This window comes from Virgibacillus sp. 6R (assembly GCF_001895305.1).
Classification (GTDB): Bacteria; Bacillota; Bacilli; order Bacillales; family Amphibacillaceae; genus Virgibacillus; species Virgibacillus pantothenticus.
This window is the reverse complement of record NZ_CP017762.1, coordinates 1,845,487-1,903,157: the sequence shown is the minus strand read 5'-3', so window position 1 is coordinate 1,903,157 and position 57,671 is coordinate 1,845,487. Positions and strand designations below refer to the sequence as shown.

The window sequence follows — 57,671 nt, the reverse complement described above, 5'->3', positions numbered from 1 at the left end:
CATTCTACAGCAGACACAGTTAGACCTGCTTTACAAATCATTAAAACAAAAGAAGGAGTAAAAAAGACATCAGGTGTATTTATCATGGTTCGCGGCGATGAAAAATATGTGTTTGCAGATTGTGCAATTAATATCGCACCCGATAGTCAAGATCTAGCAGAAATTGCAGTCGAAAGTGCAAATACTGCGAAGCTATTTGATGTAGACCCACGTGTTGCTATGTTAAGCTTTTCTACAAAGGGATCAGCGAAATCAGAAGAAACAGAGCGTGTCGTAGAAGCACTGAATATTGCTAAAGAAAAGAATCCATCACTAGTTATTGATGGTGAATTCCAATTTGATGCTGCGTTTGTACCGAGTGTAGCTAAGAAAAAAGCTCCTGGCGCAGTATTGCAAGGAGATGCTAATGTATTTATTTTTCCAAGTCTGGAAGCAGGGAATATTGGCTATAAAATTGCTCAACGCTTAGGTGGGTTTGAAGCAGTTGGTCCGATTTTACAAGGCTTAAATAAGCCCGTAAATGATTTGTCGCGCGGATGTAACGCTGAAGATGTCTATAATTTAGCGTTAATTACAGCAGCACAAGCTTAATCGAAGCAAGGTTTATGCCCTTTATAGTGAACTCTTTCACGAGTTTGGCTATAAAGGGCGAATTTAATTTTAAAAAAGATAAGAAACCAGCATGGCTCGCCTAGAGCGCGAGCCACCATCTATCATGAAAAACTTTTGCTTTATAATGTTTAGATTCTTAAAATACTGTCTAAAATATATGAGTTAGAGAGTGCTAAATAGAGTTCTTTTTCATACAAAAGTATAAAATTAGGTGCTTGAGGATAACGAAAATAACCGACTAGCCACGTCCGGCGCATGAGCCCAGCAACTAGGCGACTTCACGAATCGCCCTACGATAAGGCCTCATCGGTTCGTCGCTAAGGGGAAGGCCGACTAAAAACGGGCTTGCCGCTCAGGCGTCGGCATACCCCTGGTTTTAGTGGCATGATTCCTAAATCTTTAGTTGATTCGTTCCATTCGCTACGTTGCTAAACGGGCGCCCCGCGCCTTTGTTCGTTGGTTGCAAAGCTTTGGCCGAGAGCAGATAAGATGTAAAATGGGGTGGATCTGTCTATTGTTAAGACCTGATGGAAGAACAGATGCTTAGCTTAGTGAAAATACGGGTGCCTTGCTACCACTAGCCTGTAGCAGGAGAAGATGAACTTTTTTAGGTTTTGTCATGCAGAAAGGATCTCTAACTATCTTCTATCCCTAAAATAATTGGTTCGTTACGCTTTTTCATCTGTGCTAACCGTTTTCGATAATGAGCATATTCCGTTTGCGTAAAATCTTTCTCGATAACATGTTCACAAACCTCTAATAATGCGTTCATCGCTCTTATCTTTATATCTTTTACCGTTAGGGGAGTTTGTAGCAACTCTGATAAAGAGCTCATTACGTTTGGATCCACCATTGGGTAACTAAACTTGGTTGGTTCACCTTTTTTGCTAGTCATATAAAAGTCTCTAATGACGCTTGCTCGTTTGTAACTATTTCCTTCCACATCTAGATAGATTTGAACCGCTGCACCATCCTTTACACGACGCTGTGATATTCCAGCAAATTTTTTCCCGTTAATACTTAAATCATAATCCCCGGGACAATAAGAGTGAACAATTTCATAGGCTTTAATATCAGCTGTCAAATCTCTTAACATGTATTGGACAAAGCTGACCATCGCTTCATATCCTTCATGAATGGATAATTTTTTGACATCAGGGAAAATAAGGGAAATATTTAATACACCATTATCTAAAGCAACTGCAAGTCCGCCAGAGTTCCGAATAACAACGTGAAACCCAGCTTGCTGTAATTGCTGTACACCTTCGTTGATATAAGGCAGTTTTGCATCGGGAATTCCGAGTACAATTGTATTAGAGTGCACCCATAGCCTCATGGTTGGGGGAGATAATTGGTCACTAACTGATAATGCAAGGGCATCATCAATTGCAAATGAGTGAAGGGCTGTATAAGCTTCTTGATCAAATATCTTTGTGCTTGAATGATCTATATAACGAAAAGTTGTTTGGGCTATCAAGTTTTTCCAGTTTTCCATAAAGCACCTGACTTTCTTTATACGCTAGTAACGTATCATGTTTTATAGTGGAACACATCGCTTAAGACTGTCCCGATGCAATGTATCGTAAAGTTTCACATACTAAATGAATTTCACTTTATCTGAAGCATTTGACCCGATGCTGTTTACTGCTTGTCAGTAGGAAATGTGATAGTTATGACCAAAGAAATGAAATAGTCGCCCACGTCATATGTTTACTTTTACCCTTTTTTCTTCAGCCTATCTATTATATAATAAAAAGAAATCGTCGAAAAGAAACGGATGAAAATACATGGAATATAAGCATGAGCAACTTCACGAAGAAAAGGTGTTCAAAGACCCGGTACATCGATACGTCCATGTGAGAGATCGCGTGATTTGGGACTTAATTGCAACCCCTGAATTTCAAAGACTACGAAGAATTAAGCAATTAGGTACTACTAATTTAACCTTTCACGGAGCCGAGCATAGTCGCTTTAATCACTCACTGGGCGTTTATGAAATTGTACGAAGAATACTGACAAACTTTGAAGGACGTCCACATTGGAATAAAGAGGAGCGCCTTCTTTGTTTATGTGCAGCTTTATTACATGATTTGGGTCATGGGCCGTTCTCCCATTCCTTTGAAAAGGTATTTAAGCTGGATCATGAACATTATACACAACAAATCATTTTAGGGCATACAGAAGTGAATGCCATTTTAGAACGAGTAGAGAAGGGCTTTGCGCAGAAGGTAGCCGATGTGATAGCTAAGACATACCAGGATCAATTAGTAGTAAGTTTAATTTCCAGCCAAATTGATGCAGATCGAATGGATTATTTACAACGAGATGCTTACTTTACAGGAGTTAGTTACGGCCATTTTGATATGGAAAGAATTCTTCGTGTCATGCGTCCAATGGAAGATCAAGTTGTGATTAAGGCGACAGGAATGCATGCCGTTGAGGATTATATTATGAGTCGATATCAAATGTATTGGCAAGTTTATTTCCATCCGGTTACACGAAGTGCAGAAGTGATTCTTTGTAAAATATTGCAACGAGCAAAAGTATTATATGAAGATCCTGCATATACGTTTAAATTACAGCCAACGCATTTTGAATCTTTCTTTATAGGGAAAGTGAAATTAGAGGATTATTTGAAATTGGATGAGGGAATTGTATCGTATTATTTCCAGCTTTGGCAGCAAGAAGAGGATAAGATTCTTCGTGATCTCTGTGAGCGATTTATGAATCGAAGACTATTTAAATATGTGGAGTTTAATCCAAATTCACAAATGAATGCATGGATGGAACTGCATAGGCTGTTTACGGAGGTACAGATAGATCCGGATTATTATTTAGTCGTCGATTCTTCTTCTGATTTGCCTTATGATTTTTACCGTCCTGGTGAAGAAGAAGAGCGGTTACCAATTCACTTATTAATGCCAAATGGAGAACTGCGTGAATTATCCCGGCAATCGGATATCGTTGAAGCTATTTCAGGTAAAAAACGAACCGATCACAAGCTATATTATCCACATGATTTATTAGAAAAGGTATCTGATAAAAGCAAGAAACAACGGATGAAAGAAATATTAATTGGTCAGGGAGAGGTAAAACATGTTAACTAATCATGCGAAACTAATGCAGTTTTTTGCAGTAGCGAATGAAGTAACAGGTAGGAAAAAGCTGCAAAAAATGATTTATATTTTGCAAAAGTGCCATATGCCCTTTGAGGAGAAGTATGCATTTCATTTTTATGGGCCATATTCAGAGGAGTTAACGCTACGGGTAGAAGAGCTTTGTAATTTAGGTTTTATTAAAGAAGAAAAAGAAGACAGAAGTAATTATCATCAGTATCGCTATTCAATTACAGAAGATGGACAAGCTTTTTTGGAGCAATTCAAAATGGATATGCCCGATTTTTCTTCTCAAGTATCAGCGATGCAGGAAAAAAGCTCACGATTTTTAGAATTAGTCGCAACGATGTTGTATTTTGACGATTTGTCACTAGAAGAATCCATAACTAAAGTTCATACAGTGAAGCCGAAACAAAAATATACGGAAGAGGAAATTCAAGAAGCGATTTCCTTTATTGACCAGATTCGCCAATAAGTACTTTTCCATCGTTTCACTTTACTGTAAAGAAGCAGAATCATGGGAAGCAGTTTTGGACTATGCTACAATCAAAACCATAATGAATGAGAAGGAGGGTCTCGGAATGAATTCCGATCAGTCTTCAAACAAAAATAAATTTACGATTATTAAAGACGATTCAACAGATGGTCATGGCGGTTATGGCTATGGCTCCATTAGCTTGGAGAATATGTCGTCTGTCATTGTAGATCCAAATGAAAATAAGGCTTATGTTGATATGGCAGCGATGCATGCTAGAAGTGATATTGAACGTCGGGTAAAGTATCTTTCAGATAAAAGCGAAGTTCCAAATGGAAAATTATACTGGATTGTTTGGGTTAATGTAGCGCGTAATGAAAACGGGGCTTATTTTGCTGGTGTGGCTGGTAGTGAACTGCGTGTGGATCGTTCAATAAAACGAGCCTATAAATCAATGCCTGAGCATGTAAAGCATATGGAGCAATCCTTAAAGGGAAAGATTGTTGTCGACCATATGGACGATCATTCCAAGAAGCTGCTGAAGGACTTTCTGGTAGACTTTGATCGAGATATGTGGGAAAACTCGACAGACGAATTGAAATCCGCATTGTCGGTATAAGTTGGTTAACTTTTCGTGAAAATATAAATTATGAACATTTTGTGACTTTGTTATGAACATTTCGATTTTTCCTTGTACTTTATGAAGGAAGTTTGTAAAATATAGTCTACATGGGCTATTCATGTATTACTAGGACAAAAAAGAGGCCGAATTCAGTTCAACTGGATTTGGCCTCTTTTTTTACACTATAGGAAAGTATAAGATTTTTTGGTTTATAGTATAAGAAAAACAAAGGCTTCCGCCATAAGACTTGGCGACAAGCCAAGTTTTTCTAAAAAGATAAGCAAGTATAAAATGAGGTGCTTGGGGATAACGAAATAACCGAATAGCCACGTTGGCGCATGAGCCCAGCAACGATACGACTTGGAAATGTGCCCTCCGATAAGGCCTCATCGGTTCGTCGCTAAGAGGAAGGCCGACTAAAAACGGGCTTGCCGCCCAGACGTCGGCATACCCCTGTTTTAGTGGCATGATTCCTTTATCCCGTAAAAAGGCGTTGTAGACTCCCAGTTCAAGAATGGAAGCGGTGAGCTAAACAAGTTGAAGTGGGAGGTAACAGCACCTAAATCCCCGATTCGTTCAAGGGCCTTTAGGTCATACCCTGGTGGTACTAACAATCAGCGGGGATGGAAGAACCCCCCGCTGATTGAAGGTTCACTTTATCTTTAGTTGATTCGTTCCATTCGCTACGTTGCTAAACGGGCGCTTGCACCTTTGTTCATGCTAATCAAATAGATCAAATAGCTTTTCAATCATCGTTTTCTTTGGTTTTTCTGTAGGGGTTTTATTCGGTTTATCTTCAGGTAAATGGACATTGCAATAGGATACTGGCTCGTTTCCTTTTTCAAAGAACATAACTCTGCTTGTGGGACAATAGGGTGTTGCTCGTTGGCCAGTAACAGGATCTACAGGAACACCAACCACTCCAGAAGGGATAGGGAAACTCTCGTTTGGTTGTTTCTGATGGACAGACGTCATAAAATTTGCCCATATATCCTTTGCGTAACTCATTTCTTTAACGACTTCTATCGTCCGATTGTCATCGTAGCCGACCCAAACACCTGCGACTAGGGAGGGGCTAAAGCCAATCATCCAACTATCGGAATCGGTAGATCCTGATTTGCCAGCGTATGTACGGTCAAGCTGGTCAACCATTGTAGACCCGGTTACTTGCATATAACCATTCAACTCCTCATCAAACATCCCTGTCATTAAATGCGAGAGAATAAACGCCTTTTTCGGATCAAGTATTTGTTCGCCTGGTTCTATGGATCGGTTATAGATTGTATCACCTTCTTGATCGACTATTTTAGTAACTGTATGCACGTCCAGTTGCTTTCCTCCGTTTGCCAACATGCTATACCCACGAACCATTTCTTTTATAGATACAACTTCTGAACCAAGTGCTAAGGACGGGACAGCTGCCAGATCACTTGTAAAACCAAAGTCTCTCGCTGTTTCTACTAGATTTTCAGGTCCAACAAACATGTTCGTTTTTACTGCATAGATATTATCTGAAAGCGCCAATGCTTGTGCTAACGAAATGGGTTTATTTGCATAATAGTCATTAAAATTACTCGGTTTATAGACATTTCCTTGATCTAATTTAAATGTAGTCGGTTGACTCATTAACATCGTAGTAGCATTATAACCACGTTCTAAGGCAGCGTAGTATAGAAAAGGTTTAAAGGTGGATCCTGGCATTCGTTTTGCTTGTGTGGCTCGGTTATAGGGGCTATCTGCATAACTGCGCCCACCTACCATAGCAATGATCCCACCTGTTTTCGGGTTTATTGCTAAACCGCTCGCTTGTATTTTACTTTGCTTAGAAATGGTGTTTGTAATCTGTTCCTCTAACTGTGTTTGCTCTTGCTTTTGCATGGTAGTGTAAATGTGGTATCCGCCGCCGCGCACTGCGTCAGCATCTAGTTCCAAAATGCTTGCTGCTTCTTTTATAGCTGTATCCTGAAAATAGCTACCTATTTGGATTTCTTTGTTATCGTCCGTCTTTCGGTAATGTAAAACCTCGTTTTTCGCTGTTTGGTACGCACTGCTCGTAATTAACGTTTGATTTTCCATGATTTTTAAGATTTGCTGTTGGCGTTGCTGCGCCTTCGCTTGGTTATTAAAAGGGGAGTAGTAGGTAGGACCTTTTGGGATACCTGCAAGCATGGCAGCTTCTGCTAGCGAGAGTTCACTAGCAGATTTGTTAAAGAAATATTTACTAGCAGCTTCAATGCCATAAGCTCCATGACCATAATAAATCGTATTTAAGTAGCCCCCCAAAATTTCCGATTTGGAGTAGAACATTTCCAGTCGCACTGTAAAAAAAGCCTCTTTTATTTTTCGCCACCATGTTTTTTCATGGGTTAAATATAAATTTCGCGCATATTGCTGTGTTAGCGTGCTCGCTCCTTCTTTAAGCGATAATGTTTTTATATTTTCGACCATCGCCCCGAAGATTCGTTTCACATCAAACCCACGATGATCGTAAAAATGACGATCTTCTACAGCAAGTGTAGCCTGGATGGCTTCATCAGCAACCTGATCAAGCTCGACCCATTTTTCAGTTTGTTTATTGCCAACTTCGCTAAAAGGTTCTCCCGAGCTTGTATATAGCGTTGTTTGTTGATTCATCGTTAATGGTGGAGGACCTAAAAGAAAGCTAACGACGTAAACACCGATTACGAAAGCGATGCATATTCCTGATAGTATTAGGATGAATTGAAAACTACGTCTGTTTCTCTGTTTGCTCATATATGCTTTCCCTCTTTAATTTGTTCAGTTATTATCATTATGGGAAAACAAGACGACAAATAAACGTAAGAATGTTTACAAACTAAATAGGTGGACGTGTTGATATGGAATTAGAATAAGGCTTTGGCTTGAATGTCTTTTAGAATGGCTACTGAGGCTGCAAATTTTTCTTGTTCAGCTTTGTCTAGAGAAAATTCGGCTACGCCCTTTACACCTGCACGATGAATAATGGATGGAACCCCAATATAAACATCATCATGCCCAAGCTCACCAGTTAATAATGTACCTACTGGCAGGATAATATGTTCGTTATTTAAAATGGCTTTCGTTATTCTTGCTAATCCCATACCAATAGCATAGTAAGTAGCCCCTTTAAGTGAAATGATCTCATATGCAGCGTTACGAACTTGGTTAGCAATCTGGGATTTTTCTTCATCCGATAGTTTCCCTGCAATTGGTGTTCCAGAAATATTTGCTCTACTCCATACAGGAAGCTGTGAATCACCATGCTCACCGATCACATATCCATGCACACTGGCTGGAGCTGTCGCGAATTTTTGACCTAATAGGAAACGGAACCTTGCTGAATCTAATACTGTACCAGAGCCAATGACTCTTTCTTTTGGAAGCTGGGAGAATTTCCATGTTGCATAGGACAAAATGTCAACGGGGTTCGTGGCTACAATAAAAATACCGTTAAATCCTGCATCCATAATCGACTCGACCATAGATTTAAAAATCTTAACGTTTTTATTGACGAGATCCAACCTTGTTTCACCTTCCTTTTGCGCCGCTCCTGCGCAAATAACTACGATAGCAGCGTCTTTACAATCGGCGTAGGTTCCTTGTGTAATATTCATCGCATTAGGAGCGTAGACGATTCCATGATTGAGATCCATCGTTTCTCCTTTTGCCTTGTCTTCATTTATATCCACTAAAACGAGTTCATTACTTAAACCTTGGTTCATTAAAGCGTAAGCATAGCTTGTTCCAACAGCGCCTGTGCCTACTAAAACAATTTTATTTCCTGGTGTGATATCCATAAATAGTTCCTCCTCTGAGTAGGTCATTTTGTATGATATGTGATGATTATATCCCTTTCGTATGAATACCTACAATAATATGTTGCCTCGTTGATTAAAAAAGAAACCACTATATTAAAAAATATTACTTATGTATTCGTTTTATTTTCACGATAGCGGTTACGGGGAAAATAAAGAACAGTACTAAGCTAAAGAGCGATATTATATTTCGACAACAGAAATTAGACAAAATAAGCTTGTCCGATTGTATATTAAAATCTTCCCTTTTTTCCCTTTCTTCCCTCCGCTTGATTAATATTCTTTGTTATAATAGAATACACAAGAATACACTATTCCAAACGATTTTAGGAAGTAGATCTCCATCTGTAACAGCTTTAAATGGAGGATTTAATATGCCGAATAAACAGAAAATATCTGTATTGATTGAACTTTATACGACCATTGATGACGATGGACAAAAGGAATCTTATAAAAGTAAACAAACTGGAGTTCTTTACAAGAAGGGCAATATAGACGTTCTTACTTTTGAGGAAGTAGCAGAAGATGCGTCTGTTGTGAAAAATCTGGTCACTATTCAACCAGATAAAGTGAGTTTGAAACGCTCTGGTAATCTTAGCATGAATCAGCAATTCCATGTTAATAAAGCGACAGAAAATGTACTGAAGCATCCTTATGGCAATTTACATATGGAAACTTTTACGACAGCCATTGTCTATGAGCCTTTAACCCCAGCAAGGAATGGCAGCCTGCAAATTGTTTATGATGTCAAGCTAAACGGACAGCAAGTAAGGCAGCAAAAGATCGACTTAATTATGAAAGAGGTGGACATGGCATGAGCCTATTAGCACAAACGGAAGAAACATTGAAACATCAAATTAAGGATTCCGTCCTGCAGGCAGGACTTGCAAATGAAGACGAAATGCCAGAAGTGGTGCTTGAGAAACCGAAAGATAAAAACCACGGGGACTTTGCAACGAATATTGCTATGCAGCTAGCGAGGGTGGCAAAAAAAGCCCCACGTCAAATAGCAGAGGAAATGGTAAATCATTTTAATCAGGCAGAGGCTTCTGTTGAAAAAGTGGAGATCGCCGGTCCAGGCTTTATTAATTTTTTTATGAAAGAGGATTTTCTTGGTTCCATTGTTCAAAACATCTTGAAAGATGGATCGGCTTATGGAAGGTCACAAGCAGGTAACAATGAACGTGTCCAAGTGGAGTTTGTATCTGTGAATCCGACTGGCGATTTGCATTTAGGCCATGCTCGAGGTGCTGCTTTTGGAGACGTGCTCTGTAATGTATTAGATGCTGCGGGCTACCAGGTTGAACGAGAGTATTATATTAATGATGCCGGCAATCAAATTGATAATTTAGCGCTCTCTGTAGAAGCTCGTTATTTGCAAGCGTTGGGGCAAGAAGCAACATTGCCTGAAGATGGTTATCATGGAGAAGATATTGCAGAAATTGGCAAACAGTTAAGTCAAGAATATGGAGATGAATGGGCGCAAAAAGATAGAGAAGAGCGCTTAGCTTTCTTTAAAGAGTATGGATTAAGCTATGAATTAGGTAAAATAAAGAAAGATTTACAAGCATTTGGCGTACATTTCGACTCTTGGTTTTCAGAGCGTTCCCTTTATAAGGAAAATAAAATTGTTGAAACTCTAGGAAAGATCGCTGCATACACATATGAGAAAGATGGGGCGACCTGGTTCCGATCTACGGAATTTGGTGATGACAAGGATCGTGTATTAATCAAACAAGATGGAAGCTACACGTATTTAACACCTGATATAGCGTATCATAAAAACAAGCTTGATCGCGGGTTTAACCAAATTATCAATGTTTGGGGGGCTGATCATCACGGATATATTCCTCGGATGCGCGCAGCTATCCAGGCACTAGGTTATCCGGTTGAAAAGTTTGCCGTAAAAATTATTCAAATGGTTAATTTATTTGAAAATGGTGAAAAGGTACGCATGAGTAAACGTACTGGAAAAGCCGTAGCACTTCGTGAGCTGATGGAAGAAGTTGGCGTAGATGCTGTTCGTTATTACTTTGTTATGCGTTCAAATGATTCGCAGCTTGATTTTGATATGGACCTTGCTCGCTCAGAATCAAATGATAATCCTGTTTTTTATGTGCAATATGCACATGCGCGTATTTGTACGATGCTGAAGCAAGCAGAGGCAAAAGGATTTTCCGTTGATAGTAAAGCAGATGTCTCTCTCTTAACCACAGAAAAAGAAAGCGATCTGCTCAAAAAGCTGGCTGCATTTCCTCAAGTTATCGCGGATGCTGCTATCAAACAAACACCGCATAAGGTAACACAGTACGTATTCGATCTAGCTTCGTTATTACACAGCTTCTATAATGCAGAAAAAGTATTGGATATGGACCACACAGAAAGAACAAAAGCACGTATTGCTTTGATGCAAGCTGTGAAGATTACATTGGCAAATGCATTACGAGTGATAGGGGTCTCAGCTCCAGAAAAAATGTAGTCTTGTTATAAATGGAATAGGGTTTTACGTTGACTAAGAAAACAGGCCATCACTTTAAGATATAAGTGTTGGCCCATTTTATTAACTTCTATCCATCTCTTATTAAGCCAAACGATAAAATTCCTGTAGCAGATTCAAGGTTTTAGCCATGTAAGAAAAATGACTTTGTCTTTTACATAAGGTGCTTTAAGACTCCCGGTCTGAGAGGAGTTGGATACTGTACTGCTGTACTGAAACAAGTCTAAGTAGGAGATAACAGCACCTAAATGCCCTATTTTGTAAGAGGCTTTTAGGTCATATCATTACAGTACTAATAATTAGTGGGATTGAAGATTCACTATATAAGTTAAAAAAACAAAAGACGACTAGACCATATGATGTTGGACTAGTCGTCTACTTATTGACCCCCCGAGTTAAACTTACGATTCAGTAGGAATAGATAGTATTTCTTTGGCACGTGCCACTTCTGCTTCTGTAGGTGGTTCAACACCGGTAAGTGGATATTCTAGGTTTAAATGTTCCCACTTATAAACTCCCATTGTATGGTATGGGAGGACTTCTACTTTTTGTACATTGCCTAGGTTCGAGATAAATTCATTTAGTGCCGCTAATTCTTCTGGATCGTTTGTTCTTCCAGGAATGAGTACGCGACGAATCCAAACGGGTGTATTTTTCTCTGCTAATAATTTAGCAAACTTTAGAATATGCGCATTTGGCATACCTGTAAGTTGTTTGTGTAAATCATTATCTAAATGTTTGATATCTAGGAGTACAAGGTCTGTAACGCTTAATAATTCATCCACTTTCCTTAAAAAAGTAGGGCTTTCTCGGAAACATCCAGCTGATGTATCAATTGCCGTGTGGACACCTAATTTCTTGCATTCTTTAAACAGCTCTAACAGAAAGTCGATTTGTAATAATGGTTCTCCGCCACTAACCGTAAGCCCTCCACTATTTTTAATGTATGGGAGGTAGTCTTGTAGATCTGCAATGATTTCGTCTACACTTTTTTCAACCCCGCCTTTTACGTCCCATGTGTCAGGGTTATGGCAAAATTGACATCGAAGCAGACAGCCTTGCAAAAAGATAACATAACGTAATCCTGGTCCGTCTACTGTACCGCACGTTTCTATCGAGTGAATTCTTCCGATCATTGGTAAAGCCCCCTTCTTTAAGAGCGGAAGGGCAGAGTAAGCGCCCTTCCTGACAAAATAAATTTACTAGTATCCTTACAGTCCTTTATGGAATGTACGGTTAATAACATCAAGCTGTTGCTCTTTCGTTAGTTTGATAAAGTTTACTGCGTATCCACTTACACGAATCGTTAATTGTGGATATAATTCCGGATGCTCCATAGCATCTTCCAGTGTTTCGCGATCAAATACGTTAATGTTTAGGTGATGTCCTTCTTTACTTGCATACCCATCAAGTATTGATACTAAGTTGCTAGTACGTTCATCCTCCGTTTTACCAAGTGCTTTTGGAACAAAGCTTGTCGTATTGGAAATACCGTCCATCGAATTTTCGTATGGAATTTTAGCTACACTGTTTAAAGATGCAAGTGCACCTGATTGGTCACGGCCATGAAGTGGGTTAGCACCTGGTGCAAATGGTTCGCCAGCCCGACGTCCGTCTGGTGTGTTACCAGTTTTCTTACCGTAAACAACGTTAGAAGTAATGGTTAAAATAGATAATGTTGGCACAGCATTTCGGTATGTTTCATGTTGACGGAACTTATTCATAAATCTATTGACAACATCAACAGCTAAAGAGTCAACTGCATCATCGTTGTTACCATATTTAGGGAAATCACCTTCAATACGGTAATCGACTGCTAAGCCGTCTTCATCACGAATAACATGAACTTTTGCATGCTTAATGGCACTTAAGCTATCGGCAACTACACTTAGTCCTGCAATACCGCCTGCCATGGTACGAAGCACGTCTTTGTCATGTAATGCCATTTCAATGCGTTCGTACGCATATTTATCATGCATGTAATGAATGACGTTTAATGTGTTCATATAAAGCTTAGCTAACCAATCTAAAATTACGTCATATCTTTCCATCACTTCATCAAAATCTAATACATCAGATGTGATTGGACGAAGTGGTGGTGCTACTTGCATTTTTAATTTTTCATCTACGCCGCCGTTAATAGCATAAAGTAATGCTTTTGCTAAGTTAGCACGTGCGCCGAAGAATTGCATTTGTTTACCGATTTCCATTGCGCTTACACAACATGCAATACCGTAGTCATCGCCGTAATATTTACGCATTAAATCATCATTTTCATATTGGATAGAACTTGATTCAATAGACATTTTCGCACAATATTTTTTAAAGCCTTCTGGTAACTTTGTTGACCAAAGAATCGTTAAGTTTGGCTCTGGAGCAGGTCCTAGGTTGGTTAATGTGTGTAAGAAACGGAATGAGTTCTTCGTAACAAGTGGCTCTCCTTGTAAGCTTACACCACCAATGGATTCTGTTACCCAAGTAGGATCCCCGCTAAATAATTCATTATATTCTGGCGTACGGGCAAATTTCACTAAACGCAATTTCATAACAAAATGATCAATTAGTTCTTGTGCTTGTTCTTCTGTTAGAATACCTTCTTTTAGATCACGTTCCATATAGATATCTAGGAAAGTAGATACGCGTCCTAAACTCATTGCTGCGCCATTTTGTTCTTTAATTGCAGCTAAATAAGCAAAATATAACCATTGAACAGCTTCTTGTGCATTTGTAGCTGGTTTAGAAATGTCATAACCATAGCTTTCGGCCATTTGCTTTAATTCATGTAATGCCCTTATTTGTTCCATATGCTCTTCACGCTGTTTAATAATATCTTCTGACATAATTCCATCATTTTCTAATAGCGTAAGCTCTTCTTGTTTTTTCTCAATTAAGAAATCCACACCATATAGGGCAACACGGCGATAGTCACCAATAATACGCCCACGACCATAAGCATCAGGCAAGCCTGTAATAATACCAGCTTTACGTGCTTTTCGCATATCAGGGGTATAAGCATCGAATACTCCTTGGTTATGCGTTTTTCGATATTCTGTAAAGATATGCTCTGTTTCCTTATCTAGTTCATAGCCATATGCTTCACATGAGTTTTTTGCCATGCGAATACCACCAAATGGCATTAAACCGCGTTTGAATGGTTTATCTGTTTGAAATCCGACAATCGTTTCTTTATCTTTATCAAGATATCCAGGGCCATGTGAAGTGATGGTTGAAGGGATTTTTGTATCCATATCTAATACGCCGCCAGCTTCACGTTCTTTTGCAGTAAGTTCTGTCACTTGCTTCCAAAGATCCAATGTGTTTTGAGTAGGTTTAGCTAAAAATTGTTCATCACCTTCGTAGCAAGTGAAGTTACGTATAATAAAGTCTCTAACATCAACATTTTGTTCCCATTTCCCCGTGCGGAAAGTTCTCCAAGGGGTTAAAGTAGTAGTAGTCATAAAACTACCTCCTTCAGAAATATTAAAGCTTCTACTAATAGTATACCGAAAAAACCATAGTTGTGAAAGAATTCACATGTGATTATTTTATGACATTTTCCTTTATACATAAGGGGTCATAAAGAATGCGCTTACATAAACGTGGTTATTTCTCCCTTCATTTTCACAAACTATTTTGATTAGCAACAAAAATTTTAAAAAAATCAATGCTGGGTATGAAATTTAAGGAAGCGTTAAGACCAAAATATTATCAATAATTATCCGGCTGAAATTTCTGATAGTTTGTGTTATGAAGTTAAATTCATTAGATAAATAGTTGACTGAATGATCATTCATATTTATAGTAGTAGATATAAGATTTGAAAACAAACTATTTTTCTGAATAATGCAATCGCTGTCATGTGAAGGGAGTTGTACGCCTGTCTGAATTGGTTTACTGCACGATAAGGGGGAGTGAGTAAAGTGAATACATTTTTGCTTGTAAATGCAATTGCGTTTGCGATTATCACCATCTATGGGGTGTATTTATTTGCTAAAGTTGTAGCTACACGTGTAGCGTATATTCGTTTGGGGAGAAAGTCAGAATTTGATCGGGATTTTAAAGAACGATTCAGAAGAATAGGGAAGATTGTTTTTGGTCAGTCAAAGCTATTAAAGGATAAAAAGTCGGGTATCATTCATGTTATGATGTTTTACGGATTTATTCTCGTGCAATTTGGTGCGATTGACATGTTTATTAAGGGGTTATCCCCTGAAAGTCATTTGCCATTAGGGTCGATTTATCCGGGATTTGTATTCTTTCAGGAATTAGTAACATTAATGATTCTCGTCGCAGTTATATGGGCTTTTTATCGCCGTTATATTGAAAAGCTCGTCCGCCTCAAGCGGGGGTTTAAAGCTGGTTTAGTTTTATTGTTTATTGGCACATTAATGATCTCTGTGCTGTTTGGGAATGGAATGGCACAGTTATGGCATGGACATGATCCAACGTGGACAGAGCCGGTTGCCAGTGTTATTGCGATGGTTTTTTCCTGGTTACCTACTACGGGCGCTATGGTGTTGTTTTATGTCGCGTGGTGGATTCATACCATTACCATTCTTGTGTTCCTGGTTTACGTTCCACAATCCAAGCATGCGCATTTAATTGCTGCACCTATTAACGTGTTTTTAAGTAAACGCGTTCCAGGAAAATTGAAGAAAATCGATTTTGAAATGGATGAAGATCAAGATGAAGAAGAAATATCGTTTGGGGTAGGAAAAGTTGAAGATTTTGAGCAGCATCAAATGATTGATTTTTACGCGTGTGTAGAATGTGGCAGATGTACAGATGTTTGCCCAGCATCAGGAACAGGCAAAATGCTCTCGCCAATGGATATTATGATTAAGGTGCGCGATCATTTAACCGAAAAGGGAGCGGCAATTACTGGGAAGTCACCATGGGTTCCAGCATATGCATTTGCTAATGCAGCGGGAAATCAGGCATCTGCAAAACAAGAGGCAGCAGCGACGGTGCAAAGTGCTAGTTTAATCGGAGATGTCATTACAGAAGAAGAACTAGCTGGCTGTACGACATGCCGAAACTGTGAAGATGCATGTCCTGTTAACAATGAACATGTGGGAACGATTATTGATATGCGCAGATATTTGGTGATGACAGAAGGTAAAATGGATCAGGATGTTCAACGAGCGGTTATGAATATTGAACGTCAAGGTAATCCATGGGGGTTATCGAAAAAAGATCGCATTAAGTGGCGTGAGCAGGATGAATCGGTTCATATACCAACGATTAAAGAACTGAGTAAAGAAGGTAAGGATTTTGAATACCTGTTCTGGGTTAGTTCGATGGGGGCTTATGATAATCGAAGTCAAAAAATCGCTCTGGCTTTTGCGAAGTTGTTAAATCAGGCTGGTGTGAGTTTTGCAATATTAGGAAATAAGGAAGCGAATTCTGGAGATACGGCACGTCGGATAGGAAATGAGTTTTTATTTCAGGAAATAGCCGAGAAAAATATTAAAGAATTCACCAAAAACGATGTGAAAAAAATTGTTACCATTGATCCACACGCATACAATATTTTTAAAAATGAATACCCAGATTTTGGATTTGAAGCCGAAGTTTATCACCATACACAGTTATTATATGATTTAGTCATGGATGGTAAGCTAAAACCACAAAAAGCGATTAACCAAAGATTAACTTACCATGATTCTTGTTACTTAGGCAGATATAACGGTGTTTATGATCCACCTCGAGAAATTCTTCAGGCCATTCCAGGTTTAGAGTTAGTAGAAATGGAACGTAGTAAAGAAAATGGCATGTGTTGTGGCGCAGGCGGCGGATTAATGTGGTCAGAAGAAACGACAGGAAATCGAATTAATGTAGCACGTACAGAGCAAGCGCTAGCTGTAGAACCAAACATGATCTCTAGTGCATGTCCATATTGTTTAACGATGATTAGTGATGGAACAAAAGCGAAAGAAGTAGAAGAAGATATTAGCACTATGGACGTTGCAGAGATTTTAGCGATTTCTGTATTTCATGAAGAGGAAATAAAAACAGCTGAAATAAAGGACATAGAATAGAAGAGTAGCTTGATAGATAAGGGTGAACTAAAATTTTCCAAAGGGAGAATGATTGTAGAAATAATGTGGAACAATCCAAATGCATTCGATTGTCTATATTTGGAACATGGTTAGATATAAAAAATACTTCGATTATTTCACAATACCTGTTATTCTAATACTCTATAGAATATGTTCAAAAAGCTAGGTTGCCTTGCTTTTTGAACATATTATGAAAGGAATAATGAGCGAGCGTTCAATCAAATGAAGGAGTGGAGGATAAATGATGAGAGAAGCAGTTATTGTATCAGGGGCTAGGACCCCGTTTGGGAAATTTGGTGGTGCATTACAATCCTTTACCGCTTCGCAGCTTGGAGGTAAGGCTATTGAAGAAGCGTTAAAGCGAGCGGAAATTGCTGGAAATGATGTCGATGAAGTGATAATAGGGAATGTCTTACAAGGTGGTCAAGGTCAAATTCCTTCAAGGCAAGCAGCTATAAAAGCAGGGATTCCGTGGGAAGTAAAAACAGAAACGATTAATAAGGTTTGTGCTTCAGGGCTGCGCAGTGTTACGTTAGCAAATCAACTCATTCGGCTGGGAGATGAGGAGATCATTGTTGCTGGTGGTATGGAGAGCATGAGTAATGCGCCATATTTATTGCCAGATGCGCGTTGGGGGAACCGGATGGGAGACAAAAAAGTTGTCGATATGATGGTACATGATGGGTTAACCTGTTCTTTTCAAGGCGTACATATGGGGACATATGGAAATGCAACAGCAAAGGAATATGAACTTACGCGAGAAGAACAGGACAAATGGGCTTATCGTAGTCACCAACGCGCTATTCAAGCGATGGAGGCTGGAAAGTTTGCTGCCGAGATTGTAGCTATGGAAGTGCCGCAGCGCAAGGGGGACCCCATCATCGTCGATCAAGATGAAGCGCCAAGAAAGGACACAACTGTCGAAAAGCTAGCAACACTGCGTCCTGCATTTGATCGAGACGGAACCATTACTGCCGGAAATGCACCTGGTATTAATGACGGTGCATGCGCATTTGTTGTGATGTCTGATAATAAAGCATCCGAGCTTGGCAAGGAACCATTAGCGATTATAAAAGGTCATACGGAGGTCGCCGTTCCTGCAGAAGATTTCCCGAAAACACCAGGTTTAGTAATTAATCAATTGTTGGAAAAGACGGGGTATTCCAAAGGTGAAATCGACTTGTTTGAAATTAATGAGGCATTTGCTGCAGTAGCGCTAGCGAGCGGGAAAATTGCGGGGATTGACCCTGAGAAAGTGAACGTAAATGGGGGGGCAGTTGCTTTAGGGCATCCAATTGGTGCAAGTGGAGCGCGGATTATTTTAACCTTAATTTATGAATTAAAACGCCGTGGTGGCGGACTTGGTATTGCAGCTATTTGCAGTGGGGGGGGGCAAGGCGATGCCATTCTGATCGAAGTTCCGAAAAGATAACACAAACAAAGGGGAAGAGGAGATATGAATATAAACCAAGTTATGGTCATAGGCGCTGGGCAAATGGGGGCAGGAATTGCCCAGGTCTGTGCTCAATCCGGGTTTCATGTATTGTTGTACGATAAACAAACAGAAGCATTAAATCATGGGGTAAAAAGGATTCACAAGTTCGTGCATCGGGCTTGTGAAAAACAAAAGATAACGGAAGAACAGCGAGACGATACATTACTAAGAATAGAAAGAGCAGCTACCATTCAAGATGCAGCAAAGGCAGATTTAGTCATTGAAGCCGTCGTAGAAAATATGGATGTAAAAACAGCTATTTTCCATGAACTCGATCAAATAGCACCAGCACATACCATTTTAGCCTCAAATACTTCGTCCTTATCCATTACGGAAATTGCTGCAGCTACGAATCGCCCAGATCAAGTTATCGGGATGCATTTTATGAATCCGGTTCCAATAATGCAATTGGTAGAAATCATTCGGGCGGTGCAGACGAGTGATGGAACCTATTCTATCATTGAACAAATGGCTAAAAAATTAAATAAAGTGCCGGTTACCGTTCAGGATTTCCCCGGGTTTGTCTCCAATCGCATTTTAATGCCGATGATTAATGAAGCGATTTATACATTGTATGAAGGAATTGCAACGGTAGAAGATATTGATACATCGATGAAATTAGGGATGAACCATCCGATGGGTCCATTAACACTTGCTGATTTTATTGGGCTAGATACGTGCTTGTATATTATGGAGGTATTACATGAGGGATTTTCGGATAGCAAATATCGACCGTGCCCTTTGCTCAAACAATATGTGCAAGCAGGCTGGTTAGGTAAGAAAACGGGTCGAGGTTTTTATGTGTATACATAAAGACTTTTTTGCACTATAGAAAAGTATAAAGTTTTAAGGGTTTATAGTATAAGAAAAACTACGGCTTTCTCCATAAGACTTGGCGACAAGCCAAGTCTTTCTAAAGAGATAAGAAAGTATAAATTTAGGCGCTTGGAGATAACGAAATAACTGAATAGCCACGTCCGGCGCATGAGCCCAGCAACTATGCGACTTTAGAAATGCGCCCTACGATAAGGCCTCATCGGTTCGTCGCTAAGAGGAAGGCCGACTAAAAACGGGCTTGCCGCCCGACGTCGGCATACCCCTGGTTGCAGGGGCATGATTCCTAAATCTTTAGTTGATTTGTTCCATTCGCTACGTTGCTAAACGGGCGCTTGCGCCTTTGTTCAGAACAAGGGGGAAATTGCATGCTACGTTGGACCGAAGAACAAGTAATGTTAAATAAAATGGTCAAAGATTTTGCACAAACTGAAATCACAAAGGCGATACCTCGTATGGAAAAGGAGGATCGCTTCCCAAAAGAAATTATAAAGCAGATGGGAGAACTTGGTTTAATGGGAATACCCATCCCAGAAGCATATGGTGGGGCAGGCATGGATTATACTGCTTATATTCAAACGATTCATGAAATATCAAAGGTAAGTGCAACAGTTGGTGTTATTTTATCTGTGCACACATCTGTTGGAACAAACCCAATTCTTTATTTTGGAACGGAGCAACAAAAAAATAAGTATCTCCCTAAACTGGCCAGCGGCGATTATTTAGGGGCTTTTGCCTTAACAGAACCGAATGCAGGATCCGATGCGGCAAGTCTCAAAACAAAAGCTGTGAAAATAGGAGAGGAATATCTATTAAACGGATCAAAAGTGTTTATTACAAACGGTGGGGAAGCCGATACATATATCACTTTTGCACGTACGGGAGAAGACAAAAGGGAAATAAGTGCTTTTATTATTGAAAGGGATACACCGGGACTCATCATCGGTAAACCAGAAAGAAAGATGGGATTGCACGGATCAAATACAGTGTCGCTTACGTTTGAAAACTGCCGTATATGCAAGGAACAGCTTCTGGGGGCAGAAGGAAATGGGTTTAAAATTGCGATGCATAATTTAAATGTTGGCAGAATTGGGATAGCAGCACAGGCTATCGGAATAAGTGAAGCAGCTTTAGAGCATGGAACAGACTATGCAAAGGAGCGTAAGCAATTCGGAAAGCCGATTGCAGCGCATCAAGGAATTTCCTTTAAATTGGCTGATATGGCAACTCGTACCGAGGCTGCAAAACTATTAGTCTATCGGGCAGCTCATTTGATAGAACAAGGAAAAGCTTCTGGAAAGGAAGTCTCGATCGCAAAACTCTATGCTTCCAAAGCGGCCGTAGAAAATGCGATTGAAGCTGTCCAAATATTTGGGGGCTATGGCTATACAGAGGATTACCCGGTTGAACGTCTGTTTCGTGATGCTAAAATCACAGAGATTTATGAAGGGTCCAGTGAAATTCAACGAATTGTGATAGCTAAACATTTATTGAGACATTAAGACCTGTGTTGGTATGTTAAGAGAAAAGTAAACAAATATGGAGTTATCAAGATGCAATTTTTCAAAAAAAGACAACATGAATCTTAACTAGCAAGTAAATGTTAAAACTAGTCGATTTGGAGGTTGTAGAAGCTGTATAAGCTTCATTTATCAACACTCCTTTAGGCGTGTAAATTTTGTTTCTGCATAGTAGCGCATTCATTAATAGGCCTTAATTTAGGAACATCACGGAACGTCCAACTGAGTGACATATGATGGAGATGTTTAACTCATACATGAAAAGTAGTACAAACGAAGTTACCTGGAACGAAAGCCGGCGACTCCTGTGGGAATAGCATGCGCCTTGAGTACCAAGCCTTGAGTACCAAGTTTGGATACTTCTAAAATGAATCAGAATAAATAAGCAGAAAATCACTGCCTAAATATACTATACGAGGAGGGGTCATCTATGAATTTTGAGCTTACGGATGAGCAAGAGATGTTGCGTAAGATGGTAAGGGAGTTTGCTGAAAATGAAGTAGCTCCTTCAGCCGCAGAGCGAGATGAGAATGAGCGATTTGACCGAGGAATCTTTGATCAGATGGCAGAACTTGGATTAACAGGGATTCCGTGGCCAGAAGAATATGGTGGGATTGGTTCGAATTACATGAGTTATGTTATTGCAGTTGAAGAATTGTCTCGAGTCTGTGCTTCAACAGGGGTCACTTTATCTGCCCATGTTTCTTTAGCGAGCTGGCCAATCTATCAATACGGTACAGAAGAACAAAAACACACCTTTTTAAAGCGTCTAGCTACGGGGGAATCGTTAGGCGCGTATGCCTTATCAGAGCCTAGTGCTGGGAGTGACGTTGTTTCTATGTTAACGACAGCAAAGGATGACGGTGACAGCTACGTGTTGAATGGTAATAAAGTGTGGATTACCAATGGCGGCGTAGCGGATATTTATATTGTTTTCGCTAAAACAGATGCCGATCAACGACATAAAGGCATCACGGCATTTATTGTTGAAAAAGGAACGGAAGGATTTTCGTTCGGCAAGAAAGAAAAAAAGCTTGGTATTCGCTCTTCTCCAACAACAGAATTGATTTTTGAAAATTGTCGCATACCAAAAGAAAATCGACTCGGACAAGAAGGAGAAGGCTTTAAAATAGCTATGACTACATTAGACGGAGGTCGAAATGGTATTGCAGCACAGGCGTTAGGGATTGCTCAAGGCGCATTAGATGCTGCAACAGCTTATGCGAAGGAAAGGGTTCAATTTGGTAAACCAATTGCTGCAAATCAAGGAATTTCTTTTAAATTGGCAGATATGGCTACTGAGGTAGAGGCGGCTCGTCTACTAACGTATCAAGCCGCTTGGTTAGAGTCTGAAGGATTACCCTATGGAAAAGCTTCCGCTATGTCCAAGTTATTTGCTGGCGATGCTGCGATGCGAATTACCGTGGAGGCGGTGCAAGTTTTTGGTGGCTACGGATATACGAAAGATTACCCAGTAGAACGATATATGCGGGACGCAAAAATTACCCAAATATACGAGGGAACAAACGAAATCCAACGACTTGTAATTGGTAGAATGTTAACAAAGTAAATGAAATGAGAACTATCTTATTCGAGAGTACAACTACAGGGGGGGCGTGAAGGAAATGAATTCCATCCTTTCTTCCATCAAAGATCCATCATTAATCGCAAAACGGCGCAATCAAATCATCATAGCAGCCATTACTTTATTTAAAGAAAAAGGTTTTCATCGAACAACGACAAGAGAAATTGCGAAAGAAGCTGGATTTAGCATAGGAACTTTATATGAATACATTCGTATAAAGGAGGATATTTTATTTCTTGTTTGCGACTCCATTTATTTACAGGTACGTGAACGATTAGAAGCACAAATTGATCCGAATAATTCTTCTTTGGCACATTTTACAAATGTGATTCGTTCCTATTTTTACTTAATGGATGACATGCAGGAAGAAGTTGTCATTATGTATCAAGAAGTCAAGTCGTTAAAAAGAGAAAGCAAAGATTATGTACTCCAAAAAGAAAGGGATATGGTGGCTATGTTAGAGCGGGTTATAGCCACATGCTTTCCTGATTCTGTATCTTCTACAGACCGTGAATTGCTTGCTAATAATATTTTTATTCAAGGGCAAATGTGGGGCTTTAGAAGATGGATGTTACAGAAGCAATTTACATTAGAAACATATGTGGACAGGCAAATTCATTTTTTAATGCAATCCATTCAGGTTGAAGCCTCAAACGGATAATGCGAAACGGTAAAAATGGGAGACGATACAATATACTTCGGGAAAGGAATGCTTTGTGTGAGTATGTTCTTCTCATGCGAAGCTTTTCTTTTTTATTTATCCCGCATATAAGGTGCTGTAAGACTCCCACTTCAAGAATTGGAGAATCCATACCACAACAAGTCTAAGTGAGAGATAACAGCACCTAAATGTCCTGTTTCGTAAGAGGCCTTTAGGTCATACCATTTCGGTACTAACAAGCCGTGGGAGATGAATGAAATCCCAGGCTGATTGAAGATTCACTTTATAAGATCAGTTCATATGAAAGTGCAGAGAACCAGCGCTGACTTGTTTTCATAGATTATTTGGTAACGAAAACAATAATGGTACGTAAGATAAAAAGGTTGTTAAAAATTTTTCTGCTTTATCTCTAGCATAAACCAGATAGATTTGTTTATAATGAATGATATGGTTAGCGTGCAAGAATATCTTATAGTCCGTGTTTAAGAAAGAGGATAAAAAGGTCGAGTAGCCGAGATTGCAATGTCATTGCATGTTGCTATTATTGTTTTCTCTGTCCTTTATAACCATGATGTATTGTCTGGTGGTACTTTCTTTATCCTTTTGCAACGTTCTATGGTTCTGTTTACGCAGTTTGGGAAGTGGTGGATTTAGTAATAAGGCAGATAAGGGAGATGGGCCATTTTCTTTGAACTTTTTATGAACCTCTTATCAACATATAGGTGTAAAAGCCATCAATATAAAATTAAAGGGAGTGCATGACCGTGAGCTTCAACCAATATAGCCACGAAGAAATTCAACAAATGCCAATGATTGAATTGGCCAGTTTACTGCTTGTAGAAGAAAAAAAAGCTTTTCACTTCAAAGACATATTTAATCGGTTAGCAGACTTGAAAGGTTATACAAAAAAGCAGAAACAAGATGCTATTTCACAATTTTATACCGACTTAAATGTGGACGGCAGATTTCTGACCGTTGGAGAAAATAAGTGGGGATTAAAGCGTTGGTATCCTGTAGAGAAAATGGATGAAGAAGTAAATGTTGCTCCAAAGAGAAAGAAAAAAGCGAAAAGCAAGTTGGATCAAGAAGAAAACTTAGATATTGCTGATGATGATGTTGCAATTTTGGACGAAGATCTGAATATTGATTTAGAATTGGAAGATGATTTTGAAGAGGAATTCGACGATGAAGAATATGACGAAGACTTCGAGGAGACTTATGATGAAGAAGATGATGAAGCCGAAGAAAAAAAATAAACTGGTATTGCCAAACTAATGATTACTTCAAAGAGTTGCACTTCTCAGGAATTATTAAACATCTTTTTAGAGTCTTGACTTTTTTTCAAGAGGTCAGTACAATTTATCTTGGGCTCTTTTATTTTAATTACCAAAGCGTTTCCCCGATCGACTGGGGAGGCGCTTTTATTGTTTTTTCTTGGTTTCCTAACGAGAATATAGGAACGGATAATGGTTTATGCCTTCCTAATAATATCTTACATGATTTTGTTTGTATCCCGCATGTAAGGTGTTGTACGACTCTTACTTAAGAGTTGGGGGATAATACAAGTCAAAGAGTGAGCTAACAGCACCAAAATGCCCGATTCGTTCAACTAACATGCAGTCAGGTTGGTAGCGAAACTCCGCCTGAATGAAGTTTCACTTTATTGCATAACACAATAGAAAGAGGGAAAAAAGATGACCAAGTATATTTTTGTAACTGGAGGAGTTGTCTCGTCTTTAGGAAAAGGGATCACAGCTGCTTCATTGGGAAGATTATTAAAAAACCGTGGTTTACAAGTAACCATTCAAAAATTTGACCCATATATTAATGTTGATCCCGGAACAATGAGTCCGTATCAGCATGGTGAAGTTTATGTAACAGAAGATGGCGCAGAAACAGATTTGGATTTAGGTCACTATGAACGATTTATTGATATTAATTTAAATAAATACAGCAATATTACAACTGGTAAGGTGTACTCCAGTGTCATCCGTAAAGAACGTCGTGGTGACTATTTAGGTGGGACCGTTCAAGTAATTCCTCATATTACCAATGAGATTAAAGAACAGGTTTTCCGTGCAGGTGAAGCTACAGGCGCAGATATTGTTATTACGGAAATTGGCGGCACAGTCGGTGATATTGAATCGTTGCCATTCTTGGAAGCTATCCGCCAAATAAAAAAAGATGTGGGTAGAGATAGTGTCATGTACTTACATTGTACACTTGTTCCTTACATTCAGGCTGCTGGGGAAATGAAAACCAAGCCAACGCAACATAGTGTTAAGGAATTGCGTTCATTGGGAATTCAACCAGATGTCATCGTATTACGAACAGAACAAGCGATCAGTAAAGAGATGAAAGAAAAAATCGCTTTGTTTTGCGATATTAATGAAAAAGCCGTCATTGAAATGCTAGATGCCGATACATTATATCAAGTGCCGATCTCTTTACAGGAGCAGCAATTAGATGAGCTTACATGCAAGCATTTTGGACTGGACTGTAAACAAGCGGATATGAAAGAATGGATGGAACTTCTAAACAAAGTGCGACATCTTTCTAAAACAGTAGATATTGCTTTAGTTGGTAAGTATGTAGAGCTTCCTGATGCGTATTTATCTGTAGTAGAAGCATTGAAGCATGCTGGATTCGCATACGATGCTGATATTCGTGTGCATTGGGTAAATTCTGAGCTGCTGGATGAGCAAACCATTCATAAAGAATTACAAAATGTAGACGGAATTCTAGTGCCTGGTGGATTCGGTGATCGAGGTATCGAAGGAAAAATAGTGGCTATTCAATATGCACGTGAGAATAAAATTCCGTTTCTGGGAATCTGCCTTGGCATGCAATTAGCAACAGTGGAATTTGCCCGTAATGTTCTGGAGCTTTCTGGGGCACATTCTGCAGAGATTGATCCAGATACCGCACACCCAATCATTGATTTACTTCCAGAGCAAAAAGATATATCTGATCTTGGTGGTACATTAAGACTTGGCATTTACCCATGCAAGCTACAAGATGGCACAAAAGTAAAAGTCGCTTATGAAGGCGCTGATTTTATCGAGGAACGTCATCGTCATCGTTATGAATTTAATAACGTATACCGTGAGCAAATGAAGGAACATGGTTTTGTGTTTTCTGGTACAAGTCCAGATGGTCGTTTGGTAGAAACGATCGAAATCGCTGATCACCCATGGTTTGTAGCGAGTCAATTTCATCCGGAATTTACATCTAGACCAACTAGACCACATGCATTGTTTAAAGGCTTCATTGGGGCTGCCGTTAATTATCAACGGTCATAAGCAACATATCGTATATAGAGATGGGGAGTTGTATGTTTGTTGATACTGCTCCCTTTTCTATTTTAGATAAAAACCAAGGGACTATAGCAGGATATCTGATGCATTATAGAGAATAGTATTGTTGGGGGCAAATGATTTGGAAAGGGGAAGTTTGATAGATGGAAAAAACAATCCTCGTTGTTGATGATCAACCAGGTATCTGTATGTTATTAACAGATATACTAACGGAGGAAGGTTATCGTGTCGAAACTGCCAATACAGGAAAAGAGGGACTAGAGAAAATCAATTCCTCTTCTTTTCATTTATTAATGATTGATTATCATTTACCAGTATTAAATGCATTTGAAGTGCTTCGCCAATTGGAAAAAACAAACAATCATATCCCTTCAATTGTTATGACTGGCATGACAGAAACTGTTATTCGAGAAAAAGAAGATTGTAATAATATTGTAACCATTCTTAGCAAACCATTTAATATTAAGGAAGTTTGTCAATTGGTTCATTCCATTTTGAATTAATTTCACGAGCGTATTGTTGCGACTTTGTGCGGTTGTTGGTATTCTATTAGTGTAATTTATTTTGACATAGGTGTAATGTTCATCTAGAGGAGGATATACATGCCATTAGTATCAATGAAAGAAATGTTAGAAAAAGGGAAAGAAAATGGTTATGCAGTTGGTCAATTTAACTTAAATAACCTTGAGTACGCTCAAGCCATTTTGCAAGCTGCCGAAGAAGAAAAGTCTCCGGTTATTTTAGGGGTTTCAGAAGGTGCTGCAAGATATATGGGTGGTTTTAACGTTGTTGTAGCAATGGTAAAATCACTGATGGACGCATATGGCACGACTGTACCTGTAGCGATACATTTAGATCATGGCTCTAGCTTTGCAAAGTGTGCAGAAGCTATTCATGCTGGATTCACTTCTGTTATGATTGATGCTTCTCATGATCCATTAGAAGAAAATATAGCTGTTACCAAAAAAGTAGTTGAGTTAGCTCATCTTCACGGTGTATCTGTAGAAGCTGAACTAGGAACTGTTGGTGGTCAGGAAGATGATGTTGTTGCTGACGGCGTCATCTATGCAGATCCAAAAGAGTGTAAAAAACTTGTTGAGGCAACAGGTATTGACTGTTTAGCTCCAGCACTTGGATCTGTTCACGGTCCATATAAAGGGGAACCGAACCTTGGTTTTGAAGAAATGGAAGAAATTCTTAACACTGTACAAATTCCGCTAGTTCTTCATGGAGGTACAGGGATACCAACAAAAGATATTCAACGTGCTATTTCTCTAGGAACAGCTAAGATTAATGTGAATACAGAGAATCAAATTGCGCAGGCGAATAAGGTACGTGAAGTTTTGAACGAAAAACCTGATCTATATGACCCACGTAAATATTTAGGGCCTGGAAAAGATGCGATTAAAGAAACTGTCATTAGTAAAATGCGTGAATTCGGTTCATCGCAAAAAGCATAAATTTGCTTAAAAATATGTGAAGGGGGCAGGAATTTATGAAATTCTTTATTGATACAGCAAATATTGAGGAGATTCGTGAAGCAAATGCACTAGGTGTTCTGGATGGTGTAACCACTAACCCTAGCCTTGTTGCAAAAGAAGGTGTTTCTTTTCATGATCGTTTACGGGAAATCACCAGTGAAGTGTCTGGCTCTGTCAGTGCTGAAGTAATCGCAGAAGATGCAGAAGGCATGATTCGTGAAGGGAAAGAACTTGCAGCAATTGCGCCTAATATTACAGTGAAAGTTCCGATGACACTAGAAGGCTTAAAAGCAGTAAAAACATTTAGCGATTTAAATATTAAAACGAACGTTACACTTATTTTTAATGCAAATCAAGCTTTACTTGCTGCTCGAGCGGGCGCGACTTATGTGTCCCCTTTTCTAGGACGTTTAGATGATATTGGTCATAACGGAATAGATCTGATTGAAACAATTGCTGATATCTTTAATAAACATGAGATCCACACCGAAATCATTGCTGCATCAATCCGCCATCCTTTACATGTTGTAGACGCTGCTAAAAACGGTGCACATATAGCAACCATTCCATTTAAAGTGCTTCAGCAGCTAGTTGCCCATCCATTAACGGATCAAGGAATTGAAAAGTTTTTAGCTGATTGGAATAAGCAAAAGTAGTAGCATAAAAATGGAAATGTTGTACACCCTAAGAACAAATGCAGTTCTATCCCGCATGTAAGGTGCTGTAAGACTCCCGCTTCAAGAGGTAAGTAAATACAAACAAATCTAAGTAGGAGATCACAGCACCTAAATGCCCGATTAGTTCAACTAAACATTCAGAAAGAGATGGAGAAAATCTTCTTCTGAATGAAGTTTTACTTTATGTACTGTAATAAAGATTGCAAGTAATGTGGGCGTAAAATATGCGCTCGCATGTTCCTTGCTTAAGTGAGGTTTTTACATGCAAAAAATGTTCGTTGAAGGTGGTCATTTACTAAATGGCAAAGTTCGAATAAGTGGAGCGAAAAATAGTGCTGTCGCATTGTTGCCTGCTGCTATATTGGCTGATTCTGACGTAACTATTGAGGGACTTCCACAAATATCTGATGTGTATACGTTAGGGGATTTGCTGGAAGAAATAGGTGGTTCTGTTTCCTGGGACGGTCAAACCGTCCATATAAACCCTGCAAATATGATAGCGATGCCACTTCCAAATGGGAAGGTAAAAAAGCTTAGGGCGTCGTATTATTTTATGGGAGCAATGCTCGGAAAATTTAAAAAAGCGGTAATTGGATTGCCTGGTGGTTGCTTTCTAGGACCTCGTCCGATTGACCAGCATATTAAAGGGTTTGAAGCGCTAGGTGCAGAAGTTACCAATGAACAAGGAGCGATTTACTTACGTGCAAAGGAATTGATTGGTGCACGTATTTATTTGGATGTTGTTAGCGTAGGGGCGACGATCAATATTATGCTCGCGGCTGTTAAAGCAAAAGGAAAGACGATCATAGAAAATGCAGCTAAAGAACCTGAAATTATTGATGTAGCCACTTTGCTTACGAATATGGGAGCAAAAATCAAAGGCGTTGGTACGGATGTTATTCGAATTGAAGGTGTTCCTCATTTAAGTGGCTGCCGCCACACGATCATTCCAGACCGAATTGAAGCGGGAACGTATGCAATTGCAGCTGCTGCTATGGGCAAAGAAGTAACCATTGATAATGTAATTCCTCCGCATTTGGAATCTCTATTAGCGAAATTGCGGGAAATGGGCGTTCCAGTAGAGGAAAGCAATGAACAACTCTTTATTGCACCGAAACAACCATTTAAAAGTGTGGATATAAAAACACTTGTATATCCTGGTTTTCCGACAGATTTGCAGCAGCCGTTTACTACATTATTAACAAAAGCAGAAAGCACAGGGGTTGTAACAGATACGATTTATTCTGCAAGGTTGAAGCATATCGATGAGCTACGCAGAATGAATGCCTCGATTAAGGTGGAAGGTGGATCAGCCATCGTAACAGGGCCTGTACAATTACAAGGGGCTAAAGTAAATGCAACCGACCTTCGTGCTGGAGCAGCATTGATTATCGCAGGTTTAATGGCCGACGGAATTACCGAAATTACTGGGCTTGACCATATCGACCGAGGTTATGAAAACATTACGGAAAAGTTAACGAATTTGGGCGCTAAAATCTGGCGCGATAAGATGACACAACAAGAGATACAAGAATTACAAAACTCATAGCATCATCAGCTACAAAAAAACTTCTGTTAAGTTGGTTTGGTAGCTCCAACCATCGATAAGATTTTCGACAGTCATTTAAGGTGGAAGGCTCAACTGCTAAAAAATCATTCAAACTCATGCTAACCACCCACATTTTCTTATAAAGTGCTTGTTCAAAAAGGAGATAAAAAAAGCCCCGAGGTCAGCTAAGGTCTCAGGCGTCCTTGAAAAAGATAAACCCTCTTTCTGCGTGCGATGTGTTGCTGATGTAGCTTTCATTGTCCGTTTGGGCGCTGACACTAACACATCCTCGTGCCTAGGCTCAAAGCGGTGAAGTTCGAGTAGCGCGCTTATATAAGGATGTACTCATTTCTATGTTATCCACAGGACGTAGGTGTTTTAGTAAAAAATCACATATGTATTTAGATACATGAGCAAAAGTATGGGTTTTCTCGAAACCGGTTATCACGCAGGGAAAGGGTCATCCTTTTCCAAGGAACGGAGAAATAAGCCAACTAGAAATATTGTTGTGTCATTTTAGTCCACTTTTTGAACAAGTTCATAGAGAGATACTTTTGTAAAATTTCTTCTTGGGATGAGGAAAGTTTACAAAAGGGAGAGATAAATATGGAAAGAAGTTTAACAATGGAATTAGTGAGAGTAACAGAAGCGGCTGCTTTAAAATCAGCACGCTGGATGGGAAGAGGAAAAAAAGAGGAAGCTGATGATGCAGCAACAACTGCGATGCGTGCTGTTTTTGATACCATTCCTATGCAAGGTACGGTTGTCATTGGTGAGGGAGAGATGGACGAAGCACCTATGCTCTATATAGGAGAACAGCTCGGCACAGGTAATGGACCTGGTGTGGATGTTGCTGTTGACCCGCTGGAAGGCACGAGTATCGTCGCAAATGGATCCTGGAATGCTCTTTCTGTCATTGCAATCGCAGATAAAGGTACATTATTACATGCACCAGATATGTATATGGACAAGATTGCAGTAGGTCCTCAAGCAGTTGGTAAGATCGATATTAATGCTTCTACACTGGAAAATTTACAAGCTGTTGCAAAAGCTAAACATAAAGCTGTGGAGGATGTAGTTGTAACGGTTTTGGATCGACCACGCCATCAAAAATTGATTGAAGAAATTCGTGAAGCAGGCGCCAGAATCAAATTGATTTCTAATGGAGATGTTGCAGGTGCTATCAATACAGCTTTTGATGAAACAGGCGTTGATATTTTAATGGGAATTGGCGGTGCCCCAGAAGGCGTTATTGCAGCTGCTGCTCTCAAATGCTTAGGAGGGGAAATGCAGGGCAAACTAGTTCCTACAAACAAAGAGGAAGCTGACCGCTGTGCTAAAATGGGCATAGTTGATATTAATAAAGTTTTGTATATGAATGATTTTTGTAGTGGAGATGACGCCATTTTTGCTGCTACTGGAGTTACAGATGGGGAGTTATTAAAAGGTGTTCAATTTAAAGGAACAGAAGCAACAACGGAAACAGTAGTTATGCGGGCTAAAAGTGGCACTGTTCGTTTTATCGATGGTACACATAGTTTACAGAAAAAACCAGACCTCGTTATCAAGTAATAGGTATGGGCTACGTAAAAACTGGGAATAAATAAGGAAGATCTCTTTATTTCTTTCATCTTTAGAAAACAATGTGTAGACTTACCTTTAAAAAGAAAAGGAAGCTATTTGCGCAAGCTTCCTTTTCTTTTCAATATGGGGAATGTATCCGTTGCATTGTTAACGAGAATGGTACTAGTATGCTACAATAAAGATACATTCGTAATTTCTTAAAATAAATATCAATATAGTGTTGAATCTTGCACGTTAAAAGAGTATTATGGTATATGTTTATGATATACGTAATATGTTGAACTTCGAATCTAGCTTCTACAATTTTTCTTCATTTCTGCGAAGACAGACCTTCCAACAAAGAAGTGAAAATTCTATTTGGTTGTATATATCTTGTACCATGTTACGGGAAATGAACGAACCATCCAGTAAATTGGTTCAAGCTACGTTACAGATTGAGTATAGATGAATAAGATCTGATTAAAAAGCAAGATTGCTTAAGGGAGAAAGAGAGATAAGTATAGAAAGCATGTGATCGAACAACCATCCTATACAAATATTTATAACTCGATTTAAATTTAAGGTTGCCCAATTGAAAGGACAAATGCAAGAAAAACTCCATTGGTCTTCACCTCAGTAAGATAGTATACCCTGATAACGAAGCAGTAGCATGTTTCATGATTAATTGATACAGCTAAACCCAAAGTTATAGCATATGTAAATATGTGCTGTGAAGGAAAGCTTTAAAGTAGGTTAAACTCATTATAAAACTGTAGATGGTTGAAGCGGAAAGCAATTTTTGCTTGTTAAAAAGGATTTTTATTATTATTCAAAATTTAAAAAATTATAATAGGTGTGGTGATTTTATGGCAGGACTAACTATCTCCCGTTTGGGGACGTTAACATTAAAAGAAATATACCAATTAGCACGAGAATATAAAATTTCTTATTATGCCAAGTTAACGAAAAAAGAACTTATTTTTGCAATTTTAAAAGCACAGGCAGAAAAGGATGGTTACCTCTTCATGGATGGGATATTAGAGATTATCCCATCAGAGGGATTTGGCTTTTTAAGACCGATTAACTACTCGCCAAGTGCTGAAGATATTTATATTTCTGCTTCGCAAATCCGTCGCTTTGACCTACGAAATGGCGATAAAGTGTCTGGAAAGGTTCGTCCTCCTAAGGAAAATGAAAGATATTACGGATTACTGCACGTAGATGCTGTTAACGGGGATGATCCAGAAACAGCGAAAGAACGTGTGCATTTTCCTGCTTTAACAGCATTATATCCTGACCGGCTCATGAAGCTGGAAACGAAAACCAATGAAATATCAACCCGAATTATTGATTTAATGACTCCTGTTGGCTATGGCCAGCGGGGACTTATTGTCGCTCCTCCTAAAGCTGGTAAGACAACTCTGCTAAAGGAGATTGCCAATAGTATTTCGGAAAATCATCCAAATGCGAAACTTATTATTCTGTTAGTGGATGAACGTCCTGAAGAAGTAACCGATATCGAACGTTCTGTGCATCCGGACGTTGATGTTGTAAGCTCCACATTCGATGAAGTTCCTGAGAGTCATATTAAAGTATCTGAGCTCGTATTGGAACGGGCGATGCGCCTGGTAGAGCATAAACGAGATGTTATTGTGTTAATGGATAGTATTACACGTTTGGCGCGAGCGTATAATCTTGTTATACCACCTAGTGGACGTACCTTATCAGGTGGTATCGACCCAGCTGCATTTCATCGTCCAAAGCGCTTTTTTGGGGCAGCTCGTAATATTGAAGAGGGTGGAAGCTTTACTGTACTAGCAACTGCGTTGATCGATACTGGTTCACGCATGGATGATGTGATTTATGAAGAATTTAAAGGAACTGGGAATATGGAATTGCATTTAGATCGTAATTTAGCTCAGCGACGTATATTTCCGGCCATTGATATTTTACGTTCTGGTACCAGAAAAGAAGAATTACTTGTTGATAAGGCGCATTTAGATAAAATGTGGGCCATTCGTAAAACCATGCAGGATTCCAACGATTTTCTGGAGCGTTTCCTACGTAGATTAAGAGCTTCGAAAAACAATGAAGAATTTTTCCAAAAGATGGATGAAGAAATGAAGCGACGCGGTATGAAACGTTCGTAAAGTGAAGAAGTTATTGATTTAGGGAAACAATGGGCAAATCCCACTATTGCATTCCCGAAATCATCCTGTTATAATCTTTTTATGTGAGTTTAGATCAGGTATTTTACCTATGAGGGCTCTTGCAATAACTCTGTTTCCAAAGGACTCAGGGCAAAAAGGAGTGGAAAGACATGAAAAAGGATATTCATCCAGAGTACCAAAAAGTAGTTTTTCTTGATACGAGTTCCGATTTTAAATTTTTAAGTGGATCTACGAAAACATCCAACGAAACAATTGAATGGGAAGATGGTAATACGTACCCATTAATTCGTGTTGAGATTAGCTCAGAATCACATCCATTCTACACTGGTAAGCAAAAAGCTGACAAAGTCGGTGGTCGAGTGGATCGCTTCAAGAAAAAATATAATATGAAGTAAATTGATGGAACGTAACAAGTTCCTAAAAAGTATGATCCAGTTACAATAGTGTATAAAACAGGCAAAATGTCCAATCTTTGCCTGTTTTTTTACTTTTAAGCGTTCAATTAGCCATGTAGCTGTTGATATAAATGTACTGCTAAAATATAGTAAACCAGACATAATAGGAACCTGATCCGTTATTTTCCTTTCAGGTTTTTCTAATTAAAAGAGACTTGGCTGTCGAGAGTAATATTAAAATTAGCCGATTCGGTGCCCAGCAATGATTAATGTGTATTAAAATAAGAAAACGGGCGTTAAACAGAATGAATAAACGAAATTTTGGAAAGTGGGGACAAGAGGTATGTATGTAATGAAACAAAGTGGCTGGGTAGAATTGATTTGTGGGAGTATGTTTTCAGGGAAATCTGAGGAATTGATTCGCCGGGTTCGACGTGCTACATACGCTAACTTAGTAGTCCGTGTCTTTAAGCCAGCGATTGATGATCGATATAAAAAAGAGGCAGTTGTTTCTCACAATGGTGCATCTATTATAGCACGACCTATAAAAGCTGTAGAAGATTTAATGGAGCATATCGATGAGAATGTGGACATTGTTGGTATAGACGAAGCGCAATTTTTTGATGCTTCGATTGTTACTATCGTAGAACAGTTAGCGGATATGGGGATTCGCGTTATTGTAGCTGGCTTAGATACTGATTTTCGTGGAGAACCTTTTGGCTCGATGCCTGAATTAATGGCGTTAAGTGAATCGGTCACCAAATTAAATGCTATTTGCCCAATATGTGGTTCACCAGCAAGTAGGACGCAGCGTTTAATTAATGGACAACCAGCTTCTTATGACGATCCAATTATATTAGTTGGCGCTTCCGAGTCCTATGAGCCTAGATGTCGCCACCACCATGAAGTACCAAATAAACCAAATCCTGTTGTCCATACGCGTTTGTCAAAGCTAATGAAATAGGACAGGCTTCCTTAAGAAAAGGGTTCTTTTCTAGGAGGGACAATCATGCTTAGAAAGCTTGTAATAATAAAAAATGGCATAAAGTAAGAGTGAGGTAAGAATTGTTGCTCCCATATATGCTTGCCGAGCTTGAGGAGTTCCACCGATTTTGACCTTAGAAGGGGAGTATACTATAATTATACTGTTAATCAGAAAGAGGTGGCCGTGATGTTAGATCGTTTACAATCTTTAGAAGATCGTTACAATAAATTAAATGAATTGCTAAGTGATCCGGAAATTATTAGTGATGCAAATAAACTTCGGGAATATTCCAAGGAGCAGTCTGGTTTAGAAGATGTTGTTCAAGCTTACCGCGAATATAAAGATGTCGTCCAGCAGTTAAAGGATGCAAAAGAAATGCAAGAAGAACAGCTAGATGAAGAAATGGAAGAAATGGTGAAACTTGAAATAAGTGAACTTACAGAAAATAAACAGCAATTGGAAGAAAAAATGAAGGTTTTACTATTACCGAAAGATCCAAATGACGATAAAAACGTATTTATGGAAATCCGTGGTGCAGCGGGTGGAGATGAAGCGGCATTATTTGCTGGTGATTTATATCGTATGTATGCGCGTTATGCTGAAAGCTATGGCTGGAAGCTTGAAGTGATGGAAGCCCATACGACAGGTGTAGGTGGATATAAAGAAATTATTTTTATGATCAGTGGGAAAGGTGCGTACTCTCGTCTGAAATATGAAAACGGCGCACATCGTGTACAGCGCGTTCCTGAAACGGAGTCAGGTGGACGGATTCATACGTCTACAGCAACCGTAGCTGTACTTCCAGAAGCGGAAGAAGTAGAAGTGGACATTCACGACAAAGATATTCGTGTTGATACATTTGCTTCAAGTGGTCCAGGGGGACAAAGTGTAAATACAACAATGTCAGCTGTTCGGTTAACGCATATCCCAACGGGCATTGTTGTGTCTATTCAGGATGAAAAGTCACAAATAAAAAACAAAGAAAAAGCAATGAAAGTGCTACGTGCTAGAATATATGATATGTATCAACAGGAAGCACAGGCAGAATACGATGAAAACCGCAAGTCTGCTGTAGGTACAGGAGATCGTTCGGAGCGTATTCGCACATATAATTTTCCGCAAAATCGTGTAACCGATCATCGGATCGGCTTGACGATTCAAAAGCTGGATCAAATTCTGGAAGGAAAATTAGACGATATTATTGATGCGTTGATTATGGAAGAACAAACGAAAAAACTGGAACAAATTGGTGAATAATGTCTATGGAAGCAAACAAACAACATGAAGTCCTCAGATGGGCTTCCCTTTTTTTAGAGGAAAATGGTCGGGAACAGCATGTAGCAGTTATTCTTCTAAAGCATTATTTACAGGTTTCTACAGCCAAATTTTACATGAATATGCAGGAGCCTGTTCCTGAAGAAGTACTTTCAAGATATGTCGCTGCTATTAAAGAGCATGCGACAACTGGAGTGCCAGCCCAGCATCTTATGGGATATGCTTCGTTTTACGGGCGAGAATATAAGGTGAACGAACATGTACTTATCCCCAGACCGGAAACAGAAGAGTTAGTTCAACAAGTAATTACATCTGTGAATGACCATAATGTGGATAAGACACCAACTATTGTTGATATAGGTACAGGAAGTGGGATTATTGCGATCACACTCGCTTTAGAGCTACCTAATGCCATTGTTTACGCTACAGATATTTCAGAACAGGCATTAACAGTAGCGAAGGAAAATGCTGCTTACCATCAAGCTGCGGTCAAATTTGCTAACGGCGATTTCTTAGAACCAATGCTTCAACGTAATGTTCAGGTAGATGTAATAGTTAGTAATCCTCCCTATATTGCTATCAGTGAAGCACCTTTTATGACAGATACGGTGAAACATTTTGACCCGGAGTTGGCCTTATTTGCTGATCGTAATGGTCTAGCTGCGTACGAAAAAATCATAAGCCAAATGGTACAGCTACCAGAAATGCCCCGTTTAACTGTTTTCGAAATAGGTTATCAACAGGGGAAGCCTGTCTCTGATTTGATCAAGTCTGTTTATCCAGACAGTCATCCACAAGTGTTACAAGACATGAATGGAAAAGACCGAATGGTCATCGTAAAAAAATAATTTTGCAGAATACTAGTTTAAAATCATCAACCTTTGAACATAATGGTGAATAACAAAGGGGGAAGACGGTGATGAAAAAGCTAGTATTTTTTGTTGTTATATTTTTAGTAGGATTTTTAAGTATTCCAGGGCAAGTCATTAGTCAAAAATCGGAGGAAAAGTCGCTTCGTGATCAGGAAGATTATCAAGTTATTCCTGATGAAGCGATCCGTTTACGTATATTAGCAAATAGTGATAATGAATCTGATCAGCAATTAAAAAGAAACATACGCGACCGTGTGAATGAAGAAATTACGACTTGGGTAGAAGATATTACAAACATTGAGGAAGCTAGAAGTTTAATAGAAAAACGGATTCCAGAAATCAATCAGATTGTAGGCTCTGCACTCGAGGAAGCAGGAGTGAAGCAAAATTATGAAGTGACTTATGGTAAAGCGGTTTCCTTTCCTGCTAAAATATATGGTTCATTTGTATATCCAGCAGGTAAATACGAGGCTGTACTGATTACAATTGGAGAAGGTAAGGGAGATAATTGGTGGTGTGTTTTATTTCCGCCGCTCTGTTTTTTGGACTTCTCCAATGGGACTAGTGCTGTGTCAGCTGAAACAATGGGAGAAGAAGAGGCTAAAGGAGAAGAGACAAAAGAAAAAGAGGAGCAGGAGGAAGATACGAAAGTAACATTTTTCTTATTTGAATGGCTTGGATGGTCATAGTTAAAAGAAGAGTTGCATAAACTTCTTTAATATAAGGAAAGCTATTAAACCAGATAGAGGTGAGTAGAAATGAATTTAGTTCAGGCCAGTAAAGCGTCTGCGGAAAAATTGGAGCATTTTTTACAAAACAATCCAAACTTAAATGAGTATAGCTTATTACAGAGAGGCTATGTAGTGGAATTGCAAGGTGAAATTGAAGGTTGTTTTATTCTTGAGGAAATGGAAAAAGGCACCTATTGGTTAAAGCAATTGTACATTACACAATCAGAAGCAGCCGTCCTTCCTGTATTATTGGAATCTATTTTAACAATGGCTAAACAGCAGCATGCTCAGCGCGTGTATGTGCATAGTCATCAGCCAGTTGTGGATATATTACTTGAGGCTTTACAGTTTCATCCACAAAAAGAAAGGGCATTTGTGAATAAATATGACCAAAGAGACGGGAATTGGTGGTTGTACCATGTATCTTAATAGGCTGTTAGATAAGTGAAGTCTCCATTAGTGTGGGTTTTCTTTCATACCCCAGTAATGGCTAGTATTGCAAAGAGGAGGAGCTGATGGCGCCCTTGAATGAATCGGAAATCTAGGTTTTGTATCTACTTGAGCTTCCGGTGTGAGGGTTTCATAGCAACTTTTTCTCGGAATAAATTGCAAAAAATTAAGTTATTAACAACGTTATCCACTGTTTTTGTGGATAACTTTAAAATACGCTGTGGATAATGTGTATAAATAGAAAAACAACTAAAATAAATAAGGTTTATATAATAAAACCATGTGGATATCCTGTTGATTTGTTATCCACATGGTTTTATTTTTTTATTGTACAGGAACCTATAAACTTAGGTGCTTATGGATAATGAAATAACCGACTAGCCACGTCCGACGCATGAGCCCAGCAACGATGCGACTTTAGAAATGCGCCCTACGATAAGGCCTCATCGGTTCGTCGCTAAGAGGAAGGCCGACTAAAAACGGGCTTGACGCCCAGACGTCGGCATACCCCTGTTTTAGTGGCATGATTCCTTTATCCCGTAAAAAGGCGTTGTAGTCTCCCACTTCAAGGATGGAAGATGTAAGCTGAACAAGTCGAAGCGGGAGGTAACAGCACCTAAATCCCCGATTCGTTCAAGGGCCTTTAGGTCATACCCTGGTGGTACTAATAATCAGCGGGGATGAAGAAAACCCCGCTGATTGAAGGTTCACTTTATCTTTAGTTGATTCATTCCATTCGCTACGTTGCTAAACGGGCGCCCCGAGCCTTTGTTCCACTATAGGAAAGTATAAGATTTTTTTGGTTTATAGTATAAGAAAAACAAAGGCTTCCGCCATAAGACTTGGCGACAAGCCAAGTTTTTCTAATAAAAATAGACTACAAAGCTTTAAAGCATATTTAAGTGACATATAACTGTTGATTTTGGGTCCAAGCTTATAGGTGAATTATAAAGGATAAATACAAACAAAATGATTATAGCTACTTGTTTCATTGCACAACAAGCTTTGATTTACTAAAATAATGGTAGTAGAAAAGAGGTAACCGCGATGAAAACGAAGTATTGGAATATTTACCAAGCTAATGAAAAACAGCAACAGGAGGCAATTATGGAAGCCAGTCTGCTACTTCAACAAGGTGAAACAGTTGCTTTTCCAACAGAAACAGTATATGGATTAGGAGCTGATGCTACGAATGAACAGGCTGTACGAAAAATTTTCCAAGCAAAGGGTCGACCCCAGGACAATCCGTTAATTGTTCATGTAGCAGCTGTTTCCCAAATAGAAAAGCTTGTTCGCAATTGGCCTTCATATGTGGATAAGCTGTTAGAAGCATATACACCAGGTCCCCTTACATTTGTTTTGCCAAGCAATGGCACGTGTACAACGTCTGTAACAGCAGGGTTAGATACAATTGGTGTGCGTATTCCAAGTCACCCTGTTGCTCGGCAATTGTTATCCACATGTCATTTGCCAATTGCTGCACCAAGTGCAAATATATCCGGAAGGCCTAGCCCGACCAGTGCAAAGCATGTATGGGAAGATTTATATGGGAAAATTGCTGGTGTCGTTGATGGTGGTGCTACTGGGGTTGGTGTAGAGTCAACGGTTATTGATTGTACACAGGATATTCCCGTAATTTTACGCCCTGGTGGGATTACGGCGGAGCAAATAGAAAAAATAGCAGGTGCTGTTATGGTGGACCCTGGTTTAACAACTGAAAACGGAAAACCAAAATCACCTGGTATGAAATATCGGCATTATGCCCCTGAAGTACCGTTGTGGATTGTTTCCGGGTCTAAAGGCGACATACAAGCTACGGTTCATCGTTTGCAAACAGAAGGAAAACGTGTTGGTGTAATGGGGAAGGATAGTACCATATTGCATCTTCATGCGAATGCTGCAATTAAGCTGGGAAACACGATGGAGCAAGTAGCTGCCAACTTATATGATGCATTGCGTACCTTTAAATTAGGAGAAGTTGATATTATTCTTTGTGAAGCTTTTTCAGAACATGGAATGGGACAAGCAGTAATGAATCGTTTATCGAAAGCAGCTACTCGCATGATTTCACTACAATAAGCATAAAGCATCGAAATTTATTTTAAGAGAAAAAGTAGCATGGTGAAACCAGGAAAATGAGCAGTGTCCGTTTTTCTGGTTTGTTATCATGAAAAGAACGCAAACGATGAACTTAGACATATGTGTATCTACTTTCTTCGGATAAAATGGTAGTAAGCCTTGCTCTCCATCGTATGAGGTAAAACCAACGATAGGAAACCTGTTCTCTATCGCACAAAAATATAGAAAAAACACTATCTAACGATAAGCATACTCCGCGCCGAATATGTCAACATAAAAAACCTCCATTCACAATAATGGTCGGTCATAACCGCCATTATAAAAACGAGGATGATTTAATAGGCAGGGCTTTTTGTTATCGTATAGGAAATATAAAATTGGTGCTTGTGGATAACGAAATAACCGATTAGTCACGTCCAGCTCCATCGCCTAGCAACGAGGCGACTTTAGAAATGCGCTCTACGATAAGTCATCATCGGTGGCCGACTAAAAACGGGCTTGACGCCCAGACGTCGGCATACCCCTGTTTTAGTGGCACGATTCCTTTATCTTTAGTTGATTCGTTCATTCGCTACGTTGCTAAACGGGCGCCCCGAGCCTTTGTTATAGCTAACGTATATTAACCGTCTTTTCTTGATTGATAAAAGATTTTTTTCATATTTATCCAAATAACACATGTAAACCAAACGCAATCAAAATGCTTCCACCTAACAACTCACTATATGTACCTAAGAAGCCTTCCACTTTCCTTCCAATAAGCATGCCCATCCAAGAAAGACAAGCACTAACTAATCCAAACAGCATAAGCGCAATAGCCGTTTTTACTCCTGAGATACCTAAGCTTAATCCGACAGAAAAGCTATCCACGCTTAAACTGAGAGCTAATAAATATAAACCTACCCCGATTGGTTGAATCATTTTTTTTACGCGATAGTTAAAAGCTGAAAAAAACATTTGCGCACCAATACCTACAAGTAATAATCCTCCGGCTAAGGTGGTTAAACTTCCAATTTGTTTTGATATCATTGTCCCAAATAAAATGCCCAAAAAGGGCATTATAATATGAAATAAGCCTACTACCATACCGATGAGTGCAATTCGCTTTAATCGAAGACGTTGCATCCCAAGCCCTAAACCGACAGAGAAGGCATCAAGTCCAAGCGCAAATGCTAAAAACAATAAAGCTGTCACTTCACCAATATATCCTGACATCACGAATTCCCCCTTGGACATGCTTATAAACTATATGTTGATCCAAGAAGAAATATGTTTATTTTGAAAATCAACTAGCGATAATCATGTATCGTGTTTTATAAAGTGAAATTTCAGCCAGTAAGGTTTTTAAATCCCTACTGGCTATTAGTACTCTAAAAGATATGATCTACAGTCCATTTGTATCATGTTTTGTACTACTGAAGTTTGGATGTTTTGAAATTCGTCTTTAAATAATGAAAATATAATAACGCCGCATGCTTGATTAGTGGCTAGTAAACATTTACATATGCTAAACCACAAATCCTTAAACATACCAAACTCACGTTTAGTGGATAGTAAAAGAAACTGGTTAAAGGAAAGCAGGATATGATATATTGTTAACAGAGTTTAGTATCGGAGGTTACCCCTATGAAATTGTTATTTGTTTGTACTGGTAATACGTGTCGTAGTCCAATGGCCGAAGCTTTAGTTAGACATAAAATACCAGAAGTAGAAGTACAATCTGCGGGTATTTTTGCAGCAGAGAACCAGCAAGCAAGTCCAAAAGCGATAGAAGCTTTGAAACAGAAACAAATGGAGATCGAACATCTATCCCAGCCGGTAACCAAGGAACTGCTGAATTGGGCTGACGTTGTTCTAACAATGACGACACAGCATAAGCAGTCACTTATCATGACTTTCCCGCAATTCCAAGAAAAATATTTTACGTTAAAGGAATATGTCTTAGAAGCCGATAAAGAAGTATGGAAAGAGTTGAAACAGGCATATGCAGATTATGAGGAAAAAAGATCAATATTTATCCAAAAAAATCAGCATAAATTGGATAATTCCCTTCTAGATCAACGAATTCAGGAGCATCTTTCGGAAGACATTGAAAATATTCGAAGGCTAGAAGCGAATTTAATCAATTATGATATTTCCGATCCTTTTGGCGGGGATTTACGAATCTATCAGGGGACGCTGGAGGAATTGGATAAATACATTGATCTGCTTAGAAAAAAACTTACAAAGTAGGCGGGGGAAGATCAATGGAGAAGAAGAAGTATCGTTTCAGTTTGCGATTAAAGCTGGTGCTGTTTACAACGACTTTAGCTTTGGTAACGTATTCAGTTAGTGCAGTATTTATTTATATTATTTATGATTACGTACAAAATTATTGGGATGTTTCTGAACACTTTTTTACAATAACCACGTTCGTTCTTGGTATTATTTGGTCGGGGATATTGGCTTTTTTTGCTGCAAGAGTGATTGTAAAGCCGTTGGAAAAGCTTGAAGCAGCAGCCTCTGAAGCTGCTAAAGGAAATTTGCATCAAGTCATAGAAATTTCTAAATCAGATGATGAGGTTAGAGCGTTGGGGATAGCTTTTAATAAAATGCTAAAAAACTTACGCGATATTGTTCATAATATAGATCAGCATTTTGAAAGTACGAATCAATCAGTTGTTAAAATTCGACAAGCTTCTGAACAAGCGAATCATCACTCTATGTCCATTCGCTCATCCGCAGATGAAATTTCTAAAGGAGCAGAAAGCGCTTCAGAAGCAATACAAAATACCGCAGAAGCAGTCGAATTAGCAACAGAGCTAGCGGAGGAGGTACAGCAAAAAGCAGCCGACTCCAAGCAAAAATCGAATGCGATGATGAAAATATTAGATCGAAGTAAGCAGGCTGTTAATCAATTGGTTGATGGGATTCAAAAACTTGCTGATGAGCAGGAAGCTTCTTTAAAAGATGTTGATCATTTAAAGCAAAATGCGATGCAAGTGGAAACAATTATTACATTGGTCGGTGAAATCGCTGAACAAACGAATTTGCTTGCACTAAACGCATCCATTGAGGCTGCTCGAGCGGGAGAACATGGTAAGGGTTTTGCTGTTGTTGCTGATGAAATTCGTAAGTTAGCAGATCAAAGTGCTCAGGCTGTGCAGCGAATTTCTGGATTAATTACTGCTATCCAAGAGGATGTTTCAGCAGTGGTTGTCAAAATAAATGATAACGTTTCCTATGCAAAACGGGAGGCCAATAATGGAAAAACAACCAATCATGCAATCTCGGAGATGTCTGGCTCTGTAAATGAGGTTGCAACAGAGATTGGTCGAATTACAGATTTGGTAGATCGCCAATTGGAATCAATTCAAAATACAGTTAAGCAATCGCAAGAAGTGGCGGCTGTTGCAGAAGAAACGTCAGCGGGCGCCCAAGAAGTAAATGCGTCTATCCATGAACAAGCATCCACCATTGAGCAAGTGGATGGATTAGCTCATGCATTGGAGGAGCAAGCCAAAAATTTAAATAAACAAATCAATCAATTTAAGGTGAATTAAAATACGATATTGGTTAATAACATGAATGAATGTATAATAAGATCAAAAGGCTTTACAGCTTGACAACTTTTTCGGCATAAATATAAAGGTCAAACTAAAAAGGAGTTAATACAGATGAAAGTGATCATTACAGCAGATCATGCAGGTATGACGATTAGAAATGAGATCAAGGATTTGTTAACGGAAATGCAGATCGAATTTGAAGATGCAGGTTGTGACTGTGAAGGTTCCGTAGATTATCCTGACTATGCACTTCCAGCAGCAGAACGAGTAGCCAAAGGGGAATTTGATCGTGGTATTTTCATTTGTGGTACAGGGATTGGAATGTCTATTGCTGCAAATAAAGTAAAAGGTATTCGCTGTGCTCTTACACATGATGTATATAGTGCAAAATTAACGAGACAGCATAATGATTCTAATGTATTGGCTATGGGAGAACGTGTTGTAGGTCCCGGCTTAGCTCGGGAAGTGGCGAAAACGTGGTTGGAGACAGATTTTGATGGTGGTCGACATAAAAATCGGATCGGAAAAATTATGACATATGAAGACGGCGCACAATAATTTAGAAAGGTGAGCAGAGAAGGCTTGCCTTATTCTATATAAAGAAGGGTGTTTCAGATTACGATGAAAGAGCAGTTTCACCAAAAACTTAGAGAACAACTTATGGATATACAAGAGCAATGGCAAATGTCAGGTCAACTCAAGCCTGGGGATTTATTTGTTGTTGGATGCTCAACGAGTGAAATTGCCGGTGAAAGAATTGGGACGGCAGGCAGTAAAGAAATTGCAGCAATAATCTACAAAAATTTAGAAAAGCTGGAAAACGAAAATGAGATTCACCTTTGTTTCCAATGCTGTGAACATTTAAATAGAGCGATTGTTATGGAAAGAAGTACGATGAACGATTATCAATTAAACGAGGTATCGGTTATTCCAGTTGCAAATGCTGGTGGAGCGATGGCTGCATACGCATTTGAACAGCTAAAAGAACCTGTAGTGGTGGAAACCGTAACTGCGCATGCAGGGATGGATATTGGGGAGACGATGATAGGTATGCATTTAAAACCTGTCGCTATACCATTCCGACTTCAGCAGCGCTTTTTAGGAGAAGCTCGTCTTAACGCCGCTTATACTCGTCCTAAAAGAATTGGCGGAGCTCGTGCAGTTTATCCCGAGTGATAAGACGCTGTAAGACTAATATGTCAAGAGTGAAAAGCGACGCAAGGAAGGATAAGTGGAGATAACGACACCAATTCTGATTCGTTCAAGGTACTATTTTGGTACTAACGTTCAGTAGGAAATAGGAAGTAGGAATCTTCATACTGAATGAAGTACTTTATTTCCATGAATTTAAAGTAAAAAATGTATTTGTTCTTCTAACGGTTTAAAGCTACAATAGGTTTATACATAAAGGGGGTAATCAAATGGACTTTGTCAAGCAAGCAGATATCGAAATTTTTCAAGCAATAGAAGCAGAAAAGAAGCGACAACAAGATAATATTGAATTAATCGCTTCTGAAAATTTTGTCTCTGAAGCAGTGATGGAAGCAATGGGATCTGTGTTAACCAATAAATACGCAGAAGGTTATCCGGGCAAACGTTACTACGGAGGTTGTGAGCATGTAGATGTTGCAGAGAATTTAGCTCGTGATCGTGCGAAGCAGTTGTTTGGCGCTGAGCATGTCAACGTACAACCGCATTCAGGTGCGCAAGCAAATATGGCTGTTTATTTTACTGTTTTAGAGCCTGGTGATACCGTGTTAGGTATGAATCTTAATCACGGAGGACATTTGACACACGGAAGCCCGGTTAATTTCAGTGGTACACTTTACCGTTTTATCGATTATGGGGTTGATAAGGAGACGGAGCAGTTAGATTATGATGTTGTTTTAAAAATAGCTGAAAAAGAAAAACCGAAACTTATTGTAGCAGGTGCCAGTGCATATTCACGACTTATCGATTTTGCAAAATTTCGCGAGATAGCTGATAAGGTAGGAGCTTATTTAATGGTCGATATGGCTCATATTGCTGGATTGGTAGCTACTGGTTTACATCCGAATCCAGTTCCTTTTGCTGATTTTGTAACAACGACAACGCATAAAACATTACGTGGCCCAAGAGGTGGTATGATTCTTTGTAAAGAAGAATACGCTAAAAAGATTGATAAAGCTGTATTTCCTGGTATGCAGGGCGGGCCGTTAATGCATATTATTGCAGCAAAAGCAGTTTCCTTTAAGGAGGCCCTATCTGATTCGTTTAAAACGTACAGCAAACAAATCATTGAAAATGCTAAGGTGTTAGCTGAATCTCTACAGTCTGAGGGAATTCGTATTGTTTCTGGTGGTACGGATAACCATTTGCTATTGCTTGATGTAACACCGTTAGGATTAACAGGGAAAGTAGCTGAGCACGTACTGGATTCCATTGGGATTACTACCAATAAAAATACCATCCCATTTGATACAGAAAGTCCATTTGTAACGAGTGGTGTGCGTATAGGTACAGCGGCAGTTACTACCCGTGGGTTTGGAAAAACGGAAATGGAAGAAATAGCCTCAATCATGGCAATCACGTTAAAAAATCATGACGATGCTAAAGTGCTCGAAGCAGCTGCACAACGTGTGAAAACACTAACTGAAAAATTCCCGCTTTATGCGGTATACGCGCAATAAAAGAAGATGCCTAGCCAGGCATCTTCTTTTGGTAATTAGGATACTATTTTCATGTTAAATGCTGAGAAATCATCCATTTAAAGATTGAAGATACTGTAATACAAGTTAAAGTGGGAGATATCAGCGCCTTAAAGGTTTGGGGCTGTGAAATTGATCGTAGGAGGTGTACTATAGGGGGCAAAAATCAACGTCAGCGAAACCCTCCGTTAGAAAAATGGTTCTTCTTTTAAATGACGCATCGGTAGCCTTTGCTCCTTTTGCAACAGAAGATTAAAAAACCTCCTCCATAAAGGTTCATTTTTTAATCTATAGAAAAAGTTCATGCTTTTTCCATGTGTCTAAATAATGAAATTTCAACTATAAGGAGCTTTTCTTGGAAGATAAGATAGTATAAAATGAGGTGCTTGGGGGATAACGAAATAACCGCATAGCCACGCTCGGCGCAAGCGCCAGCAACGATGCGACTTTAGAAATGCGCCCTACGATAAGGCCTCATCGTTTCGTGGCAAAGAGGAAGACCGACTAAAAACGGGCTTGCCGCTCAGACGTCGGCATACCCCTGTTTTTAGTGGCATGATTCCTAAATCTTTAGTTGATTTGTTCCATTCGCTACGTTGCTAAACGGGCGCCCCGAGCCTTTGTTCCACTATAGGAAAGTATAAGATTTTTTTGGTTTATAGTATAAGAAAAACACAGGCTTCCGCCATAAGACTTGGCGACAAGCCAAGTTTTTCTAAGTAGAAGCTTCTCCAATATGCCCAGGATTTCGCCGGGTTTCAACAATAATGGAGAGCTTTTAGCATAACTTGCATGTGAAGCCAATTTTGAGTACAATTTTAAGGATGCAACTAAACTAAAGGAGTGAACGGCAACATGGGAAAGGTTTTCGTACTAGATCACCCGTTAATTCAGCATAAACTAACGTACATAAGAGATAAAAACACTGGTACAAAGGAGTTTCGTGAGCTGGTGGATGAAGTTTCCATGCTGATGGCATTTGAAATTACACGAGATCTTCCGCTACAAGAAAAAACGATCGAAACACCAGTAATGGAAACAAAAGCAAGTGTACTAGCTGGGAAAAAAATTGGTTTGGTGCCTATTCTTCGTGCAGGATTAGGTATGGTAGACGGAATGCTGGATTTAATCCCCGCTGCTAAGGTTGGTCATGTAGGGCTTTATCGTGATCCCAAGACATTGAAACCTGTGGAATATTATATAAAATTACCTTCTGATATTCACGAGCGTGAATTAATTGTTATCGATCCAATGCTTGCAACGGGCGGCTCTGCAAATGATGCTATCCATTCATTGAAAAATAGAGGTGCAAAGCATGTCCGACTAATGTGTTTAATTGCTGCACCAGAAGGCGTAGAAGTCATTAAACAAGAGCATCCAGATGTAGATATCTATCTGGGGGCATTGGATGAGAAATTAGATGAAAAAGGATATATTATTCCAGGCCTAGGTGATGCAGGAGATCGTCTTTTCGGAACAAAATAAAGGAAGAATGTGGATTTTTTTCGATAATATAGATGAAAATGACAATAAATTCTGGAGTGAAAATATCATGACGTTGAAACGGATTAAAGTAATGACAATTTTTGGTACGCGTCCGGAAGCGATTAAAATGGCCCCCCTCGTCCTGGAATTAAATAAGCGCACTGAGGAATTTGAATCCATTGTCACTGTTACAGCACAGCATCGGGAAATGCTTGATCAAGTATTGGAAATTTTTTCCATTATTCCTGATTACGACTTAAATATTATGAAAAAGCAACAAACGTTAGCGCAAATCACCACAAGAGCATTAGAGGGTCTGGATGAAGTAATGAAAAAAACGCAGCCAGATATGGTGCTTGTTCATGGGGATACAACGACAACGTTTGTAGCTTCTCTTGCAGCATACTATAATCAAATTGCAGTAGGCCATGTGGAAGCGGGGCTAAGGACATGGAATAAGTACTCTCCATATCCAGAAGAAATGAATCGCCAATTGACTGGAGTCATCGCTGATTTACATTTTGCACCTACAGAAAAGTCCAAGCAAAATTTAGTTCAGGAAAATAAGCCGCTGGAGCGTATTGCTGTTACTGGAAATACAGCAATTGATGCATTAAAAACAACGGTCGATCCTTCATATAGCAGTCCGATTTTAGAGCGTATAGGAGAAAAGCGTCTAGTTTTAATGACCGCACATCGAAGAGAGAACCTCGGTAATAACATGCAGCAAATGTTTAGAGCTATTAAACGTTTAGTTGAAACGCATGCGGATATTCACGTTGTATATCCGGTTCATCTTAATCCTGTCGTTAAACAAGCTGCTGAAGAAATTTTAGGGAACGATGATCGAATTGATTTAATTGAACCATTAGGTGTTGTTGATTTCCACAATTTTGCTTCTCGTGCTTATTTAATTTTGACCGATTCTGGGGGAGTTCAAGAAGAAGCGCCATCCCTTGGAGTACCTGTACTCGTTTTACGGGATACAACAGAACGTCCGGAAGGTATAGAGGCGGGAACATTGAAACTAGCTGGTACAGATGAAGATAATATATATCACTTGGCAAATGAGTTGTTAACAAATAAACAATCCTATGACAAAATGGCAAAAGCGTCCAATCCTTATGGAGATGGACAAGCTTCACGCAGGATTGCAGATTCGATTGTTGATTATTTTCATAAATAGTCTATTTAAAAGATGGGGTTGCTAGACTTATTTGGCAGCCCTTTTTTGTGTTAATGAAAGTGCACGCTTTTTTCAACACAAAATATATCCAAAGACTTTATTTTTGTATATTTTTCCTCTTCCATCAAATCCTAAAGCCTAAGGAGAGGATAGTATGCGTGTAAAGATACTTTTAATCAGCAGTATATTTGTTATGTTATTTACGGTAAGCAACGTCAGTTTAGCAGAGCAATTGAACCATAAAGGTAATAAGCTGGAACCGGTTATTGTTGAAGTAAACGGGGAACCAAAAGAAATTCAAGCTTTCTTAAAAAGCCATTACCCGTCTATTGAAATAGTAGCTGTTTATACGACATTGTTTAATGGTCTTGCTCTCAAGGGTGACCGGGAGCAGTTACGACGAATGGAATCATTGGATTTTGTGAAAAATATTCATACTGTACAGCAGTATGAAACGACAAACATGGAACGAAGTAAATGGGAACAAAAGCATCGAAAGGCTGTTTTTCCGTTTGAATTAAATAACACCACCTATACAGGAAAAGGCGTCAAGGTTGGCGTTATTGATACGGGAATGGATTATAATCATCCCGATTTACGCACAAATTATCGTTCCGGATATGATGTGGTTGATTTAGATGATGATCCCATGGAAACAAAACCAGAAGAAGGTATCCCGACGTTGCATGGCTCCCATGTGGCTGGTATTATTGCTGCCAACGGAAAATTGAAAGGGGTAGCACCTGATGCAGAATTATATGCTTATCGCGCGTTAGGCCCAGGAGGCAGTGGTACATCGATCCAAGTAATTGCTGCAATGGAGCAGGCAATAAAGGATGATGTAGATATTATTAACTTGTCTTTAGGTAATCAAGTTAATGGACCGGACTACCCAACAAGTTTAGCTGTGAATAAAGCAGCTGAATTAGGCGTTGCTGTTGTAATAGCTAATGGGAATGCGGGTCCGGATGGCTGGACAGTTGGAGCGCCTGCCACCGCTAATCAAGCGTTATCTGTTGGAGCTGCAAGTCACGAACAACAGCTCCCTTATTTATATGCACGATGGGATGATAAAAAAATTGCCATCACGGAAATGACCGGCTCTCCTCCATGGCAGCTTGATACGTTTTATCCCATTGCTTTTGCAAAGCAAACGAAAGATTTAAACGGGAAAATTGCGCTTTACCAACGAGATGATATTCCTTTTATGGAAAAAGTGCAGCAGGCGCAAGCTTCTGGTGCGAAAGCGGTCGTTATAGCTAATAATCAAGATCAACCGTTACAAGGAGATGTATCTGGGGGAAAATCGCTTAAAATTCCAGTTGCCTCCATATCCCAAAAGGACGGGGAGTGGTTGCGAAAAAAGTTAAATAAAGAACAATTGAACTTAGAAACAAAATATGAAAGCAAAGCGCCTTCGATTGCCAATTTTAGTTCAAGAGGCCCCGTTACAGTAAATTGGCATATTAAGCCGGATGTAGTTGCTCCTGGAACTCAAATTGTAAGCACAGTCCCGGGCGGGTATCGAGCTTTACAAGGAACAAGTATGGCTGCTCCTCATGTAAGCGGTGTGGTCGCTCTCATCAAAGAAGCAAGACCCATGTGGACCAATCAGCAAATATTTGGGGCAATAAAAACAACGGCATTACGTATGGATGCAGATCAAGAGCCTTTGTCTCCGACCATCCAAGGTATGGGACTTATTCGCCCAAAGGAAGCGATTGAAACAAAAACAATCATCGATGACCCGCAATTAACTTTCGGCCAGGTTCATTCTTATAGCGAAACAAAAACAGAACAAATCGTAATTGAAAATACAACAGATGAGCCTCAAACCTACTATTTTGATAATCCATATAAACAGCCTGGAATAAGCTGGAACCTGCCTCCTTCAATCACGGTAGCTCCTCATAAGAAACAGAAGCTGTCGCTTGAAATAAAAATAACTTCTCCGCAAATTGAGGAGGGTGTGCATCAAGGCTGGATCACCATGCGACAAAAAGATACAGCATACCATATGCCGTATTTATTTGTTAATCAAGCAGCGGATAACCCAAAGACAATGGGATTTGAATTTGTACTACAGCCTTTATCAACCGATGCCTTTAACTACCGTTTTTATATGACAGAACCAGCGGAAAAAGTGGAAGTCGATTTGTATCATCCAGATACACTTCTGTTTGACCGTCAATTGCTAGAACTTAAGGACGTCAAGGCAGGAGTCAACGAAGGGGAAATGGATCGAGGAACAGTAGGTAAATCAGGGTATTATTATGCTGTTATTTCCGTAACGCTTAAAACTGGGGATTTGGCGAGTTATGAAGCGATGATTTATGTACCACCTCAAGGTGTAAATGGGAACTGACTATTATTTCCTTTTGTTCACAAATTCGTCACTCTTTAGACACGAAAAATACACTATACTAGTGAGTAGGATTTTTTGTTCCGCAAAGACAAAAAATCCTAAAATTTACCATTTCTAATTATCTCAAAACATGCAAATTATGCTTGAAATCAATTGACATTAAGGGATCGCTCATGTAAACTTGCTAAGTGTGGAATGGTAGTGGTTTCATAACTTTTATTGCGTTAATTTTATGGCTATCATTCACCTGTTCATTTGTTCACATAAACTTCATAGTATAGTAAGAAAAGTTATAGTATACTATGAAGATGGATCTTTTTTTTACATACGAATTCCTTATTTTGAGCGTAAAGCTGTTTCTATGTAAGCATAGCGTTTTACGAATGTACATGCTGTATCATAGGCAAGGGAAGAGGAAATTATGTCGGATTACAAAAAAATGGTTGCGCGACAGCAGAAATGGATGTTCTATCTTCTCGCAATTTTTGTTATAGGAGCTGGCTTTACGCCGTATGTACAGATCTTTCTTGGTTTGTTACTTGGCTCATCTATCAGCTTTTATAACTTGTATCTACTCCAAAAGAAAGTAGCGTTGTTTGGTGATGCAGTCACGAACAATCAAAAGGTAAAATCCTTGGGAACGCTATCACGAATGGCGGCTGCCATTCTAGCGACCTTAATCGCCATTCGGTTTGATGACTACTTTCAAATCATTGCTGTGATTATTGGATTAATGACATCCTATCTTGTCATTATGATAGATTTTGCTCTAAGTAACTTTAAACAATCGAACAAGAAGGAGGGGTGAATAACGTGAATCATACTGCACCAATAGCAGAGGACCTATTTGGCATTTCCTGGTTCGACGTCAACTTGGCGAATCTTTTTATGGTAGCTGTTTCTTCTGCCATCGTGTTTATACTTAGTGTTATTGCAAGCCGCAAATTGCAAATGAAGCCAACCGGTTTACAAAATTTTATGGAATGGATTGTCGAATTCGTAAAAGGGATTATTAGCGACACCATGGATTGGAAAACCGGAAAAGTATTCCTCCCGCTTGGTCTAACATTAATTACGTATATTTTAGTAAGTAACTTGCTGGGGGTAGCCACAGTTGGGGTAATTGGTCATGATTTATGGTGGAAATCACCGACGGCTGATGCAACATTAACATTAACGCTATCAGGCATGGTTGTTCTGTTAACACATTTTTATGGCATTAAAATTCGAGGGATGAAGCATTATTTGAAAGGTTATGTTAGCCCATCACCAATTATGCTCCCTTTTAAAATTATTGAAGAATTTACCAACACATTAACGTTAGGTCTGCGACTATTTGGTAATATTTATGCAGGAGAAGTGTTGCTTGGATTACTTGTGTCGCTTGCGATAAAGGGCCCTCCATTGGGTTTCATTTTTGCAGCCGTTCCAATGCTTGCATGGCAAGGGTTTAGTTTGTTTATTGGAGGAATTCAAGCATTTGTGTTTACGATGTTAACAATGGTGTATTTGTCTCATAAAGTGAGCAGCGACCATTAAATAAAAACATAAAAATATAAGGTTTATAATAAAAGGAGGAAATATGAATGGGAGCTTTAGCAGCAGCAATAGCAATTGGTTTGGCAGCGTTAGGCGCTGGTTTTGGTAACGGAATGATCGTTAGTAAAACAGTTGAAGGGATTGCTCGCCAGCCAGAATTAAAAGGTTCATTACAAGGTACCATGTTTGTCGGGGTAGCACTAGTTGAGGCGATTCCTATTATCGCAGCGGTAATCGCATTTATGGCTATTTTTATGTAAACTTTCATAATTTAAGATGGCGAGGATTAGTTTAACAGTCTTCGCCATTCCTTTATGGGATTTATTAACGAAATAGTTTGAAGATGTTACTGATCACGAAAGGAGTGAAATTAGTGTATTCATACATCGATGTATTAACAGTAGGTGCCGGTGTTGGGGGCTTAAGAGTAATCGATATGGGAATTCAATTATTCTTTTTCCTTCTTTTACTATTCTTAGTAAAGAAATTTGCATGGGGCCCTGTCATGAATATGATGCAAAAGCGTGAAGAATATGTAGCCAATGAGATAGAAGCAGCCGAAAAGAGCCGCATTGATGCGGAAAAAGCTTCTAAAGAAGCTCATGAACGCTTAAAGCAAATGAAGCAGGAAGCGCAAAAAATTATTGAGGATGCAAAAGAGGCGGGGCAAAAACAAGAGCAAGAAATTATCAGAGCCGCCCGTGATGAAGCTAATCGTCTTAAAGAGTCTGCACAAGCTGACATCCAAAATGAAAAAGAGAAAGCATTACAAGCATTACAAGATAAAGTTGCATCATTATCCGTATTGATTGCAACCAAAGTGATTGAAAAAGAGATCGATGAGAAAGATCAAGAAAAACTTATTCATGAATACATTAAAGAGGTAGGAGAAGAGCTATGAGTCATGAAACGGTAGCAAAGCGTTATGCGGATGCTCTTTTCCAGCTTGGTCAAGAAAATGGAACACTTGATGTACTAGCTCAAGAAATGAAAGTGGTAAAAAAAGCGTTTCAAGACAATGAAAATCTTTATACATTCCTCGTGCATCCTCGTATAAGCAATGCGAAGAAGCAACAATTTTTGCAAGATGTATTTCAACAGGCGCAAAAGGAAGTAGTGAACACTTTGCAGTTACTAGTCCAGCGTCATCGGATCGAATTACTTCCGGCAATTGTTGATCATTTTATCCAGCTAGTAAATGATGCGAAGGGAATTGCAGCTGCAACCGTATATTCTGTTCGAGCATTGTCAGAGGAGGAGTGCCGACAATTGGAGCTTAGCTTTGCAAAGCGATTTGCTAAAAGAGCGATTGAACTAAATAATGTTGTCGATCCTTCATTAATTGGCGGTATGAAAATCCGTGTTGGCAATACGATTTATGACGGCTCCGTTAGTGGCATGCTAAAACGAATAGAGCGAAATATTGTGACTGCAAACAAATGAAGATAGGGGTGAAATGGTATGAGCATCAAAGCAGAAGAAATTAGCAGTCTGATCAAACAGCAAATTCAAACATTTGATACAGACATTGAAGTTAGCGATGTCGGCACAGTAATTGAAATTGGTGACGGTATTGCACGTGCTCATGGCTTGGATAACGCCATGGCCGGAGAACTACTTGAGTTTTCAAATGGCGTCATGGGCTTAGCACAAAACCTGGAAGAAAGCAATGTAGGGATTGTTATTTTAGGTCCTTACACAGAGATAAAAGAAGGCGACGAAGTTCGCCGTACAGGACGGATTATGCAAGTACCTGTTGGAGAGGAATTAATTGGTCGCGTGGTAAATCCATTAGGACAGCCATTGGACGGTAAGGGTGCGATAGAAGCAACGAAAACACGTCCAATTGAATCGCCGGCACCAGGTGTAATGGATCGTAAATCCGTTGATGAACCATTACAAACAGGTATTAAAGCGATTGATGCGCTCGTTCCGATTGGTAGAGGACAACGTGAATTAATTATCGGAGACCGCCAAACAGGTAAAACGACGGTGGCAGTGGACACTATCTTGAACCAGGCAGATCAAGATATGATTTGTATTTATGTAGCCATCGGCCAGAAAGACTCTACTGTAAGAGGTACCGTAGAAACTTTCCGACGTCATGGCGCATTAGATTATACCATCGTTGTGTCGGCTGGTGCTTCTGATCCGGCTCCGTTATTATACTTAGCTCCATATGCAGGTGTTGCTATGGGAGAAGAATTTATGTATAACGGCAAGCACGTGCTTGTAGTTTATGATGATTTGTCGAAGCAGGCTGTAGCTTATCGTGAGCTTTCCTTGCTATTGCGTCGTCCGCCTGGTCGTGAAGCATTCCCAGGTGACGTATTCTATATTCACTCTCGTTTATTGGAGCGTGCAGCCAAGCTAAGTGATGCAAAGGGTGGCGGTTCTTTAACTGCATTGCCATTTGTGGAGACGCAAGCTGGTGATATTGCTGCGTATATCCCAACGAACGTTATTTCCATTACTGATGGACAGATTTTCTTGCAATCAGATCTATTCTTCTCCGGTGTTCGTCCGGCGATTAACGCTGGTTTATCGGTTTCACGTGTTGGTGGATCAGCTCAAATTAAGGCGATGAAAAAAGTCGCAGGTACATTACGTTTGGACTTGGCTTCCTATCGTGAATTGGAGGCATTCTCGCAATTCGGTTCAGATCTTGATAAAGCAACCCAAGCCAAATTAAATCGTGGACAACGAACAGTTGAAATATTAAAGCAAGGTTTGCATAAACCAATGCCTGTAGAAAAACAGGTTATGAGTCTTTATGCACTTACAAAAGGATTCCTGGATGATATTGCTGTTGAAGATATTCTTCGCTTTGAGGAAGAAATGAATACATGGCTTGATAATAATCGTAAAGAGTTATTAACGTCCATTCGTGAAACAGGAAAATTACCAGATGAGGCAGAAATGAATGAAGCGATTGAAGCTTTCAAAAAAACATTTTTGCCATCTGAAGGATAAGGTATCATAGCGCGTAACCTTTTATGAGAAAGGGCGGTGAACGAGCTTGGCATCACTAAGAGATATTAAGGGTAGAATTAATTCTACCAAGAAAACAAGAAAAATTACTTCTGCTATGCAAATGGTTTCAGCTTCTAAAATGACAAAAGCAGAGCAAAATACAAAAGCTTTTGAACCATACAGTAAAAAAATTCAAGAAGTTATGGCCCATATCGCAAATTCTGCTACAGAGACGTCCCACCCGATGTTAGAAAAGCGGGAAGTTAAAAAGACTGGTTATATGGTCATTACAGCGGATAAAGGTTTGGTGGGCGCTTATAACAGTAATGTGTTAAAAGCACTCTACCAAAAAATCCAGCAGCGCCATCAGTCAAAGGATGAATACACCATTATAGCTATTGGGCGTATGGGATATGAATTTTGTAAAAAAATGGATCTTCCAATTGCCCAAAGTATCATTGGCATTGGTGATCAGCCTGATTTTGCAGATATAAAAGAAATTGCCTCGGAAACGGTGCAATTATATGAGGATGAAGAAATTGATGAACTGCACATCATATATAACCATTATGTTAGTGCAATCTCCCAGCAGGTAACGACAACCCAACTGTTGCCGATTACCAATTTAGGTGAGCATAACAATACTTCTTCCTTCCATGATGAATATGAATATGAGCCCAATGAAGAGCAAATTCTTGGCGTGCTTTTACCACAATATGCAGAAAGCCTTATTTATGGTGCATTATTGGATGGGAAAGCAAGTGAACACGCGGCTAGTATGACAGCAATGAAAAGTGCTACAGATAATGCTGGAGAGCTTATTGATAAGTTAACATTAACTTACAACCGTGTGCGTCAAGCTGCAATTACACAGGAAATAACGGAAATTAGTGGAGGAGTAGCTGCGCTTGAATAAGCTTCTTCGATGATTTCAGGAAAGTACGTTAGGAGGGAAATCGATGAGCAAAGGACGTATTACACAAGTAATGGGACCTGTCGTTGACGTGAAATTCGCTGATGGTCAGCTTCCCGATATTAATAACGCTCTTGTTGTT

General features: G+C 39.3%; 50 protein-coding genes (2 of these 50 only partly in view). 44 read left to right on the top strand and 6 right to left on the bottom strand.

All coding sequences use genetic code 11. The features are described from left to right. A protein-coding gene (gene pta, locus BKP57_RS08660) for a phosphate acetyltransferase (RefSeq protein ID WP_072741358.1) crosses the window boundary here: on the top strand, positions 1-591 show its 3' portion. It extends 378 nt beyond the left edge of the window; the window shows 591 of its 969 coding nt (coding positions 379-969); the start codon falls outside the window, past its left edge; its stop codon occupies positions 589-591. Between the two features lie 655 nt (positions 592-1,246). On the opposite strand, the gene BKP57_RS08655 is transcribed toward pta, so the two are convergent. Continuing rightward, positions 1,247-2,107: a lipoate--protein ligase family protein gene (locus BKP57_RS08655; RefSeq protein WP_050350930.1), complete on the bottom strand. Its 861-nt coding sequence runs from the start codon at positions 2,105-2,107 to the stop codon at positions 1,247-1,249. 292 nt (positions 2,108-2,399) lie between these two features. Here BKP57_RS08655 and BKP57_RS08650 point away from each other — a divergent pair, with 292 nt between their 5' ends. From BKP57_RS08650 to BKP57_RS08640, 3 genes are all read left to right on the top strand, one after another. Beyond that, positions 2,400-3,719, top strand: coding sequence for an HD domain-containing protein (locus tag BKP57_RS08650; protein ID WP_050350931.1), 1,320 nt, complete (start codon positions 2,400-2,402; stop codon positions 3,717-3,719). Continuing rightward, on the top strand, positions 3,709-4,203 hold the full coding sequence (locus BKP57_RS08645; RefSeq protein WP_050350932.1) for a YwgA family protein: 495 nt from the start codon (positions 3,709-3,711) through the stop codon (positions 4,201-4,203). The genes BKP57_RS08650 and BKP57_RS08645 overlap by 11 nt, the downstream gene beginning before the upstream one ends. Before the next feature lie 106 nt (positions 4,204-4,309). Further along, positions 4,310-4,822 carry a YwhD family protein gene (locus BKP57_RS08640; RefSeq protein WP_050350933.1) on the top strand — a complete coding sequence of 171 codons (513 nt, stop codon included), beginning with the start codon at positions 4,310-4,312 and terminating at the stop codon, positions 4,820-4,822. Between the two features lie 723 nt (positions 4,823-5,545). Here the strand turns inward: BKP57_RS08640 and BKP57_RS08630 are convergent. Together BKP57_RS08630 and BKP57_RS08625 are read right to left on the bottom strand one after the other, a co-directional pair. Then, the gene (locus tag BKP57_RS08630) at positions 5,546-7,579 is read right to left on the bottom strand and encodes a transglycosylase domain-containing protein (protein WP_050350934.1); all 2,034 of its coding nucleotides are present in this window, start codon (positions 7,577-7,579) and stop codon (positions 5,546-5,548) included. Positions 7,580-7,689: 110 nt separating this feature from the next. Beyond that, positions 7,690-8,622 carry an L-lactate dehydrogenase gene (locus BKP57_RS08625; protein ID WP_050350935.1) on the bottom strand — a complete coding sequence of 311 codons (933 nt, stop codon included), beginning with the start codon at positions 8,620-8,622 and terminating at the stop codon, positions 7,690-7,692. A gap of 392 nt (positions 8,623-9,014) precedes the next feature. Here BKP57_RS08625 and BKP57_RS08620 point away from each other — a divergent pair, with 392 nt between their 5' ends. Together BKP57_RS08620 and argS are read left to right on the top strand one after the other, a co-directional pair. Continuing rightward, positions 9,015-9,458: a YwiB family protein gene (locus tag BKP57_RS08620; protein WP_050350936.1), complete on the top strand. Its 444-nt coding sequence runs from the start codon at positions 9,015-9,017 to the stop codon at positions 9,456-9,458. Then, on the top strand, positions 9,455-11,119 hold the full coding sequence (argS, locus tag BKP57_RS08615) for an arginine--tRNA ligase (RefSeq protein ID WP_050350937.1): 1,665 nt from the start codon (positions 9,455-9,457) through the stop codon (positions 11,117-11,119). The genes BKP57_RS08620 and argS overlap by 4 nt, the downstream gene beginning before the upstream one ends. Before the next feature lie 419 nt (positions 11,120-11,538). Here the strand turns inward: argS and pflA are convergent, their stop codons facing one another. Further along, positions 11,539-12,273, bottom strand: coding sequence for a pyruvate formate-lyase-activating protein (gene pflA, locus BKP57_RS08610; protein WP_050350938.1), 735 nt, complete (start codon positions 12,271-12,273; stop codon positions 11,539-11,541). Positions 12,274-12,348: 75 nt separating this feature from the next. Next, positions 12,349-14,595 (bottom strand): formate C-acetyltransferase, encoded by a 2,247-nt coding sequence (gene pflB / locus BKP57_RS08605; RefSeq protein WP_072741356.1) that lies wholly within the window; start codon positions 14,593-14,595, stop codon positions 12,349-12,351. A 462-nt stretch (positions 14,596-15,057) separates the two neighbouring features. On the opposite strand from pflB, the gene BKP57_RS08600 reads away from it, so the two are divergent. From BKP57_RS08600 to BKP57_RS08500, 22 genes are all read left to right on the top strand, one after another. Further along, positions 15,058-17,178: a heterodisulfide reductase-related iron-sulfur binding cluster gene (locus tag BKP57_RS08600; protein WP_050350940.1), complete on the top strand. Its 2,121-nt coding sequence runs from the start codon at positions 15,058-15,060 to the stop codon at positions 17,176-17,178. Positions 17,179-17,443: 265 nt separating this feature from the next. Further along, positions 17,444-18,631: an acetyl-CoA C-acetyltransferase gene (locus tag BKP57_RS08595; RefSeq protein ID WP_072741355.1), complete on the top strand. Its 1,188-nt coding sequence runs from the start codon at positions 17,444-17,446 to the stop codon at positions 18,629-18,631. A gap of 24 nt (positions 18,632-18,655) precedes the next feature. Continuing rightward, positions 18,656-19,507, top strand: a complete 852-nt coding sequence (locus BKP57_RS08590) for a 3-hydroxybutyryl-CoA dehydrogenase (RefSeq protein WP_050350942.1) — start codon at positions 18,656-18,658, stop codon at positions 19,505-19,507. A gap of 389 nt (positions 19,508-19,896) precedes the next feature. Further along, the gene (locus BKP57_RS08585; protein ID WP_050350943.1) at positions 19,897-21,030 is read left to right on the top strand and encodes an acyl-CoA dehydrogenase; all 1,134 of its coding nucleotides are present in this window, start codon (positions 19,897-19,899) and stop codon (positions 21,028-21,030) included. A gap of 448 nt (positions 21,031-21,478) precedes the next feature. Then, complete coding sequence (locus tag BKP57_RS08580; protein ID WP_072741354.1) at positions 21,479-22,618, top strand: acyl-CoA dehydrogenase; 1,140 nt, start codon at positions 21,479-21,481, stop codon at positions 22,616-22,618. Positions 22,619-22,673: 55 nt separating this feature from the next. Next, on the top strand, positions 22,674-23,294 hold the full coding sequence (locus BKP57_RS08575) for a TetR/AcrR family transcriptional regulator (RefSeq protein WP_072741353.1): 621 nt from the start codon (positions 22,674-22,676) through the stop codon (positions 23,292-23,294). Between the two features lie 522 nt (positions 23,295-23,816). Beyond that, on the top strand, positions 23,817-23,948 hold the full coding sequence (locus tag BKP57_RS23120; RefSeq protein ID WP_257786704.1) for a hypothetical protein: 132 nt from the start codon (positions 23,817-23,819) through the stop codon (positions 23,946-23,948). Positions 23,949-24,058: 110 nt separating this feature from the next. After that, positions 24,059-24,550: a DNA-directed RNA polymerase subunit delta gene (rpoE, locus tag BKP57_RS08570; protein WP_050350946.1), complete on the top strand. Its 492-nt coding sequence runs from the start codon at positions 24,059-24,061 to the stop codon at positions 24,548-24,550. A gap of 438 nt (positions 24,551-24,988) precedes the next feature. Then, positions 24,989-26,596 carry a CTP synthase gene (locus BKP57_RS08565; RefSeq protein ID WP_050350947.1) on the top strand — a complete coding sequence of 536 codons (1,608 nt, stop codon included), beginning with the start codon at positions 24,989-24,991 and terminating at the stop codon, positions 26,594-26,596. Between the two features lie 158 nt (positions 26,597-26,754). After that, positions 26,755-27,114, top strand: coding sequence for a response regulator (locus tag BKP57_RS08560; RefSeq protein ID WP_050350948.1), 360 nt, complete (start codon positions 26,755-26,757; stop codon positions 27,112-27,114). A gap of 99 nt (positions 27,115-27,213) precedes the next feature. Beyond that, positions 27,214-28,071 carry a class II fructose-bisphosphate aldolase gene (locus BKP57_RS08555; RefSeq protein ID WP_072741352.1) on the top strand — a complete coding sequence of 286 codons (858 nt, stop codon included), beginning with the start codon at positions 27,214-27,216 and terminating at the stop codon, positions 28,069-28,071. 35 nt (positions 28,072-28,106) lie between these two features. Next, on the top strand, positions 28,107-28,748 hold the full coding sequence (gene fsa, locus BKP57_RS08550; protein ID WP_050350950.1) for a fructose-6-phosphate aldolase: 642 nt from the start codon (positions 28,107-28,109) through the stop codon (positions 28,746-28,748). Between the two features lie 283 nt (positions 28,749-29,031). Then, the gene (locus BKP57_RS08545; RefSeq protein WP_050350951.1) at positions 29,032-30,318 is read left to right on the top strand and encodes a UDP-N-acetylglucosamine 1-carboxyvinyltransferase; all 1,287 of its coding nucleotides are present in this window, start codon (positions 29,032-29,034) and stop codon (positions 30,316-30,318) included. Between the two features lie 606 nt (positions 30,319-30,924). Continuing rightward, the gene (gene glpX / locus BKP57_RS08540) at positions 30,925-31,890 is read left to right on the top strand and encodes a class II fructose-bisphosphatase (RefSeq protein ID WP_050350952.1); all 966 of its coding nucleotides are present in this window, start codon (positions 30,925-30,927) and stop codon (positions 31,888-31,890) included. A gap of 857 nt (positions 31,891-32,747) precedes the next feature. Continuing rightward, positions 32,748-34,031: a transcription termination factor Rho gene (rho, locus tag BKP57_RS08535; protein WP_050351168.1), complete on the top strand. Its 1,284-nt coding sequence runs from the start codon at positions 32,748-32,750 to the stop codon at positions 34,029-34,031. Positions 34,032-34,201: 170 nt separating this feature from the next. Continuing rightward, on the top strand, positions 34,202-34,447 hold the full coding sequence (locus BKP57_RS08530) for a type B 50S ribosomal protein L31 (RefSeq protein WP_050350953.1): 246 nt from the start codon (positions 34,202-34,204) through the stop codon (positions 34,445-34,447). A 343-nt stretch (positions 34,448-34,790) separates the two neighbouring features. After that, the gene (locus BKP57_RS08525) at positions 34,791-35,411 is read left to right on the top strand and encodes a thymidine kinase (protein ID WP_050350954.1); all 621 of its coding nucleotides are present in this window, start codon (positions 34,791-34,793) and stop codon (positions 35,409-35,411) included. 207 nt (positions 35,412-35,618) lie between these two features. Continuing rightward, positions 35,619-36,689, top strand: a complete 1,071-nt coding sequence (prfA, locus tag BKP57_RS08520; RefSeq protein ID WP_050350955.1) for a peptide chain release factor 1 — start codon at positions 35,619-35,621, stop codon at positions 36,687-36,689. Between the two features lie 5 nt (positions 36,690-36,694). Further along, positions 36,695-37,555, top strand: a complete 861-nt coding sequence (gene prmC / locus BKP57_RS08515; protein ID WP_072741351.1) for a peptide chain release factor N(5)-glutamine methyltransferase — start codon at positions 36,695-36,697, stop codon at positions 37,553-37,555. A gap of 71 nt (positions 37,556-37,626) precedes the next feature. Beyond that, a complete protein-coding gene (gene spoIIR / locus BKP57_RS08510) occupies positions 37,627-38,268 on the top strand; it encodes a stage II sporulation protein R (protein ID WP_050350957.1) in 642 nt (213 codons plus the stop codon). Between the two features lie 69 nt (positions 38,269-38,337). Beyond that, positions 38,338-38,739, top strand: a complete 402-nt coding sequence (locus BKP57_RS08505) for a GNAT family N-acetyltransferase (protein ID WP_050350958.1) — start codon at positions 38,338-38,340, stop codon at positions 38,737-38,739. A 1,068-nt stretch (positions 38,740-39,807) separates the two neighbouring features. Next, entirely contained in the window at positions 39,808-40,839 is a 1,032-nt protein-coding gene (locus BKP57_RS08500; protein WP_050350959.1) for an L-threonylcarbamoyladenylate synthase, read from the top strand. Positions 40,840-41,499: 660 nt separating this feature from the next. On the opposite strand, the gene BKP57_RS08495 is transcribed toward BKP57_RS08500, so the two are convergent. Beyond that, positions 41,500-42,051 carry a manganese efflux pump MntP gene (locus BKP57_RS08495; protein WP_072741350.1) on the bottom strand — a complete coding sequence of 184 codons (552 nt, stop codon included), beginning with the start codon at positions 42,049-42,051 and terminating at the stop codon, positions 41,500-41,502. Positions 42,052-42,462: 411 nt separating this feature from the next. On the opposite strand from BKP57_RS08495, the gene BKP57_RS08490 reads away from it, so the two are divergent. The 16 genes from BKP57_RS08490 to atpD all read left to right on the top strand — a co-directional run. After that, the gene (locus BKP57_RS08490) at positions 42,463-43,068 is read left to right on the top strand and encodes a low molecular weight protein arginine phosphatase (protein WP_050350961.1); all 606 of its coding nucleotides are present in this window, start codon (positions 42,463-42,465) and stop codon (positions 43,066-43,068) included. A gap of 14 nt (positions 43,069-43,082) precedes the next feature. Beyond that, on the top strand, positions 43,083-44,378 hold the full coding sequence (locus tag BKP57_RS08485; protein WP_050350962.1) for a methyl-accepting chemotaxis protein: 1,296 nt from the start codon (positions 43,083-43,085) through the stop codon (positions 44,376-44,378). A 114-nt stretch (positions 44,379-44,492) separates the two neighbouring features. Continuing rightward, on the top strand, positions 44,493-44,939 hold the full coding sequence (gene rpiB, locus BKP57_RS08480) for a ribose 5-phosphate isomerase B (protein ID WP_050350963.1): 447 nt from the start codon (positions 44,493-44,495) through the stop codon (positions 44,937-44,939). A 48-nt stretch (positions 44,940-44,987) separates the two neighbouring features. Next, the gene (locus BKP57_RS08475) at positions 44,988-45,557 is read left to right on the top strand and encodes a TIGR01440 family protein (protein ID WP_328218397.1); all 570 of its coding nucleotides are present in this window, start codon (positions 44,988-44,990) and stop codon (positions 45,555-45,557) included. A gap of 245 nt (positions 45,558-45,802) precedes the next feature. After that, the gene (glyA, locus tag BKP57_RS08470; RefSeq protein ID WP_072741349.1) at positions 45,803-47,050 is read left to right on the top strand and encodes a serine hydroxymethyltransferase; all 1,248 of its coding nucleotides are present in this window, start codon (positions 45,803-45,805) and stop codon (positions 47,048-47,050) included. A gap of 873 nt (positions 47,051-47,923) precedes the next feature. Then, positions 47,924-48,553, top strand: a complete 630-nt coding sequence (gene upp, locus BKP57_RS08465; RefSeq protein WP_050350966.1) for a uracil phosphoribosyltransferase — start codon at positions 47,924-47,926, stop codon at positions 48,551-48,553. A 67-nt stretch (positions 48,554-48,620) separates the two neighbouring features. Beyond that, entirely contained in the window at positions 48,621-49,739 is a 1,119-nt protein-coding gene (gene wecB, locus BKP57_RS08460) for a non-hydrolyzing UDP-N-acetylglucosamine 2-epimerase (protein ID WP_050351169.1), read from the top strand. A gap of 154 nt (positions 49,740-49,893) precedes the next feature. Continuing rightward, positions 49,894-52,104 carry a S8 family serine peptidase gene (locus BKP57_RS08455; protein ID WP_072741348.1) on the top strand — a complete coding sequence of 737 codons (2,211 nt, stop codon included), beginning with the start codon at positions 49,894-49,896 and terminating at the stop codon, positions 52,102-52,104. 421 nt (positions 52,105-52,525) lie between these two features. Further along, positions 52,526-52,912 carry an ATP synthase subunit I gene (locus tag BKP57_RS08450; protein WP_050350968.1) on the top strand — a complete coding sequence of 129 codons (387 nt, stop codon included), beginning with the start codon at positions 52,526-52,528 and terminating at the stop codon, positions 52,910-52,912. A 5-nt stretch (positions 52,913-52,917) separates the two neighbouring features. Then, the gene (gene atpB / locus BKP57_RS08445; RefSeq protein ID WP_050350969.1) at positions 52,918-53,643 is read left to right on the top strand and encodes a F0F1 ATP synthase subunit A; all 726 of its coding nucleotides are present in this window, start codon (positions 52,918-52,920) and stop codon (positions 53,641-53,643) included. A 47-nt stretch (positions 53,644-53,690) separates the two neighbouring features. After that, positions 53,691-53,903 carry a F0F1 ATP synthase subunit C gene (gene atpE / locus BKP57_RS08440; protein WP_050350970.1) on the top strand — a complete coding sequence of 71 codons (213 nt, stop codon included), beginning with the start codon at positions 53,691-53,693 and terminating at the stop codon, positions 53,901-53,903. A 113-nt stretch (positions 53,904-54,016) separates the two neighbouring features. Next, entirely contained in the window at positions 54,017-54,544 is a 528-nt protein-coding gene (atpF, locus tag BKP57_RS08435) for a F0F1 ATP synthase subunit B (protein ID WP_072741347.1), read from the top strand. Then, positions 54,541-55,086: a F0F1 ATP synthase subunit delta gene (locus BKP57_RS08430; RefSeq protein WP_050350972.1), complete on the top strand. Its 546-nt coding sequence runs from the start codon at positions 54,541-54,543 to the stop codon at positions 55,084-55,086. The genes atpF and BKP57_RS08430 overlap by 4 nt, the downstream gene beginning before the upstream one ends. Positions 55,087-55,104: 18 nt before the next feature. After that, positions 55,105-56,616, top strand: coding sequence for a F0F1 ATP synthase subunit alpha (gene atpA / locus BKP57_RS08425; protein WP_050350973.1), 1,512 nt, complete (start codon positions 55,105-55,107; stop codon positions 56,614-56,616). Between the two features lie 46 nt (positions 56,617-56,662). After that, positions 56,663-57,532 (top strand): ATP synthase F1 subunit gamma, encoded by an 870-nt coding sequence (atpG, locus tag BKP57_RS08420; RefSeq protein ID WP_050350974.1) that lies wholly within the window; start codon positions 56,663-56,665, stop codon positions 57,530-57,532. A 43-nt stretch (positions 57,533-57,575) separates the two neighbouring features. Next, a protein-coding gene (atpD, locus tag BKP57_RS08415) for a F0F1 ATP synthase subunit beta (protein ID WP_072741346.1) crosses the window boundary here: on the top strand, positions 57,576-57,671 show its 5' end (the start). It continues 1,314 nt past the right edge of the window; 96 of the gene's 1,410 nt are visible here — the first part of the coding sequence; its start codon is at positions 57,576-57,578; the stop codon falls past the right edge of the window.

What these genes read in the sequence shown, in the direction of transcription:
- BKP57_RS08575 (WP_072741353.1), top strand. Translation starts at nt 22,674, where the DNA reads ATGAATTCCATCCTTTCTTCCATCAAAGATCCATCATTAATCGCAAAA.
- fsa (WP_050350950.1), top strand. Translation starts at nt 28,107, where the DNA reads ATGAAATTCTTTATTGATACAGCAAATATTGAGGAGATTCGTGAAGCA.
- pflB (WP_072741356.1), bottom strand. Translation starts at nt 14,595, where the DNA reads ATGACTACTACTACTTTAACCCCTTGGAGAACTTTCCGCACGGGGAAA.
- BKP57_RS08525 (WP_050350954.1), top strand. Translation starts at nt 34,791, where the DNA reads ATGTATGTAATGAAACAAAGTGGCTGGGTAGAATTGATTTGTGGGAGT.
- atpA (WP_050350973.1), top strand. Translation starts at nt 55,105, where the DNA reads ATGAGCATCAAAGCAGAAGAAATTAGCAGTCTGATCAAACAGCAAATT.
- BKP57_RS08430 (WP_050350972.1), top strand. Translation starts at nt 54,541, where the DNA reads ATGAGTCATGAAACGGTAGCAAAGCGTTATGCGGATGCTCTTTTCCAG.
- BKP57_RS08450 (WP_050350968.1), top strand. Translation starts at nt 52,526, where the DNA reads ATGTCGGATTACAAAAAAATGGTTGCGCGACAGCAGAAATGGATGTTC.
- BKP57_RS08645 (WP_050350932.1), top strand. Translation starts at nt 3,709, where the DNA reads ATGTTAACTAATCATGCGAAACTAATGCAGTTTTTTGCAGTAGCGAAT.
- BKP57_RS08580 (WP_072741354.1), top strand. Translation starts at nt 21,479, where the DNA reads ATGAATTTTGAGCTTACGGATGAGCAAGAGATGTTGCGTAAGATGGTA.
- pflA (WP_050350938.1), bottom strand. Translation starts at nt 12,273, where the DNA reads ATGATCGGAAGAATTCACTCGATAGAAACGTGCGGTACAGTAGACGGA.
- BKP57_RS08625 (WP_050350935.1), bottom strand. Translation starts at nt 8,622, where the DNA reads ATGGATATCACACCAGGAAATAAAATTGTTTTAGTAGGCACAGGCGCT.
- glyA (WP_072741349.1), top strand. Translation starts at nt 45,803, where the DNA reads ATGGACTTTGTCAAGCAAGCAGATATCGAAATTTTTCAAGCAATAGAA.
- rpiB (WP_050350963.1), top strand. Translation starts at nt 44,493, where the DNA reads ATGAAAGTGATCATTACAGCAGATCATGCAGGTATGACGATTAGAAAT.
- BKP57_RS08630 (WP_050350934.1), bottom strand. Translation starts at nt 7,579, where the DNA reads ATGAGCAAACAGAGAAACAGACGTAGTTTTCAATTCATCCTAATACTA.
- BKP57_RS08505 (WP_050350958.1), top strand. Translation starts at nt 38,338, where the DNA reads ATGAATTTAGTTCAGGCCAGTAAAGCGTCTGCGGAAAAATTGGAGCAT.
- prmC (WP_072741351.1), top strand. Translation starts at nt 36,695, where the DNA reads ATGGAAGCAAACAAACAACATGAAGTCCTCAGATGGGCTTCCCTTTTT.
- atpE (WP_050350970.1), top strand. Translation starts at nt 53,691, where the DNA reads ATGGGAGCTTTAGCAGCAGCAATAGCAATTGGTTTGGCAGCGTTAGGC.
- BKP57_RS08495 (WP_072741350.1), bottom strand. Translation starts at nt 42,051, where the DNA reads ATGTCAGGATATATTGGTGAAGTGACAGCTTTATTGTTTTTAGCATTT.
- BKP57_RS08530 (WP_050350953.1), top strand. Translation starts at nt 34,202, where the DNA reads ATGAAAAAGGATATTCATCCAGAGTACCAAAAAGTAGTTTTTCTTGAT.
- spoIIR (WP_050350957.1), top strand. Translation starts at nt 37,627, where the DNA reads ATGAAAAAGCTAGTATTTTTTGTTGTTATATTTTTAGTAGGATTTTTA.
- BKP57_RS08565 (WP_050350947.1), top strand. Translation starts at nt 24,989, where the DNA reads ATGACCAAGTATATTTTTGTAACTGGAGGAGTTGTCTCGTCTTTAGGA.
- BKP57_RS08555 (WP_072741352.1), top strand. Translation starts at nt 27,214, where the DNA reads ATGCCATTAGTATCAATGAAAGAAATGTTAGAAAAAGGGAAAGAAAAT.
- BKP57_RS08620 (WP_050350936.1), top strand. Translation starts at nt 9,015, where the DNA reads ATGCCGAATAAACAGAAAATATCTGTATTGATTGAACTTTATACGACC.
- BKP57_RS08585 (WP_050350943.1), top strand. Translation starts at nt 19,897, where the DNA reads ATGCTACGTTGGACCGAAGAACAAGTAATGTTAAATAAAATGGTCAAA.
- BKP57_RS08650 (WP_050350931.1), top strand. Translation starts at nt 2,400, where the DNA reads ATGGAATATAAGCATGAGCAACTTCACGAAGAAAAGGTGTTCAAAGAC.
- BKP57_RS08640 (WP_050350933.1), top strand. Translation starts at nt 4,310, where the DNA reads ATGAATTCCGATCAGTCTTCAAACAAAAATAAATTTACGATTATTAAA.
- upp (WP_050350966.1), top strand. Translation starts at nt 47,924, where the DNA reads ATGGGAAAGGTTTTCGTACTAGATCACCCGTTAATTCAGCATAAACTA.
- BKP57_RS08455 (WP_072741348.1), top strand. Translation starts at nt 49,894, where the DNA reads ATGCGTGTAAAGATACTTTTAATCAGCAGTATATTTGTTATGTTATTT.
- BKP57_RS08545 (WP_050350951.1), top strand. Translation starts at nt 29,032, where the DNA reads ATGCAAAAAATGTTCGTTGAAGGTGGTCATTTACTAAATGGCAAAGTT.
- BKP57_RS08485 (WP_050350962.1), top strand. Translation starts at nt 43,083, where the DNA reads ATGGAGAAGAAGAAGTATCGTTTCAGTTTGCGATTAAAGCTGGTGCTG.
- BKP57_RS08590 (WP_050350942.1), top strand. Translation starts at nt 18,656, where the DNA reads ATGAATATAAACCAAGTTATGGTCATAGGCGCTGGGCAAATGGGGGCA.
- BKP57_RS08560 (WP_050350948.1), top strand. Translation starts at nt 26,755, where the DNA reads ATGGAAAAAACAATCCTCGTTGTTGATGATCAACCAGGTATCTGTATG.
- BKP57_RS08655 (WP_050350930.1), bottom strand. Translation starts at nt 2,107, where the DNA reads ATGGAAAACTGGAAAAACTTGATAGCCCAAACAACTTTTCGTTATATA.
- BKP57_RS08595 (WP_072741355.1), top strand. Translation starts at nt 17,444, where the DNA reads ATGAGAGAAGCAGTTATTGTATCAGGGGCTAGGACCCCGTTTGGGAAA.
- glpX (WP_050350952.1), top strand. Translation starts at nt 30,925, where the DNA reads ATGGAAAGAAGTTTAACAATGGAATTAGTGAGAGTAACAGAAGCGGCT.
- wecB (WP_050351169.1), top strand. Translation starts at nt 48,621, where the DNA reads ATGACGTTGAAACGGATTAAAGTAATGACAATTTTTGGTACGCGTCCG.
- BKP57_RS08490 (WP_050350961.1), top strand. Translation starts at nt 42,463, where the DNA reads ATGAAATTGTTATTTGTTTGTACTGGTAATACGTGTCGTAGTCCAATG.
- BKP57_RS23120 (WP_257786704.1), top strand. Translation starts at nt 23,817, where the DNA reads ATGTCATTGCATGTTGCTATTATTGTTTTCTCTGTCCTTTATAACCAT.
- argS (WP_050350937.1), top strand. Translation starts at nt 9,455, where the DNA reads ATGAGCCTATTAGCACAAACGGAAGAAACATTGAAACATCAAATTAAG.
- rho (WP_050351168.1), top strand. Translation starts at nt 32,748, where the DNA reads ATGGCAGGACTAACTATCTCCCGTTTGGGGACGTTAACATTAAAAGAA.
- BKP57_RS08500 (WP_050350959.1), top strand. Translation starts at nt 39,808, where the DNA reads ATGAAAACGAAGTATTGGAATATTTACCAAGCTAATGAAAAACAGCAA.
- prfA (WP_050350955.1), top strand. Translation starts at nt 35,619, where the DNA reads ATGTTAGATCGTTTACAATCTTTAGAAGATCGTTACAATAAATTAAAT.